Origin of the sequence: Streptomyces sp. NPDC057280, assembly GCF_042668605.1 — a bacterium.
Classification (GTDB): domain Bacteria; phylum Actinomycetota; class Actinomycetes; order Streptomycetales; family Streptomycetaceae; genus Streptomyces.
The window spans coordinates 336066-393595 of record NZ_JBHUYR010000005.1; the positions used below are offsets into that span (position 1 = coordinate 336066).

Sequence of the window (57530 nt, forward strand, 5' to 3'; positions counted from 1 at the left end):
GCCGGCGAGTCCTTCGACGGCTCGGTGGTGACCGTGGATGCCACGGCCCGTGCCTTTCTGCCGCCTGGTAGCGCGCCCGTGCGGGGGCGCCGAGAGCTGTCCTCATGCGCGGAACTGCGGTAGATACCGGCGCCCACTGCGAGGGTGTCCCGGCCGCCATACGGTCGCGCCAGCTCTGCGTCAGGCAGAGTTGGTTCGATCAGGGTGCGCCTTCATCGTACAGGGATCAACGGGTGATGTTCCTGTGAAAACAAGCACCATGGGCGGCGTTCACCTGCGATGAGGGAGGGTGTGAACTGTGTGAAACGCGCCCTTAACGACATGATGCGCACTGAGGCGCGTAGCGCAGGCTCCCTCCGGGCGCCCCCGCGCACGCCCAGCCGTGCCCCGCTTCGGTCAGTGCCCCGGCGCCGCGCCGTTCGCCCCCAGCCAGCTGGCCAGCTTGCCCCCATGTCCCACGGCGCGCAGGCGCTTCTCCGCCGCGTCCCGGACCGGGTCCGTGGTGACGACGAGCAGTTCGTCCCCGCGGCGCAGCACCGTCGTGGGCAGCGGAACGAACGATTTTCCATCGCGGACGACCAGGGTGACAGCGGCCCCGGCAGGCAGCCGCAGCTCGTTGACCTCGACGCCGTGCATCTTCGACCCCTCGGGGATCGCGACGGACAGCAGATGCCCGCGCAGCCGCTCCAGGGGCGCCGACTCGATACCGAGATCTGCGGCCTCGGAGTCCTGGCCCAGGCGCAGCTTGCGGGCGAGCCAGGGGAGCGTCGGCCCTTGGACCAGGGTGTAGACGACGACCAGGACGAAGACGATGTTGAAGATGCGGCGGCTGCCGTCGACGCCGTTCACCATCGGGATGGTCGCCAGGATGATGGGCACGGCGCCGCGCAGCCCGGCCCAGGACATGAGGGTCTGCTCCTGCCACGGCACCCGGAACGGCACCAGGCAGAGCACGACGCTGAGCGGGCGCGCGACCATGGTCAGCACGAGCCCGATGACGAGCGCGGGCCACACGTCGTCGCCGAGTTCGTGCGGGGTGACGAGCAGGCCGAGCAGGACGAACATGCCGATCTGGGCGATCCAGCCGAGCCCGTCGGCGAAACCGCGCGTGGCGGGCCAGTGCGGGAGCTTGGCGTTGCCCATCACCATGGAGGCGAGGTAGACGCCGAGGAAGCCGCTGCCGTGCGCCAGCGCGCCCGCCGCGTACGCCGTCACGGCGATCGCCATGACGGCGATCGGATAGAGGCCGGAGGCGGGCAGCGCCACGTGCCTGAGCCCCCAGGAGCCCAGCCATCCGACCGCCAGCCCTATGGCCGCGCCGATGGCCAGCTCCAGGGCTATCTCGCCGATCAGCAGGTACCAGTGCTCGACGGGTCCGGCGGTGGAGAAGGCGACGACGAGGATGACGACGGGGGCGTCGTTGAAGCCGGACTCGGCCTCCAGCGTGCCGGTCACGCGCGCGGGGAGGGGGATTTTCCGCAGGACCGAGAAGACCGCGGCCGCGTCCGTGGAGGACACCACCGCCCCGATGATGAGCGCCTGCCGCCACTCGAGGCCGATCAGGTAGTGCGCGGCCGTCGCCGTGACCCCGACGCTCACCGCGACCCCGCCCAGCGCCAGCGCGGACGCGGCGGGCAACGCCGGCTTGATCTCCTTCCACTTCGTGCCCAGGCCACCCTCGGCCAGGATCACGACCAGAGCCGCGTATCCGATGACCTGGGTCAGTTCGGCGTTGTCGAACTTGATGTCGCCGATGCCGTCCTGGCCCATGGCGATGCCGATGCCCAGGTAGACGAGCAGGCTGGGGAGCCCGCTGCGCGAGGAGATCCGGACCGCTGCGACGGCGACGAGCAGGACGAGCGAGCAGACGAGCAGGAGCTGGTTGAGGTCGTGGACGGTCAGCGGCTGTTCCCTTCCCTGGCCCGCGGGCATCACGCGCGTGGGCTCACGTACATAGGACACGAAGTGGCGGGTCTCCGCACCCAAGTACTTCGTTACCTTACCTAACTCTTGGCGATTTCTTGACACTCCTCAAGGCAAGATCGAACGCCCGGCCATTCGGGTTGCCGACTCCGCGTCAAGTGGCGTCGGGCCCTGCGCCTATGGTTGCTCCAGCGCTCATTCAAAAGGACAGCCCGCCCTGCCGCTCGCGTTAGGACAGCAAGGACAGCGATGCCCCCCAACACCACCGCCTCATCGGGTCAGAAGCCCGGCAAGTCCGGCAGGAAAAAGGGGCGCAAAGCCCGTCTGATCGTCCTCGTCCTGGTATTGGCCATCATCGGGGGCATCGCCTACGGGGCGTACTGGTCCATCAGCACCGTCCGCGCCTCCCTGCCGCAGACCAAGGGCTCGATCACGCTCGAGGGCCTGTCGGGCCCGGTCGACGTGAAGCGCGACAGCTACGGCATCCCGCAGATCTACGCCTCCACCGACGAGGACCTGTTCATGGCGCAGGGCTACGTCCAGGCGCAGGACCGGTTCTACGAGATGGACGTGCGCCGCCACATGACCTCCGGGCGCCTGTCGGAGATGTTCGGCAAGGGCCAGGTCGACAACGACGAGTTCCTGCGCACCCTCGGCTGGGACCGCATCGCGAAGAAGGAGTACGACACCAAGCTGTCGGCCTCCACGAAGAAGTACCTCCAGGCATACGCCAAGGGGGTCAACGCCTACCTCGAGGGCAAGGACGGCAAGGAGATCTCCCTCGAGTACGCCGCCCTCGGCTTCACCAACGACTACAAGCCCGAGCAGTGGACGCCCGTCGACTCGGTTTCCTGGCTGAAGGCGATGGCCTGGGACCTGCGCGGCAACATGCAGGACGAGATCGACCGCGCCCTGATGACCAGCCGCCTCGGCCCCAAGCAGATCGCCGACCTGTACCCGGACTACCCGTACAGCCGCAACAAGGCGATCGTCCAGGAGGGCCAGTACAACGAGCTCACCCAGACGTTCGAGCAGGGCGGCTCCACGACCGCCTCAGGCTCCACGAGCGGCGCGACGGGCACCAGCGGCACCTCGTCCGCCTCCACGGCCCTCCAGGGCCAGCTGGCGGGCCTCCAGGACGTCCTCGACGACGTCCCCGCGGCCGTCGGTGTGAACGGCAACGGCATCGGCTCCAACGCCTGGGTCGTCTCCGGCAAGTACACGATCACCGGCAGCCCGCTGCTGGCCAACGACCCGCACCTGTCGGCCTCGCTGCCGTCCGTCTGGTACCAGATGGGCCTGCACTGCCGCACCGTCTCCAGCAAGTGCCAGTACGACGTGAGCGGTTACACCTTCGCGGGCATGCCCGGCGTCGTCATCGGCCACAACGCGAACATCGCCTGGGGCATGACCAACTCCGGTGTGGACGTCACCGACCTCTACCTGGAGAAGCTCAGCGGCAACGGCTACCTGTACGACGGCAAGACGCTGCCGTTCACCACGCGCGAGGAGACCATCAAGGTCGCCGGCGGCAAGTCCAAGAAGATCGTCGTCCGCGAGACCAACAACGGCCCTCTGCTCTCCGACCGTGACGACGAACTCGTCAAGGTCGGCAAGAAAGCCACCGTCGACGCCGCCGCACCGGACCGCGGCGACGGCTACGGCATCGCCCTGCGCTGGACCGCCCTCCAGGCGGGCACCACCATGGACGCCGTCTTCGCCATGGACAAGGCCGCCGACTGGAACGACTTCCGCGCCGCGGCCGCCCTCTTCGAGGTGCCGTCGCAGAACCTGGTCTACGCCGACAGCAAGAACATCGGCTACACGCTGCCCGGCAGGATCCCCACGCGCGCGAAGGGCGTAGACGGCTCCATCCCGCAGCCCGGCTGGGACTCCAAGTACCGCTGGACCGGCTGGATCAAGCAGGGTGAACTGCCCTACGAGTACAACCCGTCGCGCGGCTACATCGTCACCGCCAACCAGGCCGTGATCGACCCGGACAAGTACCCCTACACGCTCACCACGGACTGGGGCTACGGCACCCGCAGCCAGCGGATCACCGACCTGATCCAGTCGAAGATCGACGACGGCGGCAAGATCTCGACCGACGACATGCGCCAGATGCAGGTCGACAACAGCAGCGAGATCGCCAAGCTGCTCGTGCCGACACTGCTGAAGATCGACATCGACGACAAGGACGTCCGCGAGGCGCAGAAGCTGCTGGAGGGCTGGGACTACACCCAGGACGCCGACTCCGCGGCCGCCGCCTACTTCAACGCGGTCTGGCGCAACATCCTCAAGCTCGCCTTCGGCAACAAGCTGCCCAAGGAACTCCGCGTCGAGGGCCAGTGCCTGTGGGTCGAGAAGGCCGACAGCACCGGCCCGGTCGACGAGGAGACCAAGGTCCGCGAGTGCGGCCAGCGCGACCCCGACCAGGCGCAGCCGGACGGCGGCGACCGCTGGTTCGAGGTCGTGCGCAACCTCATGAACGACGAGAAGAGCGACTGGTGGAAGACGCCGGGGGGCGTCGGGGACCGCCCCGAGGCCACCAACCGGGACCAGCTGTTCAAGCGCGCCATGATCGACGCCCGCTGGGAGCTGACGGCCAAGCTCGGCAAGGACATCGACACCTGGAGCTGGGGCCGGCTGCACCGCCTGTTCCTGAAGAACCAGACCCTCGGCACCGAGGGCCCCGGGATCATCAAGTACATCCTCAACCGCGGACCCTGGAAGCTCAGCGGCGGCGAGGCCACGGTCAACGCGACCGGCTGGAACGCCGCCGGCGGCTACGGCGTCGTCTGGGTGCCGTCGATGCGGATGGTGGTCAACCTCGGCGACCTCGACAAGTCGAAGTGGATCAACCTCACCGGCACCTCCGGGCACGCCTACAGCGCCCACTACACCGACCAGACGAGCAAGTGGGTCAAGGGCGAGCTGCTGGACTGGTCCTTCACCAAGGACGCGGTCGACAAGAGCACGAGCGACACCCTGGTGCTCAAGCCGTGAACCGCTGAAGCGCGCTGAACACGAACAACCGAAGGGCCCCTCCACCCGCGTGTGGAGGGGCCCTTCGCGCACGCCGGGCGCGATGCACGAGTGCAGGGCGTGAATCAACCGCTGCACGCCCGCCGCACGCCCCCTGAGCGTTCAGCGATCCGCCGCCCGGGCGTCATCACGAAAACGGCGCACGCCGGACGGCGTCACCACCGCGTCCACCGGCCGGTCGTGCGCCTCCTCCGGGACGCGCTCGACGACTTCGGAGTCGTAGAGCAGCACCACGAGCGCGGGATGCGCACCCGCTCGCTCCAGGCGCGCGAGCACGCGGTCGTACGACCCTCCGCCGCGCCCCAGCCGCATGCCACGCGCGTCGACCGCGAGACCGGGCAGCAGCACCACGTCGGCGGCGGTCACGGCGTCGGGGCCCAGGCGGTCGCCCGCGGGCTCGAAGAGGGCCATCTTCCCGCCGTGCCGTACGCGCGCGAGAGAGCCCTCGCCCGCGTACGCGCCCCAGTCCAGGTCGTTGTCGGGCAGGAGCGCGGGGAGCAGGACGTGCACGCCCCGCGCGCGCAGCGCGTCCAGCAGCGCGAGCGTGCCGGGCTCGCTCCCCACTGAGACGTACGCCGCCACCGTGCGCGCCTGCGCCAGCTCGGGCAGCCCGAGCGCCCGCTTAGCCAGCGCGTTCGCCGTTTCCCGCAGGTCATCGGCCGTCAACCTGCTTCTCACCGAGAGGAACTCTCGCCGCAACATTCGCTTGTCAGGCTCGTCAGGACGTCCGAGGTGACTCACAGTCCGCTCCCTAATCCTTTCAATAGGCTCATAACAGGGTTAATTAACCGGAGCCTCAGATTCCCTGCAAAGGCACCGGATAAGGTTGCGGGCATGACTCAGTCGCACCCTCGGATCAGCAAGGCTGTCATCCCAGCAGCAGGCCTCGGCACCCGGTTCCTGCCGGCCACCAAGGCCACTCCCAAGGAGATGCTGCCGGTCGTCGACAAGCCGGCGATCCAGTACGTGGTCGAGGAGGCCGTCTCCGCGGGCCTCGACGACGTCCTCATGGTCACGGGCCGCAACAAGCGCCCCCTCGAGGACCACTTCGACCGCAACTACGAGCTGGAATCCGCCCTTCAGAAGAAGGGCGACGCCGGACGGCTCGCGAAGGTGCAGGAGTCCAGCGACCTCGCGACGATGCACTACGTCCGCCAGGGTGACCCCAAGGGCCTCGGCCACGCCGTGCTCTGCGCGGCCCCGCACGTGGGGCACGAGCCGTTCGCCGTCCTCCTCGGCGACGACCTGATCGACCCGCGCGACCCGCTGCTCAAGCGGATGGTCGAGGTGCAGGAGCAGCACGGCGGCAGCGTCATCGCCCTCATGGAGGTCGCTCCCGAGCAGATCCACCTCTACGGCTGCGCGGCCGTCGACCCGACCGACGACGGCGACGTCGTCAAGGTCCACGACCTGGTCGAGAAGCCCGCCGCTGCCGACGCCCCGTCCAACTACGCGATCATCGGCCGCTACGTCCTCGACCCGCACATCTTCGACATACTCCGCAAGACCGAGCCCGGTCGCGGCGGCGAGATCCAGCTCACCGACGCCCTCCAGCAGCTCGCGGCGGACGAGAAGGTCGGCGGCCCCGTGCACGGCGTCGTCTTCAAGGGCCGCCGCTATGACACCGGCGACCGTGGCGACTATCTGCGTGCCATTGTCAGACTCGCGTGCGAACGTGAAGACCTGGGCCCGGACTTCCGGACCTGGCTTCGCAGTTACGTAGCCGAGGAGATGTAGCAACGTTGAGCAACGCCGCGCCCCGCACCACCGGCCAGGACCACCTCTGGTCGGTGGACGAACACCTGGAGGACATCCTCGCGACCGTCCGCCCCCTCGAACCCATCGAGCTGCAACTCCTCGACGCCCAGGGCTGCGTCCTGGTCGAGGACGTCACGGTGCCGGTCTCCCTGCCGCCGTTCGACAACAGCTCCATGGACGGGTACGCGGTACGGGTCGCGGATGTCGCGGGCGCGAGCGAGGAGTTCCCCGCCGTCCTGGACGTCGTCGGGGACGTCGCGGCGGGCCAGGCCGACCTGCTCCACGTGGGCCCCGGCCAGGCCGCCCGCATCATGACCGGCGCCCCCCTGCCGCCCGGCGCCGAAACCGTCGTACCGGTGGAATGGACCGACGGAGGCCTCGGTGAGGGACCCGTGACCGGGATGCGCGCCCGCGCACTGGCCCCCGAGGGCGCCGAAGGACACGTGCACGTGTACCGGCCCGCCGAGGCACGCGCGCACGTACGCGCCAAGGGCAGCGACGTGAAAGCCGGCGACCGCGCCCTCGAAGCCGGTACGGTCCTCGGCCCGCCGCAGATCGCCCTGCTCGCCGCGATCGGCCGCGGCACCGTACGCGTGCGCCCGCGCCCGCGCGTGGTCGTCATGTCCACCGGCAGCGAACTCGTCCAGCCCGACGAGGACCTGGGCAGCGGCCAGATCTACGACTCCAACAGCTTCGCCCTCACCGCCGCCGCCCGCGACGCCGGCGCCATCGCCTACCGCGTGGGCGCCGTCGCCGACGACGCCGAGACCCTCCGCGACACCATCGAGGACCAGCTCGTCCGCGCCGACCTGATGGTCACCACGGGCGGCGTGAGCGTCGGGGCGTACGACGTCGTCAAGGAAGCCCTCTCGCACGTGGGGGACGAGGACGAGGCGGGCAGCGGCATCGACTTCCGCAAGCTCGCCATGCAGCCCGGCAAGCCCCAGGGCTTCGGCTCCATCGGCCCCGACCACACCCCCCTGCTGGCGCTGCCCGGCAATCCGGTGTCGTCGTACGTCTCCTTCGAGCTGTTCGTGCGCCCCGCGATCCGCACCCTCATGGGACTGGACGACGTCCACCGGCCGCGTACGCGCGCGAAGCTGACCTCGGGCAAGGCGCTGACCTCGCCCAAGGGGCGCAGGCAGTTCCTGCGCGGGACGTACGCCGACGGCGCGGTGACCCCCGTCGGCGGCGCCGGCTCGCACCTGGTCGCGGCCCTCGCGCACGCCGACGCGCTGATCGTCGTCCCGGAGGACGTGGAGAGCGTCGAGCCCGGCACCGAGGTCGAGGTGGTCCTGCTCGGCTGAGTGCTCCTGGTTGGCGGTACCGTGTCGCGCACAGCAGGCCCCTGCGCCGCACCGCGAAGGGCCGAGACCGGGAGCGCCACACAGCATGAGTACGCAGGACCGACTGACGCACATCGACGAGGCGGGCGCCGCCCGCATGGTCGACGTATCCGAGAAGGACGTGACCGCGCGCACCGCCCGCGCCAGCGGCCGCGTCCTCGTCTCGCCCCGCGTGATCGAACTGCTGCGCGGCGAGGGAGTCCCCAAGGGTGACGCCCTCGCCACCGCGCGGATCGCGGGGATCATGGGCGCCAAACGCACCCCGGACCTGATCCCGCTGTGCCACCCGTTGGCGGTGTCCGGTGTGAAACTGGATCTGTCGGTCGCGGACGACGCCGTGGAGATCCTCGCCACCGTCAAGACGACGGACCGCACGGGCGTCGAGATGGAGGCCCTCACCGCGGTCTCCGTCGCCGCGCTCACCGTGATCGACATGGTCAAGGCGGTCGACAAGGGAGCGGTCATCACGGACGTGCGTGTGGAGGAGAAGACAGGCGGCAAGTCGGGCGACTGGAGCCGGGCGTGAGCGCCGGGGCGCATGACGTCGAGCGCGCGCCGTACCGCGCGCTGGTCGTGACCGCCTCCAACCGTGCCGCCGCCGGCGTCTACGAGGACAAGGGCGGCCCCCTCGTCGCCGAGGGACTGAAGAGCTTCGGTTTCGCCGTCGAGGGGCCCCAGGTCGTGCCCGACGGCGATCCCGTGGAAGCGGCCCTGCGCGCCGCCGTGGAGGCCGGTTACGACGCCGTCGTCACCACCGGCGGCACCGGCATCTCACCCACCGACCGCACTCCCGAGGCCACCCGCAGGGTGATCGACCATGAGGTGCCGGGCATCGCCGAGGCCATCCGGGCGTTCGGACGGGAGAAGGTGCCGACCGCGGCTCTCTCGCGAGGGCTGGCCGGGGTCGCGGGACGCACGCTGATCGTCAACCTGCCGGGCTCCACCGGCGGGGTGAAGGACGGACTGGCCGTCCTGGAGACTTTGCTGACCCACGCCGTCGACCAGATCCGCGGCGGCGACCATCCCAGACCCGGCGCCGGTAATGGGGGTGTGAGCTGAACAGCCCATCCTGGCCCGTCGTGCTCGCGGACGGCGATGTCGTCCTGCGGCCGATAAAGATGCGCGACCAGCGGGCGTGGCGCGAGGTCAACCGGCGCAACCGCGACTGGCTGCGCCCCTGGGAGGCGACCATCCCGCCGCCCACGCCCAGCGGGCCGATCGCGCACCGCCCGACCTACCGGCAGATGGTGCGTCATCTGCGCTCCGAGGCGAACGCGGGCCGGATGCTGCCGTTCGTCATCGAGTACCAGGGGCGGCTCGTCGGGCAGTTGACCGTCGCCGGGATCACCTGGGGCTCGATGTGCTCGGGGCACGTCGGCTACTGGGTGGACGAGTCGGTGGCCGGCCGTGGCGTGATGCCGACGGCGGTGGCGCTGGTCGTGGACCACTGTTTCCGGGCCGTCGGTCTGCACCGCATCGAGGTCTGCATTCGTCCCGAGAACGGGCCCAGCCGACGCGTCGTGGAGAAACTCGGATTCCGTGAGGAGGGCCTCAGACCCCGTTATCTCCACATCGACGGAGCCTGGCGTGACCATCTCGTCTTCGCGCTCACGGCGGAAGAGGTGCCGGAAGGGTTGCTCGCACGGTGGCAGCGGGCACGCTCACAGAAGGCGCCGCACCACACGCCCGGGAACCCGCAGAACACGCCGGGGAATCCTGCATAGACCCGGGAAATTGAATATATGTTCGAGAATGATCGGTCGGTGACCGTCTCAGGGCATTAAATTCGCGCCCTCGGCGGCCTGCTGATCGCATCGGTCACAAAAAAAGCTCGAAATATCAGCCAGATCGTGCGACACACCGGCCCAATTGGCGGATGGCCTCACGCAAACCCCTCTACCGTGTGAGGCGTGAGCAGCAGCGGCCTCATCTACGCAGTCATTGTCGGGGCCTGGGCCGCCTACTTGGTGCCGATGTGGCTCCGTAGGCAGGACGAGCTGAACGAGGCCCGTCCGACGGAACGCTTCAGCACCGCCATCCGGTTGCTGTCCGGACGGGCGGGTATGGAGCGCCGGTACGCCAAGGACCTGCGGGCGCGCTCCACCGAGGAGGGGGAGCCCAGCGCCGTCGACCCGGATGCCGTCACCGACTCGGTGGACGTCCGGGCCTTCGCCATGCCTCCGACGCGCCCGCAGGCGCGCGCGGAGATCCACGCACGCGCGGAAGCGCCGGCGTCCGGGCGCAGGGAATCGGTGCGCGAACCGGCGCGCGAACGGGCAGCCGAGCCGGCGCCCGCATCCGCGTCCGCACCGGCGCCCGCATCCGGATCCGCGCCCGCGCGCAGACCCGTGCCCACCCCCCGGCGCACCCCCTCGGCCGAGGCCGCCGCGGCGCGCGCCCGGCGCACGAAGGCGCTCGCGCGCCGGAGGCGCACCACCGTGGCGCTCTTCCTCGCCTTCACGCTCGGCGCGATCGTCGCCGCCGTCGGAGGACTCGCGTTCCTCTGGGCGCCAGGCGTGCCCGCGGTGCTGCTCAGCGCGTACATCGCCTACCTGCGCTCCCAGGAACGCCGCCGGTTCGCCTACCAGATGGACCGTCGGCGGGCGGAGGCGGCGGCGCAGCGCCTGAAGGAGCGTGCCCGGCAGCCGCGCAGGCGGCCGTCCGCGGACGCCGCCGCCGACGCGGACGAGCCGGACGAAGGACCAGAACCCGAGCAGCAGGACGCCGGGCTGTCGGCGCTCGCCGCCGACCGGCGTGCACTCGTCGAGCAGACCGATCACGCCGAGTGGGTCGACCAGCAGCGTGAGCGGCAGCGGCGGCCGGGGCACGGGGACAGCTGGGAGCCGGTGCCGGTGCCGTTGCCGACGTATGTGACCGCGCCGGTCGCTCCGCGGGCGACGGCCGACGTGGATCTGGGGGCGCCGGACGCGTGGAGCTCGGCGCGGTCGAGTTCGGTCGCCGGGGACCGGGAGGCGCGTGCCGGACAGGACGGCTCCGGCTCGGACGCGGCGCCGGGAGAGGCGCCCCGCGCGGAACCCGCCGAGGCCGCAGAGGACAGGGCGGACGGAGGCGGGCGCAGTGACGCGCGTCGGGCCGCGTCCGCGCGGCGGGCCCGGGAGCGGGGGCGTACGCCGCTGTTCGACCAGTACGAGGACGGGGAGCGGCCGCGCGCGGCCAACGAGTAGCCGAGGAAGCCCCCACCTGTGGGTTGCCGCTCCGGCAGGGCAGGAACGGATTTCCAAGCACCCCGATCGGGGTGCTAAGGTTTCACTCGTTGCAAGGGCCTGTGGCGCAGTCCGGTAGCGCACCTCGTTCGCATCGAGGGGGCCAGGGGTTCAAATCCCCTCAGGTCCACGCAGCATAGAGCCCCTGGCGGTGATCACCGCCAGGGGCTCTTGCCATGCCTGCGGGAGGACGAGCCGCCGCCACCTAACGTCGGCCGCCGACCGGCCCCCGTAGTGCGAGACCCGCCGGGACCACCGCCGCGACGACGGCGAGGACCGCGCAGGCCGCGGTGGTCGCGCCGAGTTCCGGCCAGGGGACGTGGATCGGGGACCGTACCGACTGAAGGCCGAGGGCGGTCCACATGCCGGTGAGGTTGAGGGCCGTCACGAGCAGGCCCAGGACCGCGCCCGCCGCGACCACCGTCAAGGACTCCAGGGCCACGAGACGGAGCACCTGGGTGTGCGTGGCCCCCGCCCGTCGCAGGGCCGTCAGTTCGCGGGTGCGGTCGGACGTCGCCATCAGGAGCGTGTTGGCGAGCGAGACGGCCGTGTAGAGGAGAGCTATGCCCAGGACCAGGAAGTAGCCGAGGCGGGTGGTCGCGTCGGCGGCCGCGAAACCGGTCGCGGGGTGGGCGGTGGCCAGCCACGCGTCGCGGGTGAGCAGCGTCGCGCCGGGGGCCGCCGAGCGCAGCGCCGCCCGCACCGACCTGGCCTCGGCGCCCGCCCGCACCCTCACCTCCACCCGGTCCACCACCGCCCCGCGCGCGTTGGCCGGAGTGACGTAGACCCCGTTGTCGCCCGTCCCGACCGGCATCACCGCGGCGATGCGGAGGGATCTGCGGGTGCCGTCGCCGAGCCAGACGGTGACGTGTTCGCCGACCTCGTGCCGTGCCCACTCCTCGTTGACGACGATCGAGTCGTCGGACAGGTCGGAGAGCCGGCCTGCCGTCAGGGGAACGGCGGTCGTCCTGGCGAGCCGCTCCGGATCGGCCGCTCTCGCCTCGGACTTGACCAGGGCCACACCCTCCTCCAGCACGTACACCGCGCTCGACGCGGTCGGTGAGACCTCGGCGCCCCGGACCGCGCGCAGTCGGTCCAGTGTCCGCGCGTCCAGGCCGGTCGCCGAGGTCAGCACGTAGTCCGCCCGCGTCCGCTCCCGAGCCTCCGTGGCCCGCGCGCCGTTCAGGGTCGCCGTCGCGCCCAGCAGGGAGCCCGTCAGGGCCACCGTGACCAGCACGGGCGCGGCCAGGGCGGCCGTGCGGCGGAGGGAGGCGGAGGTGTTGGCGCGGACCAGCATGCCGCGCGGGGTGAGGAGCCGGATCAGGGGGCGGACCAGGAGCGGCGACAGGAGCGCCGTCGCCGTGATCAGGAGCAACGGACGGCTGGTGTACGTCTTGCGGTGCAGCAGGTCGCCCGGGTCCGTCAGGAGCGTCACGGCGAGCGTGACCGCTGCCGTCAGCAACAGGGCCGCCCCGCACAGGAGTCGGGCCCGCGTCAGCGGCCGCTCGTCGGCCGACGCCTCGCGCAGGGCCTGGGTCGGGGCGGTGCGGCCGGCCCGCCAGGAGGCGGCCGTCGCGCCGCACAGCGCCACCGACAGGCCCGTCCAGAACGCCATGTGGTACGGCCAGACATGGACGCCGATCGTGAACCAGGCCGGCGCGACACCCCCCTCGACCACCCGATCCGCGAGCCACGGGGCGCCGTACGACCCCAGCGCACAGCCCGCCGCCGACGCCAGGACGCCCACGAGCAGGGCTTCCGCCAGCACCGTGCGGCGGATCTGGCCCGGCGTCGCGCCCGCGGTGCGCAGCAGGCCGAACTCCCTGCGGCGCCGGTCCACCGCGAACGCGAACGTGGACGCCACGACGAACACCGACACGAAGCCGGTCACCCCGCCGGCCGTGCCGAACAGGGCGTTCAGCGTCGTCAGCGCCTCGGCGTCACGGCCGGGGTCCGCATCGGCGAGCCGCCGCTCGGCGCCGACCAGGACCCGGGCGCCCGTCCCCGAGGACGCCACCACCCGTCGTACCGCCGCCGGCTCCGCCTCGACCACGAGTTGCGTGCTCACCGGGGCCAACTCGGCGGCACGCGCGTCCGTGTAGAAGAGGGCGCGTTCGAAGCCGGGGGAGCGCGCAGCGCCAACCGAGCGCCCCGCGTCGACGGCCGAGGGCGCTGCGTCGACCCCGCGCCCCGCCCCCGCCGCGTGCCCCGCCTCGCCCCCACGCCCCACGCCCGCCGCGTGGCCCGCCTCCACCCCGCGCCCCACGCCCGCCGCGCCCCCCGCCTCGACCGCGTACGCTGCGCCCTCCGCGCCCTCGGCGCGCTCCATTCCCTCCGCGCGCCCCGTGCCGACCCCGCGCCCCGCATCTGCCACGCGCGCCGTGCCCACCACCCGTACCGTGCCGTGCGCCGTCCGCAGGCGCTCCCCTACGGCCGTCCCCGCACCCGTGGCGGCCACCACTTCGTCCGCCGCGCGTGGCGGACGGCCCGATGTCAGGTGGTACGGGGCGAAGGCCGCGGTCGACCAGGGGTGGCCGATCAGGTCGTCGCCCACGGCGAAGGTGTGGTCCTGAGTGACTGGGCCGAGCTTGCGGAGCGCGGCCACTGTCTCCGGCGGTATCGGGCGTGGGTGGGCCAGGAGTTGGGTGCGGTCGCCGATCCGGGTCGGTACGCGCAGGGTGTCCTCGCCCTGCACCACGACCGGGGCGGCGGCGAAGCGTTCCGGTGCCCGCTCGGGGCCGTCGAGGGAGGAGGCGAGCGTCAGACCCATGACCGTGAGCAGGGCGACGCCCAGGGAGAGGGCGACGAGGCTGCCGGTGAAGGTGGTCCAGCGGCAGCGCAGGGAGCGCAGGGCGAGGGTCAGCACGGTGCCGCCTCCAGCGTGGTCATACGAGTGGCGACGTCGGCCGCCGACGGCCCCGTCAGCTCCCCGTGCACCCGGCCGTCGACCAGGAAGACGACGCGGTCGGCGTACGACGCGGCCACCGGGTCGTGCGTGACCATGACGATCGTGCGGTCCTCGGTGTCGACCAGGTCGCGGAGGAGCGACAGCACCTCGTGGCCCGCGCGTGTGTCCAGGGCACCGGTGGGTTCGTCGGCGAAGAGCACCTCGGGGCGGGTGATCAACGCGCGGGCCAGGGCGACGCGTTGCTGCTGGCCGCCGGAGAGCCGGTCGGGTCGGTGCCGGGCGCGGTCGCCGAGTCCGACCCGTCGCAGTGCCTCACGCGCGTGGGCCTTCGACACGCGCCGGCGGGCCAGGCGCAGCGGCAGGACGACGTTCTGCTCGGCGGTGAGGGAGGGCAGGAGGTTGTACGCCTGGAAGACGAAGCCGACGCGTTCGCGGCGCAGCAGGGTCAGGCGGCGTTCGCTCAGCCCGGTCAGTTCCGTGTCGCCGATGCGCACCGAGCCGGAGGTCGGCCGGTCCAGGCCGGCCGCGCACTGCAACAGCGTCGACTTGCCCGAGCCGGACGGGCCCATGACCGCCGTGAACGTGCCCGTGGGGAAGGCCAGCGAGACGCCGTCCAGCGCTCTCACGCCGTCGTCGCCGTCGCCGTAACGCCTGCTGACGGAAGTCAGTCGGATGGTCATCTGCCCTCACTAGGTGTGGAGTGGTTCGCGGAGGTCCGGAAGAGGGCTCCACCCAACCGCGTCGCCCTGCCCCGAAGCAGTGCGGCAGAAGCGAGACTTGGGGTAGGGCCAGGCATACCCCCGGTTGTCCGGCTGGACGGATTCCGCCCGCCCCGGCCGGCCTCCTACCGTGATCTCCATGACGGTGTGGCAGGCGCTCGGCGGGCGCGGTTATCTGAGGTCGGCGTGGCCGTGGCGGTCGGTCGCGTTCCTGGCGAGCGGGGCGCTGTTCGGGGTGGTCGTGCTGGTCGGGATCGTGGCCGGGGTCGCCGTGGGGGCGGCGACGGCTGTGGTCCTCGTCGGGCTGCCGTTGCTCGTGCTCACCGCGCTCGCCGGGATTCCGGTGGCCGCCGTGGAGCGGTGGCGGGTGCGGACGGCGGGGGTGGGGGACGCGCCCGCCGGGGCGCATCGGGTGCCTGACGCGCCGGGGCTCGCGCGCTGGCTCGCCGTACGGCTCAAGGAGGCGGAGACCTGGCGGGAGTTGGCGTACGCCGTGCTCCTCGCGCTCGTGCTGTGGCCGCTGGACGCGCTCGTCGTCACCTTCGCCGCCGGGGTGCCGCTGTTCCTGCTCGCGACGCCCCTGCTGGTCGCCGTCGAGGGCGAGGCGAAGGTGGTCAAGCTGTGGACGGTCGACACCTGGCCGGCCGCGACCGGGGCCGCGGTGGCCGGCGGCGTGCTGCTCCTGGTGGGGGCGTACGTGCTGGGGGTGGCCGCCGGAGCGCGCGCAGAGGTGGTGAAAGCCTTGTTGGGGGCGCGCGGGCAGGACAGCGCGCGGGTCGCTGAGCTTGTGCGCTCGCGCGTGCGGCTGGTGGACGCCTTCGAGGCGGAAAGGCGCCGTATCGAGCGCGACCTGCATGACGGCGCACAACAACGGCTCGTCGCCCTCACCATGCGCCTCGGCCTCGCCCGCCTCGACGTCCCGCCCGGCCCGCTCGCCGACCAGCTCGCCACCGCGCACGGCGAGGCCGAGAAAGCCCTCGCGGAGCTCCGCGAACTCATCCACGGCATCCACCCCAAGGTCCTCGCCGACTACGGCCTCGAAGCCGCCGTCGCCGACGCGGCCGACCGCAGCGCGATCCCCGTGGACGTCCACCTCGACCTGCCCGGGCGGCTGCCCCGCCCCGTCGAGTCCGCCGCCTACTTCGTCGTCTGCGAAGCCCTCGCCAACGTGGGCCGGCACAGCGGGGCGAGCCGGGCGGTCGTCAGCGGTGGGCACGACGAGGAGCGGCTGACGCTGGAGGTCCGGGACGACGGACGCGGGGGCGCGGATCTCGGTGGCGGCACCGGGCTGACCGGTCTCGCCGACCGGGTGTCAGTGCTCGATGGCAGACTTTTCCTGTCCAGCCCGCCGGGCGGACCGACCCTGCTGCGAGTGGAGATCCCTTGCCGGCCGACCGAGCCCTGCGCATAGTCCTCGCCGAGGACAGCGTGCTGCTGCGCGACGGACTCGTCGGCCTGCTCACCCGGTTCGGGTACGAGGTGGTCGCGGCCGTCGGCGACGCGGACGCCCTCCTCGACGCCGTCGCCGAGCACACGCCGGACGTGGTCGTGACGGACGTCCGCATGCCGCCCGGCTTCCAGGACGAGGGACTGCACGCGGCGGTGAAGCTGCGCGAGGAGCGGCCCGGACTGCCGGTGCTGGTCCTCAGCCAGTACGTGCAGCGGGCGTACGCCGCCGAACTCCTCGACTCCGGCGACGGCACCGGGGTCGGCTATCTGCTCAAGGACCGGGTGGGCCAGGTCGAGGAGTTCGTGGCCGCGCTGCGGGAGGTCGCGGCCGGGGGCACGGTCGTGGACCCCGAGGTCGTACGGCAGCTGCTGCGCCGGCGGCGGGATCCGCTCGCCCGGCTCACCCCGCGCGAGCGGGAGGTGCTGGCGCTGATGGCCGAGGGCAAGTCCAACGGCGCGATAGCCAAGGCGCTGGTGGTGTCCGAGGCGGCGATCGGCAAGCACATCGGCTCGATCCTCACCAAGCTGGACCTGCCACCGGCCGACGACACGCACCGCAGGGTGCTGGCGGTACTCGCCTATCTCAGGGCCTGAGCCCTCCGCCCCCGGCCTGCCCTCCGCCCCCGGCCTGCCCTCCGCCCCCGGCCTGCCCTCCGCCCCGCCCTGAGCCCCCCGCCCCCGGCCTGAGCCCCCCGCCCCCGGCCTGAGCTCTCCGCCCTCGGGCCTGAGGTCTCCGCGACCCCGGCCCGAGCCGCTCACAGCGCCTTCGCGTAGCAGCGGCTCGACTCGTAGTGCCGGTAGTAGCCGAACTTCGCGCACGGCTCGTAGCCGCTGGAGACGTACAGCGCTATGGCCTCCGGCTGCTTGTCGCCGGTCTCCAGGACCATGCGGAGCCGGCCCGCCGCGCGCGCGTCCTCCTCCAGGGCGGCCAGGATGCGCCGGGCGAGGCCGCGACCCCGGGCCTGCTCGACGACGTACATCCGCTTGAGCTCGGCGTCCCCGTCGCTGTAGCCCTCGTCGTTGGCGTCCTGGGTGCGCCAGCCGCCGGTCGCGACGGGGCTGTCGAACTCGTCGTAGGCGATGAGGTAGACGCCGTTCGGGGACGCGAAGTCCGAGGGGCTCAGGGGCGTGGCGTCGCCCTCGTCGCCGTACCGGGCGGCGTACTCGGCCTGGACCTGGTCGTTGAGCTTGACGGCGTCGGGGTGGTCGAAGGAGACGCGGCGGATGTCCATGGGCAAACCGTAAACCAATGAGGAGAAGCGTATATCGATACAATCCAGAACAGGACTCAGTCCAGTGTGCGGGTAAGGTGCCCTGGTGCTCACTGTGACCTCTGCGAATGTAAACGGACTGCGCGCCGCCGCGAAGAAGGGCTTCGTGGAGTGGCTCGCGGACACCTCCGCCGATGTGCTCTGCCTGCAGGAGGTGCGCGCCGAGCCGCAGCAACTGCCCGAGGAGGTCCGCGCGCCCGAGGGGTGGCACGTCGTGCACGCCCCCGCCGCCGCCAAGGGCCGCGCCGGCGTCTCCCTCTACAGCCGTCGCGAGCCCGACCGTGTCCAGGTCGGCTTCGGGTCGAGCGAGTTCGACACGAGCGGGCGGTACGTCGAGGTCGACCTGCCCGGTGTGACGGTCGCCTCCCTCTACCTCCCCTCCGGCGAGGTCGGCACCGAGCGCCAGGACGAGAAGGTCCGCTTCATGGGCGAGTTCCTCGCCTACCTCAAGGGCCTGCGCGAGCGCTCCGCCGCCGACGGCCGCGAGGTCGTCGTCTGCGGCGACTGGAACATCGCCCACCAGCCGGCCGACCTGAAGAACTGGCGCGCCAACCAGAAGAACTCCGGCTTCCTGCCGGAGGAGCGGGAGTGGCTGACGCGGGTCTTCGACGCGGCCGACGGGGGGTACGTCGACGTGGTGCGGGCGCTGCATCCCGATGTCGAGGGGCCGTACTCGTGGTGGTCGTACCGGGGGCGGGCCTTCGACAACGATTCAGGTTGGAGGATCGATCTCGCCGTCGCGACTCCCGGCCTTGCGGGGAAGGCTGTCAAGGCGTTCGTGGAGCGGGCCGCCAGCCATGGCGAGCGGTGGTCGGATCACGCTCCCGTGACGGTCGTCTTCGACATGTGACGGGCGACCGGCTAGGTGCGCTTGCGCAGCCGTCGGTCCAGCGCCAGTGAAAGCTCCGCCTCCACCACGCTCCGCGCGAGCGGGCGCAGGCGGGTGAGGTCGTTCTCCGTGGTGTGGCGGAGGACCAGGTCGGCGAAGAGTTCCGCCAGTTCGTCGACGTGGTCGCGGACGCGTTTGCCGGCGGCCAGGACCTCGGCGAGGGGGATGCCCTCGGCGACCAGGGCCGAGGAGACGTCGAGGAGGCGGCGGCTGATGTGGACGATCTCGTCGCCGTCGGTGCCGAGGTAGCCCAGGTCCAGTGCGGCGGCGAGGTTCTCCGGGGTGACCTGGCCCTCGAAGCGGGCGGCGAGTTCCTCGGGGGTGAGGCGGACCGGCTCCTCTTCGGAAGGGGGGTCCACGCCCAGCAGGTCCGCCACGTCGCGGCCGTGGTCCAGGGCCTCCGCCAGTTCCGCGATGCCGGTCAGGGTGTGGCCGCGTTCCAGCAGCGCCGCGATCGTGCGCAGGCGGGCCAGGTGGTGGTCGTCGTACCAGGCGATACGGCCCTCGCGGCGGGGCGGCGGGAGCAGTTTGCGTTCGCGGTAGAAGCGCAGGGTGCGCACTGTGATGCCGGCCCGCCTCGCCAGCTCCTCCATGCGGTACTCACGCTTCTCCGTCACGACCGCAGCCTATGTTGTACCGCCGGTAACTTACCTCCCCGCGACCCCTACCCATCGGTACGCGGCTGCTCTACTCTCCCCATTGCGCCAGTGTTCACTGGCAGAGTCCGAAGAGCGATGCGTGGAGGCTTCGGGATGAGCGAGCACGAGGACGTGCACGAGCATGTGCGGGTGGTGGTGATCGGGTCCGGGTTCGGGGGGCTCGGGGCCGCCGTACGGCTGCGGCGGGAGGGTGTCACCGACTTCGTCGTGCTGGAGCGGGCGGACAGCGTCGGGGGCACCTGGCGGGACAACAGTTACCCCGGGTGCGCGTGCGACGTGCCCTCCCACCTGTACTCCTTCTCCTTCGCGCCCAACCCCGACTGGCCGCGCACCTTCTCCGGGCAGGAGCACATCCGGGCCTACCTGGAGCACGTGGCCGACGTCTTCCACCTCCGGCCGCACATCCGCTTCGGCTCCGAGGTGATGCGGATGGCCTGGGACGCGGAACGGCTGTGCTGGGACATCGAGATCAGCGGGGGCCGGCGGCTCTCCGCCGATGTCGTCGTCTCCGCCACCGGGCCGCTGTCCGACCCCAAGATCCCCGACATCCCGGGGCTCGACTCCTTCCCCGGCAAGGTCTTCCACTCCGCGCGCTGGGACCACGACCACGACCTGCGCGGCAAGCGCGTCGCCGTGGTGGGCACCGGGGCCTCCGCGATCCAGATCGTGCCCGCCATCCAGCCGCAGGTCGGCCGGCTCACCCTCTTCCAGCGCACCCCGCCCTGGGTGATGCCCCGCGTCGACCGGGCCATCACCGGCGCCGAGCGAGCGCTGCACCGGGCGCTGCCGTTCACCGGGCAGGCCCGGCGCGGACTGCTGTGGGGCATCCGCGAGTTGCAGGTCTCGGCGTTCACCAAGCACCCCGACCAGCTCGGGTTCGTCGAGCAGCTGGCCAAGCGGAACATGGGGCGGGCGATCAAGGACCCGGCGCTGCGCGCCAAGCTCACCCCCGACTACCGCATCGGCTGCAAGCGCATCCTGCTGAGCAGCGAGTACTACCCGGCGCTCGCCCGGCCCAACGTCGACGTCGTCGCCAGCGGGCTGCAGGCCGTGCGCGGCTCCACCCTCGTCGCCGCCGACGGCACCGAGACCGAGGCGGACGTCATCGTCTTCGGTACGGGCTTCCACGTCACCGACATGCCCATCGCCGAGCGGGTCGTGGGCGCGGAGGGCAGGACCCTCGCCGAGGTGTGGAAGGGCGGCATGGAGGCCCTGCGCGGCGCCTCGGCCGCCGGGTTCCCCAACTGGATGACCATCATCGGGCCCAACACCGGCCTCGGGAACTCCTCGATGATCCTGATGATCGAGTCCCAGCTGAACTACCTGGCCGACTTCGTACGGCAGTTGGACGTCCTCGGCGGACGCGCCGCCCTCGACGCCCGGCCCAGCGCGGTCGGCGCCTGGAACCGGCGGGTGCAGGAGCGGATGAGGCGCACGGTGTGGAACACCGGCGGCTGCACCAGCTGGTACCTCGACGCGAACGGTCGCAACACCACCATCTGGCCGGGGACGACGAGCGAGTTCCGGCGGGCGACACGGCGCGTGGACATCACCGAGTACGAGGTGCTGCGTGCGAAGAAGAAGGCCGAGGTCGCCTCGTGAGCCGGCTGACCTCCGTCGCGTCCGGGCCCTACGCCCCGCCCGCGCCCACCCGTGAACTGACCGCCGTCTCCGCCGACGGGGCCCGCCTGCACGTCGAGGTCCACGGCCCCGAGGGCGCCCCCGCCGTCGTCCTCGCCCACGGCTGGACCTGCTCGACCGCCTTCTGGGCGGCACAGATCCGGGACCTCGCCGTCGACCACCGGGTCATCGCCTACGACCAGCGCGGCCACGGACGCAGTCCCGCGAGCCCGGCGTGCAGCGTGGACGCGCTCGCCGACGACCTGGAAGCCGTACTGGAGGCGACCCTGGCGCCGGGGGAGCAGGCCGTGATCGCCGGGCACTCCATGGGCGGGATGACCGTGATGGCGGCCGCCGGCAGGACGAACTTCCGGGAGCACGCCGCCGCGGTCCTGCTGTGCAGCACCGGGGCCTCGCGGCTGGTCGCCGAGTCGACCGTCGTACCCCTGCGGCCGGGACGGCTGCGGACCTGGCTGACCCAGCACATCCTCGGGTCACGGGCGCCGCTCGGGCCGGTCACTCCGCTCGCCCGGCGGATCCTCAAATACGGGACGATGGGGCCCGGTTCGGCCCCGCACATGGTGGAGGCGTGCGCGCGGATCGTGCACGCGTGCCCGCGCAAGGTGCGGTACTCCTGGTCGCAGGTGCTCGATCTGCTCGACCTCGACCACGGGGTGCGCTCCCTCGACGTGCCGACGGCCGTCGTCGTCGGTACGGCCGACCGGTTGACGCCGCCGGTGCACGCGCGTGAGCTGGTGGCGGCGCTGCCGCAGTGTGTGGGGCTCACCGAACTGCCGGGAGTCGGTCACATGACACCCATAGAGGCTCCCGAACTGGTCACCGGGAAGATCCGGGACCTCGTGACGACATACGCGACGCTCAAGGAGGGCGCATGAGCAAGGTCGGACTCGAAGGACAGGTCGCCGTCGTCACGGGTGCCGCGCGCGGTGTCGGCGAGCTGCTGGCGCGGAAGCTGTCGGCGCGGGGGGTGAAGGTGGCGCTGGTCGGCCTGGAGCCGGACGCGCTCAAGCAGGTCTCCGAGCGGCTGCACAGCGACAGCGACCACTGGTACGCCGACGTCACCGACCACGAGGCGATGGCGCGGGTCGCGCGGGAGGTCAAGGAGCGGTTCGGGAAGGTCGACATCGTCGTCGCCAACGCCGGTGTGGCGACCGGGGGTCCGTTCGTGGACTCCGACCCGGAGGCGTGGCGGCGGGTGATCGAGGTCAACCTGATCGGGTCGGCGGTCACCGCCCGGGCCTTCCTGCCGGTGCTGATGGAGAGCCGGGGGTATCTGCTCCAGATCGCCTCGCTCGCGGCCATCACCCCGGCGCCGATGATGACCGCGTACTGCGCGTCCAAGTCCGGTGTGGAGGCGTACGCGCACAGTCTGCGGGCCGAGGTCGGGTACAAGGGCGTGCGGGTCGGCGTCGGCTATCTGTCCTGGACCGACACGGACATGGTGCGCGGCGCCGACCAGGACGAGGTCATGCGCGAGCTGCGGCAGCGGCTGCCCTGGCCGTCCAACAAGACGTACCCGCTGGGTCCGGCGGTGGACCGGATCGTCGCCGGGATCGAGCGGCGGTCGAGTCATGTGTACGGGCAGTGGTGGCTGCGCGGCATGCAGGGCGTGCGCGGGTACCTGCCGGGGCTCATCGGGACGGTCGGGGTGCGGGAGATGCGGCGGTTCGGAGACCGGTTGGAGGGCATGCGGTCCGGACTCGTCGGCGCAGGTGGGGCGGCTGATGAGGAGGCGCGCGCTACGCGCCGTGACTGATCGAAATGCGCACTGTGTCCGGGCGTGTGAATCTGGTCGAGGCCCCGGCTCGGGGCTCTTCCCCCACCCACATCGGGAGTGAACCCACATGGGTATGAAGGACCAGTTCCAGGACAAGTCGGAACAGTGGCAGGAGCAGGCCAAGCAGCGCGCTCAGCAGGGCAAGGAGCAGGCGCAGCGTGGCAAGCAGCGGGACGAGGAGACGGAGCGGCTCCTGAGTGAGGAGCAGGACCGTCTCGACCAGGACTACGACGCTTAGTCGCTGACGGTTGGTGTGAGGCGCCCCGGGTTTTCGGGGCGCCTCATGCTGTGTTACGAGTGCGGGCCGGTGGGGGGTGGCGCGCAATTCGCCGCGCCCCTGGGCGCGTTACCCCCACGTCCCTCAAGTCCTCGGCGGCAACTTCGGCCTCGATCTGTCCGGTACGTCGCTGTAATCCGGCGGCGTCGCCGGGGGGTTGGTGGTCAGGAGGTCCACCGCCAGCTTCACCGCGTCGTCCAGCTGGGCGTGGCGGCCCTCCGCCCAGTCCAGGGGGGTGCGCAGGATCTCCAGGTCCGGGGTCACGCCCCGGTTCTCCACGCTCCAGCCGTACGCGTCGAACCAGCCCGCGTTCATCGGCACCGTGATCACCGTGCCGTCGCCGAGCTGGTGGCGGCCGGTCATGCCGACCACTCCGCCCCAGGTGCGCTGGCCGACCACCGGTCCCAGCTTCAACAGCTTGAACGCGGCCGTGATCATGTCGCCGTCGGAGGACGTCGCCTCGTCCGCGAGGGCGACCACCGGGCCGCGCGGGGCATTCGAGGCGTACGACACCGGCTGGGCGTTCCTCGTGAGGTCCCAGCCGAGGATCGTGCGGGTCAGCTTCTCCACGACGAGTTCGCTGATGTGGCCGCCCGCGTTGCCGCGTACGTCGACGATCAGCGCCGGCCTCGACACCTCCATGCGCAGGTCCCGGTTGAACTGGGCCCAGCCGGAGCCGCCCATGTCGGGGATGTGCAGATAGCCGCAGCGGCCGCCGCTCAACTCCCGTACCACCGCACGGCGTTTGGCCACCCAGTCCTGGTACCGCAGGGGGCGTTCGTCCAGCAGCGGCACCACGGCCACCCGGCGCGCGCGGCCCTCGCCCTCCGCCGGGGTGAACGTCAGCTCCACCGTGGTACCGCCCGCCCCGGCGAGCAGCGGGTACGGGCCCGTCACCGGGTCGACGGGGCGGCCGTCGACGTGGGTGAGGACCGCGCCCTCGCGGATGCCGGTACCGGCCAGCGGGGAGCGGGCCTTGGAGTCGGAGGAGTCGCCGGGGAGGATGCGCTTGACCGTCCAGCCGGCGTCCCGTCGCACGAAGTTGGCGCCCAGGAGGCCCTGGCGGCGCTGGTAGTGGGGCGGGCCCTCGTTGCGGCGGGCGGCGGTGACGTAGGCGTGGGAGGTGCCCAGTTCGCCGAGGACCTCGCGGAGCAGGTCCGCGAACTCGTCGGGTGTGGCGACCCGTTCGACCAGCGGGCGGTACTGGTCGAGGACCGCGTCCCAGTCGATGCCGCACATCCCCGGGTCCCAGAAGTAGGCGCGGATCAGCCGGCCCGCCTCCTCGTACGCCTGGCGCCACTCGGCGCCGGGGTCGGCCTCGTGCAGGATGCGGCGGGCGTCGATCCACACGGTGGAGTCGCTGTCGCCGGACTCGGTGGCGGGCACCGCGCGCAGGTCGCCCTCGTCGACGACGACCAGCCGCGAGCCGTCGCCGCTGACCGCGAACCAGTCGAGGTCGTCGACGAGTTCGGACTTCTTCGCCTTGCTGATGTTGAAGTACTCCAGGGTCGGGCGGCCGCTGGTGTCGTCCGGGTTGGCGAAGGTCTCTCCGAGGGCGCCCGAGATCGGCCAGCGCAGCCAGACGAGCCCGCCGCCCGCCACCGGGTACAGCGCCGAGTACTTGGAGGCGCTGACCGGGAAGGGGGTGACGCGGCTCTCCAGGCCCTCCACCTCCACCGTGACGGTGCTGCCGTCGCCCGGGTCGTCCTCCGCAGGGTCGAGGCCGCCCGCCGCCGGGCGCCCTTCGGGGTTCAGGGCGAAGGGGGAGGGGGTGGCCGAGGACAGCGGGACCAGGTACGGGCGGCAGCCCAGCGGGAAGGAGAGGTCGCCGGTGTGGACGTCGTACACCGGGTCGAAGCCACGCCAGGAGAGGAAGGCGAGGTAGCGGCCGTCGCGGGTGAAGACCGGGTTCTCGTCCTCGAAGCGGCCGTTGGTGACGTCGACGATCAACCGGTCCTTCATGCGGGCCATCTTGATCTGGCGCAGGGATCTCCCGATCCCCGGGTGCGACCAGGTCAGCCAGGAGCCGTCCGGGGAGAAGGACAGGTCGCGGACCGGGCCGTTGATCGAGCGGATCAGCTCGGTGACCTCGCCGTTGGAGTCCTCGGTCGCGTCGATGAGGAGGAGCCGGCCGTCGTGGGAGGCGATGGCGAGGCGCTCGCCGCGCGGGTCGGAGACCAGTTCCAGGACGCGGCCCAGTTCGCCGGAGGCGAGCCGGCGGGGCTCGCGGTCGCCGGTCGCGCGCGGGAGGTGGGCGATCTCGATCGCGTCCTCGCCCTCCGCGTCGGTGACGTAGGCGACCTGGCCGACCGAGCCGAGCATCTCCGGGAGCCGGACCCGTACGCCCGGGGTGTCGGTGATCGTGCGGGCCGGGCCGTCGCGGTGGGTCAGCCAGTACAGGCTGCCGCGGACGACGACGGCGCTCGCGCGGCCCGTCTCGTCGACCGAGACGCCGTCCACGTGCTGGGCGGCCGGCACCTGGTAGGTACGGCGTCCCGCGCGCGGGCCGCTCAGCCGGACGTCGAGCCTGCGGGGCGTACCGGCCGGGGACAGGTCGTCGACGATCCACAGGTCGCCCGCGCACTGGTACACCACCCGGGTGCCGTCGCTCGCCGCGTGCCGGGCGTAGAAGGCGTCGTGGTCGGTGTGGCGGCGCAGGTCGGAGCCGTCGTACGCGCACGAGTAGAGGTTGCCGACGCCCTCGTGGTCGGAGAGGAAGGCGATCCGGCCGCCGACGAACAGGGGGGAGTGGAGATGGCCGTCGAGGTCCTCCCGGAGGCGGTGGCCGTGCAGCCACAGGCGGCCCGTGGCGCCGCCCCGGTAGCGCTTCCAGGCGGCCGGTTCGTGCGGCGGGGTGCCGGTGAGCAGCAGGGTTCTGCGATCGCCGTCGAGGTCGGCGACCTGGATGTCGGAGACCGGGCCCCAGGGGAGCTTGCGGCCGGGGTCGCCGTCGGTGCGGACCTTGTAGGCCCAGGTGAAGTAGGAGAAGGGCTCGCCGTGGGAGGCGACGGCCAGGATCTGGCCTTCCGGCGTCCATCCGCAGACCTGCGTGTCCGGCGAGCCCCAGTAGGTGAGCTGTCTGCCGGGGCCGCCCGCCACGTCCACCAGATGGATCTCGGGCACGAGGCTGCGCCAGCTCGTGTACGCGATGTGGCGGCCGTCGGGGGAGAAGCGCGGGTGGCCCACCTTGGTACGGTCGACGGTGAGCCGCCAGGCGCGGTCCGTTCCGTCCACGGGGGCCAGCCACAGGTCGTCCTCGGCCACGAAGCACAACAGGTCACCGCTCAGATGCGGCAGGCGCAGATAGCTCACCTCTTCATGCTTTTCCGGGGGAACAGCCGGAGCAACTTGTGAAAAACCGGACCCGGGTGACGCACGACACGAACGAAACCGTTTCGTTTCGCTAGCGGGTGCGCTACATTCGTCTTGTACTCACGTACGAAACCGTGTCGTTCGGCATGGGACGCCGGAGTGGGAAAGGGTGAGAGGGATGACTGAGGTCGCGACGGCGCGTCGCAGTCGGATCACGCCCGAGCGCGAGGCCGAGTTGTACGAGGCCGTGCTCGATCTGCTCCGCGAGGTCGGCTACGACGCCCTCACCATGGACGCCGTGGCCGCCCGGACCCGGTCCAGCAAGGCCACGCTCTACCGTCAGTGGGGCGGCAAGGCCGAACTCGTCGCCAAGGCCGTACGGCACACCAAGCACAGCGGAGGCGCCGGCCCCTCCGAGATCGACACCGGGTCGCTCAAGGGCGACCTGCACGCCCTCACGCTGCGCTCGGACGACTGCACGATGGAGCAGAACGCCGCGCTCATGCGGGGTCTGGCCATGGCGATCCATGGCAATCCGGACCTCCTGAAGGCGTTCAAGGAGTACCTCATCGGGCCGGAGATGGCAGAGTTCCGTATCGTCGTGCAGCGCGCGATCGACCGCGGCGAGGTCCGCGCGGACAACCCCGCGATCGACTACGTGATGCACATGATGATCGGCGGTTTCGCCGCCCGTTCGATGATCGACGAGCAACCGCCCACCCAGGCGTTCCTGCTGTCGTACATCGACGCCGTGGTCCTCCCCGCCCTCGGCAACCAGAACGTCTGACGTTCTTCCCCCGCACCACCCTCACCTGACGTACCCGCTCATGTCGTCGGGACGATCACCCCTGCCACCCACCGGGCTGATCACCCCTGTCCCTGAACACCCCACGACCTGACCGGGAGTACGCCCACGTGGCCACTTTCCTGTACAAACTCGGCCGGCTCGCCTTCCGGCGACGGCATTTCGTCGCCCTCATCTGGGTCGCCCTGCTGACGCTCGCGGGCGTCGGCGCGGCCAGCGCCCCCGCCGCGGGCTCGTCGTCCTTCTCGATCCCCGGCACGGAGGCGCAGAAGGCCTTCGACCTGCTGGAACAGCGCTTCCCCGGAAGCAGCGCCGACGGCGCGACCGGACGCCTGGTCCTCAAGGCGCCCGAGGGCGAGAAGATGACCGACGCCGCCAACAAGGCGACCGTCGCCAAGACCGTGACCGCGCTGGGCGACGGCTCCGAGGTCGTCTCCGTCACCGACCCCTACAAGACCCACGCCGTCAGCAAGGACGGCACGGTCGCCTACATCTCGGTGACGTACGACGCGCCCGCCATGGAGCTCAAGGACTCCACCCGGGACGCCCTGGAGACGGCCGGGGACCAGGCCCGGGACACCGGGCTGACGGTCGAGGTCGGCGGTGACGCGCTGCAGGCCGGGGCCGAGCCGGGCGCGATCGGCGAGGTCGTCGGTCTCGCCATCGCCGCGGTCGTGCTGGTCATCACCCTCGGCTCGCTGGTCGCGGCCGGGCTGCCGCTGCTGACGGCCATCATCGGCGTCGGCATCGGCGTCTCCACCATCACCGCCCTCGCCAAGGCGCTCGACCTCGGCGACACCACCTCCACGCTCGCCCTGATGATCGGCCTCGCGGTCGGCATCGACTACGCCCTGTTCATCGTCTCCCGCTACCGCGGCGAGCTGGCCGAGGGCCGCGACCACGAGGAGGCGGCCGGCCGGGCCACCGGCACGGCGGGCTCGGCGGTGGTCTTCGCCGGCCTCACGGTCGTCATCGCGCTGGCCGGACTGTCGGTGGTCGGTGTGCCGATGCTGAGCAAGATGGGCCTCGCCGCGGCGGGCACCGTCGTGATCGCCGTCCTCATCGCGCTCACCATGATCCCGGCACTGCTCGGGTACGCGGGCCGGAAGATCCGCCCGGCGGGCGAGAAGCGCAAGAAGTCCGCCGACACGGCGGCCGGGAAGCCCAACCTCGGCACCCGCTGGGCGAGCTTCGTCATCCGTCGTCCGGCCGCCGTGCTCCTGATCGGCGTGGTGGGCCTCGGCGCGGTCGCGCTGCCCGCCACCTCCCTGGAACTGGGCCTGCCCGACGACGGCTCGCAGCCGACCTCCACCACCCAGCGCCGCGCCTACGACCTGCTCTCCGAGGGCTTCGGCCCCGGCTTCAACGGTCCTCTGATGGTCGTCGGCGACGCCAAGGACAGCGCCGACCCGAAGGCCTCCGCCACCGAGGTCGCCGACCGGATCAAGGGCTTGGACGACGTCGTGACGGTGACGCCCGCGACGTTCAACAAGGCCGGGGACACCTTCACCATCACCGTGATCCCGGACTCCAAGCCCTCCTCCACCCAGACCGAGGACCTGGTCCACGCCATCCGGGACGCGGGGGCGGACGTCAAGGCCGGCACCGACACCGACGTCCTGGTCACCGGCACCACGGCCATGAACATCGACTTCTCGCAGAAGCTCACCGACGCGCTGATCCCGTACCTGGCGCTGGTGGTCGGCCTGGCCTTCCTGCTGCTGATCGTGGTCTTCCGCTCGATCCTGGTCCCGCTGAAGGCGGCCCTCGGCTTCCTGCTCTCCGTCCTCGCCGCGCTCGGCGCCGTCGTCGCGGTCTTCCAGTGGGGCTGGCTGGGCGGTCTGATCGGCGTGGAGGAGACCGGCCCGATCATGTCGATGATGCCGATCTTCATGGTCGGCGTGGTCTTCGGTCTCGCCATGGACTACGAGGTGTTCCTCGTGACCCGGATGCGGGAGGCGTACGTCCACGGCGAGTCCCCGAGCCAGGCCGTGGTGACCGGGTTCAAGCACAGCGCCCGGGTCGTGGTCGCCGCCGCGGTGATCATGATGGCCGTCTTCGGCGGCTTCATCAGCTCCAGCGAGTCGATGATCAAGATGATCGGCTTCGGCCTCGCGATCGCGGTCTTCTTCGACGCGTTCGTCGTCCGCATGGCGATCGTCCCGGCGGTGCTCGCCCTGCTCGGCAAGAGGGCCTGGTGGCTGCCGAAGTGGCTGGACCGCGCCCTGCCGAACGTGGACGTCGAGGGCGAGGGGCTGCGTCGGCTGGACGACGACAAGAGGGACGACGAGGACCGGGAGCTCGTGGGGGTCTGACGTACCTGGCCCGGACCTGCAGAGACCTGAACCCACGGGTACGTCGGACCCGTGGGTTCAGGGCCGGGGCCGGGGTCTACGGGTACGTCGGACCCGTAGGGCCGGGGCCGGGGCCGACGCTGTTGTCAGTGCCGCGGTCTAACGTGGCGGGCATGACCACACTTGCCGCACGACCGCGCACGGCCCTGCTCGTCATCGACGTCCAGAAGGGCGTCGTGGCCGAGGCCCACCAGCGCGACGCCGTCGTCGCCAACATCGCCGCGCTCGTCGACCGGGCCCGCGAGGAGGGCGTCCCGGTGGTCTGGGTCCAGCACTCCGACGACGACCTGGTGAAGGGCAGCGAGGCCTGGGAGTACGCGCCGGAGCTGATACGCCGGGACACCGAGGCGCTCATCCACAAGAACTTCGGCGACTCCTTCGAGGAGACCGAGCTGGAGGACGTCCTCGCGGCGGCCGAGGCGGGCCATCTCGTGGTGACCGGCGCGTCGACCGACGCCTGCATCCGCTCCACCATCCACGGCGCCTTCGTCCGCGGCTACGACGTCACCCTCGTCAGTGACGCCCACACCACCGACGACAACAGCGAGTGGGGCGCCCCGCCCCCGGAGCAGGTCATCGCCCACACCAACCTGTACTGGCAGTACCACTCGGCACCGGGGCGGACGGCGGCGGTGGCGGAGACGAAGGACGTCACCTTCACGTGACGTCGCCGGGCCCGGCTCCCGGGCCCGGCATAACGGGTCGCCTGTGCCCTACACGCACCGCTAGCGTGCGGTGCATGACGACCACCGACAGCCCAGCGGGCACCGCGGATTCCGGCGCCCACCCCCTGTTCGCCGAGGCCCTGCGCGCCAAGGGGCTCGACGAGTTGCACGCGCGGGTCCGCCGCTTCCCCGAGGCCACCCGGACCGCCACCGAGGCCGCCGCGGCGATCGGCTGCGAGCTCAGCCAGATCTGCAAGTCGCTGATCTTCGCGGCCGACGGGGTGCCGGTGCTGGTGCTGATGGACGGGGCCTCCCGGGTCGACGTCGAGCTGGTGCGGGGGGAACTCGGCGCCGAGAAGGTGACGCGGGCCAAGGCGGACGTCGTACGGGAGACCACCGGCTACGCCATCGGGGGCGTGCCGCCCTTCGGGCACCGTACGGAGACGCGGGTGCTGGCCGACCGGTCGCTGCTGGAGCACGACCTCGTGTGGGCCGCCGCCGGCCATCCGCACGCCGTGTTCCCCATCGCGCCCGAGGACCTCGTCGCACACGCCGGCGCCACCCTCGTGGACGTGCGCGAGCACACCCCGTGACGCCGGCCGTCACCGCGGCGGTGCTGCTCGCCGCGGTCACGCACGCCAGCTGGAACGCCATCGCGCACAAGATCACCGACAAGCTCGTCGGGTTCACCCTCATCGCGGGCGGCGGGACGCTGATCGGGCTGGTCATGGTGCCGTTCGTGGCGATACCGGCGGCGGAGGCGTGGCCGTATCTCCTCGCCTCCGCCGTGATCCACGTCGTGTACTACATGCTGCTGATGAAGTCCTTCCGGCTGGGGGACTTCGGGCAGGCGTACCCGATCGCCCGCGGCAGCGCGCCCCTCGTCGTCACCGTCCTCGCCGCCGTCTTCGCCCACGAGGTCCCGGACGGGTGGGCCGCCGCCGGGATCGCGGTGTCCTGCGCCGGACTCACCGGCGTCGCGCTGTGGGGGCTGCGCGGGCGCCGGCCCGACTGGGCGGCGATCGGGGCCGCGCTGGCGACGGGGCTCTCCATCGCCGCGTACACCGTCGTCGACGGTCTCGGGGTGCGGGCCTCCGGGTCGTCGCTCGGGTACATCGCCTGGCTGATGGCCCTCGAGGGCGTGTGCGTACCGGCGTACGCGCTCTACCGTTGGCGCGGTCAACTGCTCGCCGAACTCAGGCCGTTCGCGGCGGTCGGGCTGCTCGGCGCCGCGCTGTCGGTCGCCGCGTACGGGCTCGTGCTGTGGGCGCAGACCAAGGCCGAGCTGGCGCCGATCGCGGCCCTGCGGGAGTCGTCGATCATCGTCGGCGCGGCCATCGGGGCGGTGTTCTTCAAGGAGCGGTTCGGGGCGCCGCGGATCGTGGCGGCCGGGTTGCTGGTGACCGGCATCGGGCTCATGCTGCACGCCGGGTGACGGACCGCTCACTGGCTAGTCTGTGCCCCCATGAGCGGCGTCTTCATCAACTACCGCAGGGGCGGGCACTCCGGTGTCGTCGACGACCTCGACGCGGCGCTCGCGCGGCACTTCGGCAGGACCCAGGTGTTCCTGGACCGGCCGTCCCTGCTGCCGGGGCAGCGGTTCGCGGACGCGCTGGCGGAACGGGTCGCCGACTGCGACGCGCTGATCGCCGTGCTCCACCCCGGGTGGGCGGACGAACGGCACGCGGCCGAGGCACGGCATCCGTCCGGGGCGGGGCGTCTTTCCGGGGTACCGCACCCAACCGGGCAGCGGCGGCTGGACGATCCGGAGGACTGGGTTCGGCGCGAGATCGAATGGGCCCTGGCGGGTGGGAAGTTCGTCCTCCCGGTGCTGCTGGACGGCGCCGAGATGCCCACCGCGGCCGAGCTGCCGGTCACGCTCCGGGCGCTCGCCGGGCTCAACGCGCCCCGGCTGCGCGCGGCGCACTGGACCGCCGACCTCGCCGTGGTGGTCGCCGCGCTGGAAGGCGTCGTCCGCCCCGACTGGGAGCCCGTCGACCCTCCCGAGAAGCGCGGGGCGCGGCTCGGCGGGCGGTGGCTCGCGGCGCTGACCGCGGCGGTGGCCGCCACCGTTCTCGTCGGCGTGCCCCTGCTGCCCCAGGACGACGACTGGGTCGGCACCGGCGTCCTGCCGTACACCCTGACCGCGGCCCTGATGTGCTGCCTCCTGCTCTGCGCCCCGCTGCTCGCGGTCACCGCCGTGCGGATCGCACGGCGGTCCGTCGACGACCTGGAGCGCGAGCTGCACACCGTCCGGCACCGCACCTACCTCCGCAGGACCTGGCCCGTCGGCGTCGGCCTCCTCCTGGTCGGGGTCTACGGCGCGCTCCGCGGCGACCTGGGCATGGTGCAGGCGCTGGTCCTGCTGCTGATCCTGGGCGTCGCGGTCGCCCGGGCGGCGGCCGCCGACATCCGGCTGCGCCGGCGCGACGACGAGCTGTGGGCCGGCTGGCCGCACCGGCTGCCCGACCGCGTCCACCGCGCCGAACTGCGCCGCGCCGTCGCCCGGCTCCACCTGCGCCTCGACCGGATGACCGCCCCGCTCTCGCGCGAGCAGCGGGAGAAGGCCGACTGGGAGCTGGACGACATCGCCGCGGCGGTGCGGCGAGTGGCGCGGGAGGCGGCACGGACGCGGGGGCACTGGCTGCGGCGGGACCATCCGTGGCTGTGCGCCCTCTACGTGGTGTGGCTGGCGCTGATCGCCGCGCTGGCGGCCGCGTCGGCGCGGGCCTTCGCCGACGCCGGGGAGGGGACGGTCCGGCGGTACGTGACGCTGGGGGTGGTCGTGCTGATCGCGGTGCTGCTCGCGCTCGGCACGCTGGAGATCGCGTACCGGTACCAGCGGCGGCAACGGCGGGAGCTGGTACGGCAGATCGACGGACACCGGGAGGCGCTGGCCGCGCGGGTGGCCGGGATGAGCCTGCCCGCGCGCGTCAAGGCGACGGCGCCGGCACCGCGGCCGGAGGAGTACGCGGAGCCCGAGTAGGCCCTGGCGATCGGCGGCCGGGCCGACTGGTCGCGGGTGCCCCTGCGGGAGCACTCTGGAAGGAGTTCTTCCGGAGGTGATCGACATGATGCGCACCACTGTGGGATGGCACGTCGAGATGGAGTTCATGGAGGACGACGAGCACACCCGGGCGGTGGCGATGGTCCGGCTGCCCGACGGCAGCGAGGTACGGGCCCACGGCCATGCCAGCCGCCACCACACCGACTCGCATCAGCCGCGGGTCGGCGAGGAGATCGCCGGGGCCCGCGCGCTCAACGAGCTCGCCATGCAATTGCTGACCAAGGCGCACGGCGAGATCGACGCGGCATCCGGGCGGACATCCCACCCGATCCACGTGTAGCTGCATGTGCGGCTAAACGGCTATACGGCTTGTCGGACCGCCCGCACCAGCGCCTGCGCCCGCGGATCCGCCGTGACCGTCTTGCGCAGGCCGTTGGTCACATAGCCGAAGGCGATGCCCGACTCCGGGTCGGCGAAGCCGAGGGACCCGCCGCGGCCGGGGTGGCCGAAGGAGCCCGGGCCGAGGAACGGGGACGCGCTGCCGTGCAGCATGTAGCCGAGGCCGAAACGGGTGTTGACCACCAGCACCCGGTCCGGCCCCGCCGACTCCTCCGCGCGGGCGCGCGCCACCGTGTCCGGGGACAGCAGCCGCACACCGTCCACCTCGCCGATCGTCGCCGCGTAGAAACGGGCCAGACCGTCGGCCGTGGCGATCCCGTTGGTCGCGGGCAGGGCGCTCGCCCGGTAGGCCGGGTCGTTCTGGTCGGGGAAGGGGGTGATCGCGTCGAAGGCGCGGTTGGTGAGGGAGCCGGGGTCCTCGTAGGCCTCGGTCACCGAACGCTTCGGGCGCATCCGCAGCGCGGCGGCGGCCTCCGGCGCGTCGACCCGGCCCACCCGCCCGGCCCGGTGCGCCTGCGCCTGCGGCAGCCCCAGCCACAGATCCGCCCCGAGCGGCCCCGCGATCCGCTCGGCGATCCACTCACCCGTGCGGTGCCCCGTCACCCGCCGCACCAGCTCGTCCACCAGCCAGCCGTACGTCAGCGCGTGATAGCCGTGGTCCGTGCCGGGCTCCCACACGGGCGCCTGAGCGGCCACGGCCGCCGGACCCTTCGACGGGTCCAGGGCCTCGGCGGGCGTGATCGGACGGTCGAGGACGGGCAGGCCCGCCCGGTGGTTGAGCACATGCCGGACCAGGACCCGCTCCTTGCCGTGCGCCTTGAACTCCGGCCAGTACTCGCCGACCGGCGCGTCCAGGTCCAGCCGCCCGTTCTCGGCCAGCATCAGCGGTACGGCGGCGGCGACGCCCTTGGTCGCCGAGCGCACGATCTGGGCGGTGCCGCGCTGCCACGGCTCGGTGCCGTCCACGTCCTTCGTACCGGCCCACAGGTCGACGACCTTGTGCCCGTCCCGGTAGACGGCGACGGCCGCGCCCCGGTCCCCGAGCTGCTCGAAGTTCCGGACGAACGCGTCCCTGACCGGCTCGAAGCCCTCGGCGACTGTGCCGTTCACGTCCACGGCCGTACTCCTTAGCGTGCTGCTCGGTGCGGTGGGTGTCCCCACATCAGCCAAGCAGGATCGTCACGTCGATGTTCCCGCGGGTCGCGTTGGAGTACGGGCACACCTCGTGCGCGGCGTCCACCAGCTTCGCCGCGAGGCCCGCGTCGAGGACCGGGAGGGAGACGCTCAGGGCGACCGCGAGACCGTAGCCGCGGTGCTTGTTGGGGCCGATGCCGACCTTCGCGGCGACGGTGGAACCGGTCAGGTCGTAGCCCTCACGGTTGCCGACGAGGATGAGCGCGTTGTGGAAGCAGGAGCTGTAGCCGGCGGCGAAGAGCTGCTCCGGGTTGGTGCCGTTGCCGTCGCCGCCCAGCGCCGGAGGCATCGCGACCTTCAGCCCGATCTGCCCGTCCTGACTGGTGACATAGCCGTCCCGGCCGCCGTGCGCGGTGGCCTCGGCGACGTACATGATCTTCGTCGGACGGGTGTCGACGGTGGTGGTGTCGGCGGTGGTGTCACTCATGGCTGGCCCCCCAGAACAAGTGCGCGCAAATACATCGTGCACAAGGTACCGACCAGTAGGGAGGGGGCGGCCTACCGGGGGTGGCAACCGTGGGTAACAGGAGTTCAGAAGGGGCGCTCGGCCGCCTTGTGCGCCTTGTCCGCGAGCTCCCACAACTCCTCGCGCAACTTCGCGACGCCCGTGGTGTCGAGTCCGGTCGCGGACAGGAGTGCGCCCGGGACGCGCGCCGCGCGCTCCCGCAGTTCCTCTCCGCGCCCTGTGCACGCGACGAGCACCGAGCGCTCGTCGTGGGCCGCGCGCTCCCGGCGCACCACCCCCGCGCTCTCCAGCCGCTTGAGCAACGGCGACACCGTGCCGTAGTCGAGCCGCAGCGCCGCCGCCAGCTCCTTCACCGTCGTCTCGCCGCGCTCCCAGAGCACGAGCAGCACCAAGTACTGCGGATAGGTGAGACCGAGCTCCTCCAGCAGCGGGCGGTACGCGGCCGTCACCGCGCGCTGGGCGGCGTACAGCGCGAAACACAGTTGCTCGTCCAGCAGGAGCGACCCGTCGGGCGCCGTGCGCGCCCTCTCGGCGCGCGCCCCCGCCTCGCCTCGCGTCTCCTCGTTCGTCACGCGCCCATTGTCACGGACGGTCCGAGCCGGCGGACACCGAACGCGGGTCGAAGCCGAACGGCAGCTCCAGGCGGTGGGCGCGCATCAGGTCCTCGTCGGAGAGCAGCTCGGCCGTCTTGCCGTCGGCCGCGATGACGCCCTCGCTGAGGATGAGGGAGCGCGGGCACAGCTCCAGGGCGTACGGGAGGTCGTGCGTGACCATGAGGACGGTGACGTCCAGGGAGCGCAGGATGTCGGCGAGTTCGCGCCGGGAGGCGGGGTCGAGGTTGGAGGACGGCTCGTCGAGGACGAGGATCTCCGGCTCCATGGCGAGCACGGTCGCGACGGCGACCCGGCGGCGCTGGCCGAAGGAGAGGTGGTGCGGCGGGCGGTCCTTGAACTCGGCCATGCCGACGCGCGCCAGCGCGCGGTCCACGCGCGCTTCCAGTTCCGCGCCCTTCACGCCCGCGGCCGCCGGCCCGAACGCGACGTCCTCACGCACGGTCGGCATGAACAACTGGTCGTCGGGGTCCTGGAAGACGATCCCGACCCGGCGCCGGATCTCCGCCATGTGCCGCTTGCCGACGGGCAGTCCGGCGACGTGCACGGTGCCGGTGCCGCCGGACAGGATGCCGTTGAGGTGGAGCACGAGGGTCGTCTTGCCGGCGCCGTTCGGCCCGAGCAGCGCGACCCGTTCGCCGCGCCCGATCGAGAAGTCCACCCCGAACAGGGCCTGATGCCCGTCCGGGTAGGCGAAGGCGAGGCCGGAGACCTCCAGAGACGCGGCCCCGGCGTCCGACCCACTCACAGCGTCCGACCCACTCACAGCGTCCGTCCCAGTCACAGCATCCATCCCAACAGACAGACGAGCAGAGCCGCACCCGGCAGCGCGAACGCGTACGTCCACTGCGCCCGGGACGCGGTCACCTCGTCGATGACCGGCATCGAACCGGCGTACCCCCGGCTCACCATGGCGAGGTGCACGCGCTCGCCGCGCTCGTAGGACCGGATGAACAGGGCGCCCGCGGACTTCGCGAGCACCCCCCAGTGCTTCACGCCCCGGGCCTCGAAACCGCGCGACTCGCGTGCGATCCGCATGCGCCGCATCTCGTCCGTGATCACGTCGCCGTACCGGATCATGAAGGAGGCGATCTGCACGAGCAGCGGCGGCAGCTTCAACCGCTGGAGGCCCAGGAGCAGTTCCCGCAGCTCGGTCGTGGACGCCAGCAGTACGGACGCGGCGACGCCGAGGGTGCCCTTGGCGAGCACGTTCCAGGCGCCCCACAGTCCGCTGACGCTCAAGGAGAGGCCCAGCACGTCGACCCGCTCGCCCTCCGCCACGAACGGCATGAGCACCGCGAACGCGACGAACGGCACCTCGATCAGCAGCCGCTTGAGCAGGAAGGCGGCGGGCACGCGCGCGACGTACGCGACGACGCCCAGCAGGACCGCGTACAGCGCGAACGCCCACATCGCCTCCCGCGGGGTCGAGACGACGACCACCACGAAGCAGAACACCGCGGCGAGCTTGGTGTGCGGCGGCAGGGCGTGCACGGGGGAGTGCCCGTGCCGGTAGAGCCTGTGCGCGTGTCCGGCTCCCATGTCAGACGCCCGCGCTCACGGGGGTGACGTCGTCGGCCGTGCGCCGCCTGCGCACCGCCCAGAACACCGCGCTGCCCGCGACAACCGTGACGCCGACGCCGATGACGCCCGCGAGACCGCCGGAGAGCCGGGCGTCGTCGACGTCCTTGACGCCGTAGTCGGCGAGCGGCGAGTCGGCGGCGGCGTGCTTCTCGGTCTTCCGGTCGATGCCCTGGTCGGCGGCGACCTTCTCCAGGCCGTCGGGGCTGGCGGAGGCGTAGAAGCTGACGCCGCCCGCGAGGACGAGGGAGGTGACGAGGCCGGCCAGCCACACCGTGCGGTGCGAGCGGGCGGCGGCGGGGACGGCCACCGGGTCGGGAGCGTCGACGAGTTCGCCGCCGACCCGCAGCTTGAGCCGCTGCCGCAGGTCGCGGGCGCCGTACACGAGGTCGGGGCGGACGGCGACGACGGCGGCGACCGTCAGCGCGGTGATCGTGGCCTCGCCGATGCCGATCAGGACGTGCACGCCGACCATCGCGGTGGTGACCTTGCCGATGGAGACGTCGGTGGTGCCGCCGACCCAGTAGATCAGCGTGAAGGCGACGGCCGCGGCCGGCACGGACAGCAGCGCGGCGGCGAAGGAGGCCACGGTGATCGACCGGCGCCCCCGCGGCAGCACCTTCACCAGGGCGCGGAAGACGGCGTAGGCGACGACCGTCGTCACCACCGCCATGTCCGTGATGTTCACGCCGAGCGCGGTCAGCCCGCCGTCCGCGAAGAGGATGCCCTGCATGAGCAGGACGACGGAGACGCACAGCACGCCGGTGCAGGGGCCGACGAGGATCGCCGCGAGGGCGCCGCCCAGGAGGTGGCCGCTGGTGCCCGCGGCGACGGGGAAGTTGAGCATCTGGACGGCGAAGATGAACGCCGCCACCAGCCCCGCGAGCGGCGCGGTCCGCTCGTCGAGCTCGCGGCGCGCGCCGCGCAGGCTCACGGCGACGGCGGCCGCGGCGACCACTCCGGTGGCGGCGGACACGGGGGCGTCTATGAATCCGTCAGGCACATGCACCGTTAGATGATGCGGCTTAATGCGAAGAACTTGCAAGAGCGAGCCGGTTGTGGGGTCACTGTGTGCCTCGTCCCGGGCCCGCTGTGTGAGATGCCCGACGATGTCCGGCGTCCGGGAGCGCGCTCGGGAAAATATGCGACATTGGAAAGGAAGCGGTCGCACAGCTTCCGCACAGGTCACTCAGCGTAAGGGGCCGAGCCGATGTCCGTAGTCGAACAGTACGCGCGAGCCCATATCGTCACGGACGCCGACATCACGGTCGCCGAACCCGAGGCCGTCCCCGTCGTCCTGCGCTACGACCCCGAGACCGACCCGCGCGCGGTGCGCGTCGGGCTGCCGGGGCCGCACGAGTGGACCTTCGCGCGGGCGCTCCTGGAGCAGGGCCTGCGGGCGCCGGTCGAGGCCGGGGACGTCCGGGTGTGGCCGTGCGGCCGGGTGCAGGCTGTGGTGGAGTTCCACTCCACCCAGGGCGTCTCCGTGGTGCAGTTCGAGTCCAAGGCCCTGCTCAGGTTCCTGCGCCGGACCTACACGGCCACGGCCGCCCCGGTGAGCAGCTAGCTCCCCATCTTCAGCAGCGCCGCCACGATCGGCCCGGCCGTGTCGCCGCCGTGCCCGCCCGCCTGGACGACGCCGGCCGCGGCGAGGTCGCCCCGGTACGCGGTGAACCAGCCGTTGGGCTTCTTCTGGCCGTCGACCTCCGCCGAGCCGGTCTTGGCGCCGACGTTGCCGTAGACGCCCTGCATTGCCTCCGCCGCAGTGCCGTAGGCCGCCGTGTACGCCATCAGCTCGCGCAGCTGGCTCAGCGTGCCCGAGGACATCGTGCGTGAGGCCTTCGCGAGCGTGCGGCCGTCCACGTCCGGGGAGACCAGGTACGGCTGCCGGAAGACGCCCGACTCGACGGTCGCCGACACCGACGCCATGTTCAGCGGGTTCATGCGCACCCCGCCCTGGCCGATCAGCGAGGCCGCCATCTGCGCCTGCGACTGCACCGGCACCGAGCCGTCGAAGGTGGGCACGCCGACCGCCCAGTTGTTCATGGACAGCCCGAAGACCTGCTGGGCCTGCCGGGTCAGCGAGTCGTTCTCCAGCTTCGGCGCCTGGCTGATGAAGGCGGTGTTGCAGGAGCGGGCGAAGCTCGCCTTGAAGGTGCCGCCCTTGATCGAGAACTTGTCGTCGTTCTGGAACTTCCAGCCGCCGTACGTGAAGTACTTCGGGCACGGATGCGTCTTGTCCGCCGACGCCAGCCCCTTCTCGATCAGCAGCGAGGACGTGACGACCTTCATCGTGGAGCCGGGGGCCAGGGAGCCCTGGAAGGCCACGTTGAAGCCCTTGTTGGCGTTCGCCACCGCGAGGATCTCGCCGGTCGAGGGCCGCAGCACCACCACGGACGACTGCGCCCGCTTGGCGACCTGCGCCTCGGCCGCCGCCTGGAGGGCCGGGCTGAGCGTCGTCTTCACCGTCCCCGGCGTGCCCTTGCTGAGCTCCAGCAGGGTCTTGTCGGACAGCTTGTCCTTCTTCGACTCCTTGCCGCGCACCACCTGGAGCTCGACGCCCGCCTTGCCGCCGGCCTTCTTGCCGTACTTCTCGCGCAGCCCGTCGAGCACCGAGCCCAGCGACGGGTACTTCTCGGTGGTGATCTCGCCGCCGTCGCGGTCGACGGCCTTGACCGGCGGCGTCCCGGACTCGCCGGTGACCAGGGTGTCGCCGTCCTTCAGATCCGGGTGGACGACCGCGGAGTGCCAGTCGACCTGGGGCTTGCCGGTGGTGGTGTTCCGTACGACCGTGAGGGAACTGTCGTACGACAACGGCTTCGACTTGCCCTTGTACGACACCGTCGCCTTCACCGCGAAGGGCACCTCGGCGCCGGTCGGGGTGCCGGGGGTGAGGGTGACGTCCTTGAGGTGGGCGTCCTTGGCGTACCCGGTGAGGAGCTTCGTGGCGGCCTCGGTGTCGCTGGTGACGGCCGCCGCCTGGGCGACCTTGCCCTGCTGCCAGGACGTCAGGAACGTCCGCGTCGCGGTGGTGACCTCGGTCGCGGACAGCGGGCCCGTCTTCACCTTCGGCTTGCCGTCGGACGCGGTCGAGGACGTACGGTCCTCGGCCACCGCCCCGCCGCCGTACAGCACGTACCCGGCGAGGCCGGCGCCGCCGACGACCACGGCGACCATCCCGCCGATCACGGCGGGACGGTGCGTCCTACGTCGCTCGGCGACGCGCCTTCTCTTGCCCACAGCCTTCGTTCCTCCGCGAAATCACCGGGGTCCCCGTTGCCCTTGTCCCTCACCTCAACGACGGCGACCAGCCTAGAGTCCCGTCCTGTGCGGGTGAGTTCAGTCTCCCGCCAGCAGCACGGCCCGCACGATCGGTCCGGCCGCGTCGACGCCGTGGCCGCCCTGCTCGGTCATCGCGGCCGCCGCCACATCACCGCGGAAGCCGGTGAACCAGCTGTTGGAGGTGGCGTTGCCGTCGACCTCCGCGGAGCCCGTCTTCGCGCCGATGTCGGCGCTGCCGAGGCCCCGCATGATGCCCGTCGCGGTGCCCGGCGCCTGCGTGGCCGTCATCCGCATCATCTGCTTCAACTGGTAGACGGTGCTCGACCGCAGGCCCTCGGCCGTGGCCAGGTCACGGTCGTCGAGCTTCGGCGAGACCAGGTACGGCTGGCGGAAGGCGCCGGTGATGGCGGTGGCCGTCACGGACGCCATGTTCAGCGGGTTCATGGTGACCTGGCCCTGTCCGATGGCGTTCGCCGCGCGGTCCGGGCCGCCGGCGGCCGGGACGCTGCCGTCCTGGGAGGTGATGCCGGTCTTCCAGTTGTCGCGGCCGAGCCCGAACTTGTTCTGTGCCTCGGCCGTCAGTGATTCGTCGGTCAGCGGCTTCTCGTCGATCAGCTTGATGAAGGCCGTGTTGCAGGACCGCATGAAGCTGTTGGCGAGCGTGGCGTTCTCGTTGGGCTGCATGTTCTTGAGGTTGTGGAAGGTCTGCCCCTGCCACACCGCTTCCGGCGGGCAGGGCGCCGGGCCGTTCATCGTGGTCACGCCGTTGTCGATGAGCATCGCGGCGGTGATGATCTTCATCGTGGAGCCGGGGGCGACCTTGCCCTCGAAGGCCGCGTTGAAGCCGTCGTCACGGTGGTTGGCGACCGCCAGCACCTCGCCGGTGCTCGGCTTGACCGCGACCACCGAGGAGTTGTCGTACCGGGTCACGGCCTTCTCTGCGGCGGCCTGCGCGCTCGCGCTGATCGTGGTCTGCAGCTTGCCCGCCTCGCCCTTGGAGAGCGTGAGGAGCGAGGTGTCGGGGGCGCCGTTGCCGTCGTGGCGCACGTACAGCTCGACGCCCGGTCTGCCGCCCGCCCGGGCGCCGTACTTCTCGCGCAGGGCGTCCAGGATCGGGCCGAGGGAGGGGTACTTGTCCTTCGTCAGCACCTTGCCGCCGCGGTCCAGGGCCTCGATGGGCGGCGCGGACGAGGAGCCGGTGACGAGGCTGTCCTGGTCCGTCCGCAGCTCGGGATGGACCACCGACGGCTTCCAGTCGACCAGCGGCTTGCCGGTGGTGATCCCGCGCACGACGGTCAGGGAGCTCTTGTACGTCAGCGGCGCGGACTTTCCCTCGTACGTCACCTTCGCCTTCACGGTGAAGGGAACCGTCGTGCCCTTCGCCGTGCCGGGCGTGATCTTCACGGCGGTGATGTGCGCGTCCTCGGCGTACGACGTCAGCAGCGTCTTCGCCGCCGCGTTGTTGTTGGTGAACTGTGCGGCGGCCGCCGCCGAGCCCTTCTCCCAGTCCGCGAAGAACTTCTCCGAGGCATCCCGGACCTCGTCGGCGCCGAGCGGCCCGGACTTCACCTCGGAGCCGCCCGCACCGGAACCCCCGTCGCCGTTCAGCGCGGACACGATGTTGAACGCGCCGTAGCCGGCCCCACCCACCATCACGGCGAACACGCCGCCGATGACGGTGACCTTGACCCCCTTGTTCATGGAACTGAACCCCTCCCCGTTAACAGTCCTCCGCACCCTAAGTGGGCCGAGTGAAAACTGTGAGGGGTGTTTCCCTTTGTAGCCGAGTTGTTGACTAGACCCAGGTATCCAGCCACATCCGTGAACGCCAGTCATCGATCGGGATGGCGGTCCCGGTGTACAGGGGCCAGAAGTAGATGAAGTTCCAGGCGATCAGCAGCACCAGCACGCCCGCCCCGGTCGCCCCCGCCACCCGCCGCGTGTCGCTCGCGCCGGGCGGTCCGACGATCGCGCCGATCATCATCGCCACGGCCAGGCACAGGAACGGCAGGAAGACGACGGCGTAGAAGAAGAAGATCGTCCGCTCCTGGTACATGAACCAGGGCAGGTAGCCGGCCGCGATGCCGCAGGCGATGGCGCCGGCCCGCCAGTCCCGGCGGAAGAACCAGCGCCACAGCACGTACAGCACCGCGAAGGCCGCCGCCCACCACAGCAGGGGCGTACCGATCGCGAGGACCTCGCGCGCGCACTTCTCCGTCGCGTCGACCGGGCAGCCGTCCTTGCCGGCGGCCGGGGACTCGTAGAAGTACGACACCGGGCGGCCGTCGACGATCCAGCTCCACGGGTTGGACTGGTACGTGTGCGGGGAGCTGAGGCCCACATGGAACTCGTAGACCTGGTGCTCGTAGTGCCACAGGCTGCGCCACCAGTCCGGGAACAGCCAGGACCAGCTGCTGTCCTTGCCGTCGGTCGCGGCCCAGTTGCGGTAGTAGCCGCCGGTGCCGTCGGTCGGGGAGAGGATCCAGCCGAGCCAGGACAGCAGGTAGGTGGCGATCGCCACCGGGATCGTCGCCAGGAAGGTCAGGCCCAGGTCGTGCTTGAGGACGGCCGTGTACGGGTGGCGGGCGCCGGCGACCTTGCGGGAGCCGACGTCCCACAGCACGGCCATGACGCAGAACGCGGCCATGATGTACAGGCCGTTCCACTTGGTGCCGATGGCCAGGCCCAGCATCAGGCCCGCCAGCCAGCGCCAGGGGCGCCATCCGAACCGGGTGGTCTCCGCGACGTGCCGGTCCGGGCGGGCGTGGCCGTCCGCGTCGACCGGCAGCGCGGCGGCGAGTTTCTCGCGCGTCTTGTCCCGGTCGATCACCAGGCAGCCGAACGCGGCCAGCACGAAGAACATCAGCACGCCGTCGAGCAGCGAGGTGCGGGCCATCACGAACGCCAGCCCGTCCACCGCCATCAGCGCGCCCGCGAGGCAGCCGAGGAACGTCGAGCGGAAGATCCGGCGGCCGATCCGGCACAGCATCAGGACCGACAGCGTGCCCAGCAGCGCGGTCATGAACCGCCAGCCGTACGGGTTGAGGCCGAACATCAGCTCGCCGAGCCCGATGACGTACTTGCCGACCGGCGGATGCACGACGTACGACGCGTCCGTCGGGATGGTCACCTTGCTGCCGATGTCGAGGATGACGTCGTTGGCGTTCTTGTCCCAGGACACCTCGAAGCCGCGGTGGACGATCGCCCACGCGTCCTTGGCGTAGTACGTCTCGTCGAATATCACCGCCTTGGGGTGGTCCAGGTGCCAGAACCGGATCCAGCCCGCGAGGAACGTGACGAGCAGCGGACCGCCCCACGCCGACCAGCCCACGAAGTAGTCGGCCACCGGCTTGCGGACGCCGAGCGCCGCCCACATGCGCGGGTTGGGCCGGGTGTACGGCGGCACCAGCCGGTCCCGGACATCGCTTCTCGGCCCCGCCGAGTAGCCGAAGCGGCGCAGCCGCTGCTGCCAGGACGGCCGCTGGTCCTGCGGCATCTGGTCCTGCCGGGTGTCCGTGGAGTCCATGGACGACGCTGTACTGGTCACCGCGCCATCGTAGGGAACACGTCTGTGGGAGTCCCGTGGATGGGCCCTGCGAGGATGGAAACGTGACAGGAACCCTTGTTTTGGCAGGCACCCCCATCGGCGACATCGCGGACGCCCCGCCCCGGCTGGCCGCGGAACTGGCCGCCGCGGACGTGGTCGCCGCCGAGGACACCCGGCGGCTGCGGCGCCTCACCCAGGCGCTCGGCGTCACCCCCAAGGGGCGTGTCGTGTCGTACTTCGAGGGCAACGAGGCGGCCCGCACGCCCGAGCTGGTCGAGGAACTCGCCGGCGGCGCGCGCGTGCTGCTGGTGACGGACGCCGGCATGCCCTCGGTGTCGGACCCCGGCTACCGGCTGGTCGCGGCCTGCGTGGAGAAGGACGTCCGCGTCACCGCCGTCCCCGGCCCGTCCGCCGTGCTGACCGCGCTCGCGCTGTCCGGGCTGCCCGTCGACCGGTTCTGCTTCGAGGGGTTCCTGCCCAGGAAGGCGGGGGAGCGGCTGTCGCGGCTGCGGGAGGTCGCCGAGGAGCGGCGCACCCTCGTCTACTTCGAGGCCCCGCACCGGCTCGACGACACCCTCGCCGCGATGGCCTCCGTCTTCGGCGAGGACCGGCGGGCGGCCGTCTGCCGTGAGCTGACGAAGACGTACGAGGAGGTCAAGCGCGGTCCGCTGGGGGAGCTGGCGGTGTGGGCCGCGGAGGGCGTGCGCGGGGAGATCACCGTCGTCGTGGAGGGGGCGCCCGAGAGGGGCGCGCAGGACGTGAGCGCGGAGGAGCTCGTGCGCCGGGTACGCGTGCGCGAGGAGGCCGGCGAGCGCCGCAAGGAGGCGATCGCGGCGGTGGCGGTGGAGGCCGGACTGCCCAAGCGGGAGGTGTTCGACGCGGTCGTCGCGGCGAAGAACGCGGGTGTGTGACAGCGGAGGCGTATGCCCTCTGAGCAGGGCGCATGTCGTTTGAGCGGGCGCCCCACGGGTGGGTAAAGCGCGGCGGTCGAAAGCAAAGCCCAGCCCCCCGCGGCAGGGCCGTTTTGGCAAGGAAAGTCCAAATCGGATCCAACAGTCGACAGGGCTGGTGCATTCGCGGCGGCGGAAGCGTCCACTGGGTGCAGGGACGCACCCGTCCCGGTGTCCAGCGGACCAGAGGAGCTGGCATGAGCGAGATCGCAGGGCAGACCGCCGCACTGCGCAGTGGCGCCACCGCCGTCGTCCACGAGTCGTACTCCTTCGCCTGCATGCGCTGCGGGCACGGCTGGGAGCAGTCGTACGAGATCGAGCACCACACCGACGCCGACGGCCACGAGTTCGTCATCTACGTCGCCGACCAGCAGGTCGTGCCGTCGCCGTTGTCCCGGCCCGCGTGCCAGAACTGCGACGGCCACGTCGTGCGCATCATGCGGGCGGGCCAGGTCTCCTCGGTGCGCGACGCGGCGCACCGGCATCAGCACCGGGCGCCGCAGGCCGGCCCCGTGGAGGTGCCGGAGGTACCGGAGGTGCCCGCACAGGCCGAGGAGCGCCACCACTGGCAGCTGTCCGATCTCCTGCACCCGTTCCACCACCGCAAGGCGAGCTGAGCTCCGCCGGTCCGGGTGGGCATGCCCCTTTCGTAGGATCGGGGCATGCCTTCGAATTCCTCCGACACGTCCGGCAAGAACGCGGCACCGCCGCTCCCGGAGCCCCTCCGGGTGCCCGTGGCCGACTCCCACACCCACCTCGACATGCAGTCCGGGACGGTGGAGGAGGCGCTCGCGAAGGCCGCGTCGGTGGGCGTGACCACGGTCGTGCAGGTCGGCTGCGACATCAAGGGCTCGCAGTGGGCCGCGGAGACGGCCGCCGCCTTCGACAGCGTCCACGCGACCGTCGCCCTGCACCCCAACGAGGCGCCGCGCATCGTGCACGGCGACCCCGACGGCTGGTCCCGGCAGGGCGCGCGGCAGCCAGGGGGCGCGCAGGCGCTCGACGAGGCGCTCGCCGAGATCGACCGGCTCGCGGCGCTGCCCCAGGTCAAGGGCGTCGGCGAGACCGGCCTCGACTACTTCCGCACCGGCCCCGAGGGCAAGGAGGCGCAGGAGCGCTCCTTCCGCGCCCACATCGAGATCGCCAAGCGGCACGGCAAGGCCCTCGTCATCCACGACCGCGACGCCCACGACGACGTCCTGCGCGTGCTGAAGGAGGAGGGCGCGCCCGAGCGGACGGTGTTCCACTGCTACTCCGGCGACGCGGAGATGGCCGAAGTGTGCGCACGCGAGGGCTACTTCATGTCCTTCGCCGGCAACGTCACCTTCAAGAACGCCCAGAACCTGCGGGACGCGGTGGCGGTGGCCCCGCTGGAGCTGCTCCTGGTCGAGACCGACGCCCCGTTCCTGACGCCGGTGCCGTACCGCGGACGGCCCAACGCGCCCTACCTGATTCCGGTCACGGTGCGCGCGCTGGCCGCGGTGCGCGGCATCGACGAGGACGCCCTGGCCACGGCCCTCGCCGCCAACACGGCACGCGCGTTCGGCTACTGAACACCACGCTGAGTACTCGCGTCGCTTTGGAGAGTGACGACCGCTCCGCTAGGTTCTGGGTCTCTCTGGACCCTGGAGCGTGTCGGCGTGAGCAACTCCCAGTACCAGACGTACGAGCCGTACGGCGCGGCCTACGACCCGCACAGCGCGGAGACGCTGGCGTACGGCGTGCAGACGGCGCCGCCCATGCCGGTGGCGTACGAGGACACCTACACGCCCGCTTACGACCTGCCCGGCGCACCCGCGCCCGCGTCGGCGCCCGAGCCCGCCTCGCGCGCCGGAGCGAGTCGGCGGGCCGCGCGCCGGCGGAAGATGCGGGGCGCCGAGCGCGCGGACAGCACCATGCGCCGGCTGCTGCCGCAGGCGCTGGTCGTCGCCTTCCTCGCGGGCGGGACCACCGCGTTCGTCGCCAAGGACAAGGCGATCGAGCTGAACGTCGACGGCAAGCCGCGCACTCTGCACACCTTCGCGGACGACGTGACCGAGCTGCTCGCCGAGGAAGGCGTCGACGTGGGGGCGCACGACGTGGTCGCGCCCGCCCCCGGGACGGCGCTCAGCAGCGGCGACGAGATCGCCGTGCACTACGGGCGCCCCCTCCGGCTCACGATCGACGGGCAGCGGCGCGAGGTGTGGACGACGGCGCACACGGTGGAGGGGGCGCTCAAACAGTTCGGGGTGCGCGCTGAGGGCGCGTATCTGTCGGCCGCGCGCTCCCAGCGCATCGGGCGCGAGGGGCTGGCGCTGGACGTGCGCACCGAGCGCGCGGTCACCGTCATGGCCGACGGGCGCTCCCGGACCGTGCGCACCAACGCGGCGACCGTCCGGGAGGTCATCGAGGAGGCCGGGATCACCCTGCGCGGGCAGGACACCACGTCGGTCGCGCCGGGCAGCTTCCCGCGCGACGGCCAGACGGTGACGGTGCTGCGGATCACCGGCACCAAGGAGGTCCGCGAGGAGACGATCCCGTTCCGGGTGGAGCGCCGTGAGGACGCCTCGCTGTTCAAGGGCACCGAGGTCGTCGAGCAGGCCGGACGGGAAGGGGTGCGGCAGGTCACGTACTCCCTGCGCACCGTCAACGGCGTCAAGCAGAAGCCGCGGCGGATCAGGACCGAGGTGGTGCGCGAGCCGCGGGCGCAGGTGGTGAAGGTGGGGACCAAGCCGCTGCCGGCCTCCGTGCAGGGGGCGGACGGGCTGAACTGGCAGGGCCTCGCGACCTGCGAGTCCGGGGGACGGCCGAACGCGGTGGACCCCTCGGGGACGTACGGCGGGCTGTACCAGTTCGACACCCGCACCTGGCAGAGCCTCGGCGGCAGCGGCCGCCCCCAGGACGCCCCGGCGGCGGAACAGACGTTCCGGGCGAAGAAGCTGTACGTACGACGAGGGGCGAGCCCCTGGCCGCACTGCGGGCGGCGGTTGCACGGCTGAGGGCCGCGGCGCGGGGCGGTGGCGGCGGGGCTGACGGTTGCGGCGCGGGGCGGTGGCGGCGGGGCTGACGGTTGCGGCGCGGGGCGGTGGCGGCGGGGCTGACGGTTGCGGCGCGGGGCGGTGGCGGCAGGGCTGACGGTTGCGGCGCGGGGCGGCGGCTGCGCGGCTGACGGCCGGCACCGGCGACACAGATCTGTGGCGGAACCGGCGCAGCCGCCCCCGTACCCTTGTCCCGTGACCAGCAGCCCCACCCCCGACGCCCTCCTCGGCCCCGCCGACATCCGTGAGCTCGCGGATGTCCTCGGTGTCCGGCCGACCAAGCAGCGCGGACAGAACTTCGTCATCGACGCGAACACGGTCCGCCGGATCGTCCGCACCGCCGACGTACGGCCGGACGACGTGGTCGTGGAGGTCGGGCCGGGGCTCGGGTCGCTCACGCTCGCGCTGCTGGAGGTCGCCGACCGCGTCACGGCCGTCGAGATCGACGACGTACTGGCTTCCGCGCTGCCCGCCACCATCGCCGCGCGCATGCCGCGGCGGGCCGAGCGGTTCGCGCTGGTGCACTCCGACGCCATGCACGTCGAGGAGCTGCCGGGGCCGCCCCCGACCGCGCTGGTCGCGAACCTCCCGTACAACGTCGCCGTGCCCGTGCTGCTGCACATGCTCGACACCTTCCCGAGCATCGAGCGCACCCTCGTGATGGTCCAGGCCGAGGTCGCCGACCGACTCGCCGCCGGGCCCGGCTCCCGGGTCTACGGCGTCCCGTCGGTGAAGGCGAACTGGTACGCCGAGGTCAAGCGGGCCGGCTCCATCGGGCGCAACGTCTTCTGGCCCGCGCCCAACGTCGACAGCGGGCTCGTGTCGCTGGTCCGGCGGGCCGAGCCGATCAAGACCAGCGCCTCCAAGCGTGAGGTCTTCGCCGTCGTGGACGCCGCGTTCGCGCAGCGCCGCAAGACCCTGCGGGCCGCGCTGGCCGGCTGGGCGGGGTCCGCGGCGGCGGCCGAGGCCGCCCTCGTCGCCGCCGGGGTCTCACCGCAGGCACGCGGGGAGTCGCTGACGGTGGAGGAGTTCGCGCGGATCGCGGAGAACAAGCAGGAGCAGCCGGAGCCGGCGAACAAGCCGGAGCCGGAGCCCACGCACCAGCCGGAGCAGGAGCCCACGCACCAGCCGGAGCAGGAGCCGGAGCCGGAGCAGGAGCAGGAGCAGCAGTGAGCGTCACCGTCCGCGTCCCCGCCAAGGTCAACGTCCAGCTCGCCGTCGGGGCCGCGCGTCCCGACGGGTTCCACGACCTCGCCAACGTCTTCCTCGCCGTCGGCCTGTACGACGAGGTCACGGTCACGCCCGCCGCCGAGCTGAGCGTCACCTGCGAGGGCCCGGACGCCGCCCTCGTCCCTCTCGACCGGACGAACCTCGCGGCGCGGGCCGCACTGATCCTCGCCGAGCGCCGCGGCATCGAACCCGCGGTCCATCTCCACATCGCCAAGGACATCCCCGTCGCCGGTGGGATGGCGGGGGGCAGCGCGGACGGCGCCGGTGCGCTGCTCGCCTGCGACGCGCTGTGGGGCACGCAGGCCTCCCGTGAGGAACTCCTCGACATCTGCGCCGAGTTGGGCAGCGACGTGCCGTTCAGCCTGGTCGGCGGAGCGGCGCTCGGGACCGGGCGGGGGGAGAAGCTGACCGCGCTCGACGTCGGCGGGACGTTCCACTGGGTGTTCGCGATGGCCGAGCGCGGGCTGTCCACCCCGGCGGTGTTCCGTGAGTTCGACCGGCTCACGGAGCACGCGGACGTGCCCGAGCCCGTCGCCTCCGAGCCGCTGCTCGACGCGCTCGCCGAGGGCGACCCGGACGCGCTCGCGGCCGCCGTCTCCAACGACCTTCAGCCCGCGGCCCTCTCCCTCTTCCCGGAGCTCGCCGACACCCTGGCCGCGGGCCGCACCGCCGGTGCGCTCGCCGCGCTGGTGTCGGGGTCGGGGCCGACGACGGCGTTCCTCGCGCGCGATCCGGAGTCCGCGGCGAAGGTGGCCGAGGCGCTGCGCGTGTCCGGTACGTGCCGCTCTGTGCGGGTGGCGTCGGGACCCGCGCCGGGTGCGACCGTGGTGGCCGGAAACTGACCCCCGGTCAAAGCCTCCCGGTGATCTCCCGATCCTCCTCGAACCCTTCACCGTCTCGTAGTTGACTGCATAAACATGCAGGTCAGATGTTAGCTACGCCACAATACTTTAATGTTCACCAATACCCTCCCTGGTCCTTTTTGGCGCCCTCTGTCCCACGGGAACGGCTGACATGATTCGGCCAACTCCGGTCCCCCTTACCGGTGGTACTCCGTGGCGAAAGGAAGTCCCCCCATGGGCCACATGGATCACTTCAGTGCCGGCTGGGTCACCCCCGTCCTTTCCTATGTCATGGCGTGCGTCGGATCGGCGCTCGGGCTGCGCTGCACCGTCAGGGCGCTCGAAGCGGACGGTGCCTCGAAACGGAACTGGCTGACGCTCGCCTCCGTCGCCATTGGCTCGGGCATCTGGACCATGCACTTCGTCGCCATGCTCGGCTTCAGCGTCGAGGGCACGCCGATCCGCTACGACATCCCGCTCACCGTCCTCAGCCTGCTGATGTCCATCGGTGTGGTCGCGGCCGGCGTCTTCACCGCCGGGTACGGCAAGTCCCGTGTCACCTCTGTGGCGTTCGGCGGTCTCGGTGCGGGCGTCGGGGTCGCCGCCATGCACTACACCGGCATGGCCGCGCTCAACCTGCACGGCCAGGTCGACTACGACCCCGCGCTCGTCATCGCGTCCGTCGCGATCGCGGTGGTCGCGGCGACCGCCGCGCTGACGCTCACGCTGATCGTCCGCGGTGGTGTGCTGGCCGCACTCGCCGCGCTGGTCATGGGGCTTGCCGTGAGCAGCATGCACTACACCGCGATGTACGCCGTGAGCATTCGACTGTCGCCCAGCAGTGCGGAGTTGGGCGGCGCCACGCCGACCGAGTTCATCTTCCCGCTGGCCGTGGTGCTGGGGTCGTTCCTGTTCCTCGCCGCCGCGTACGTGGCGTTGTCGCCGACCGGGAAGCGGCATGAGTCGGCTGTCGCCGCGGAGATTCTTCGTGAGGTCGAGCTGGCTACTGCGTGAGCGCCAACTGATCTGCCACGTCAGCTGATGTGGCGCCTGCGGGCTCGTTGTGGCTTGTCGCGCAGTTCCCCGCGCCCCTCAGGGGCGTTGTACGCACCCGAACCACCCATCTGAGGTCCCCCATGCGCGTTCTCCGCACCACCACCGGCAGACTCCGCCCCAGATCCGTCCGAGCCAAGATCGTCTCCCTGCTCATGCTGCCCATCGTGTCGCTCATGGCGCTGTGGGGATTCGCCGCCGTGACGACCGCGTCCAGCATCGGTGACGCCGAGCGGGCCAAGGACGTCAACGCCGAACTGCTCACCCCCGTCGGTGAGTTCGTCACCGCCGTGCAGACCGAGCGGACCGCCGTCATGGAGCGTCGGACCGTGCCCGCCGATGTCCGCAGGTCCACCGACCGGGCCGCCTCCGCGCTGCTGGACGGCATCAACGCCTCCAGCTCGGACGCCGCGCTGCTCGACGCGCGTCTGCCCCGCCGCATCGAGAAGCTGAAGGGTGCGGCCGACGGGCTCGGGCAGACGCGGACCGAGGCGACCGCCAAGGGCGCCACGTCCGCGGTGGCGTACACGAAGTACTCCGCGGTCGTCGAGGACGCCTTCTCGGTCGCGGGCGGTCTCACCGGCGACCAGAGCACGGATGCCGCGTCCGACGCGCGCGTGGTGCTCGAACTCGCCCGCGCGCGGGAGGCGTTGGCCCAGGAGCAGGCGCTGCTCGGGGCGGCGCGGGCGGCCGGGACGCTGACCGGGCAGCAGTACACGCAGTTCGTCGGCGCGGTCGCCACCCGGCGCGGGCTGCTCGGGCCCGCGGTCGCCGACCTCAAGGCCGAGCACCGGACGGCGTACGAGAAGATCCTGGACGGCGACGCCTACGCCGGGGTCCAGGCCGTGGAGAACCGGGTGCGGAGCGCCGGTCCGGGGGCCTCCGCCGTGGCGTCGGGGCTGCTGCGCGGCTGGGACGCGGACGTCGCCGGGACGCTGAAGGACCTGACGGCCGCCGAGACCGGCGCCGGTACGGGCGCCACCGCGCAGGCCGACCCGTTCGGCTGGGACACCCTCGGCGCCTCCGGTGTCGCAGTGGTGCTGGGCCTCGTCGGTGTGCTGCTGTCGCTGCTGGTGTCCGTGCTCGTCGGGCGCGGGCTCATCGTCGAGCTGCTCGACCTGCGCAACGACGCCCTGGAGGTGGCCGGGCGCCGACTGCCGCAGGCCATGCGGAAGTTGCACGCCGGACAAGGCGTCGACATCGACGCCGAGGCCCCCTTGCGGCGCCTCGTCGGCGACGAACTCGCCCAGGTGGGAACCGCGTTGACCGCCGTGCAGCGGGCCGCGCTCAAGGCGGCCTCCGAACGCGCCGAACTCCTCAGCGGCATCTCCGGCGTCTACGTCAGCCTCGCCCGCCGCAGCCAGGTCCTCCTCCACCGCCAACTGGACCTGCTGGACGGCATGCAGCGCCGCCGGCAGGAGCCGCAGGACCTCCAGGACCTGCACCGCGTCGACTACCTGGCGACCCGCATGCGCCGCCACTCCGAGTCCCTGCTGATCCTGTCCGGCATCGCCCCCGGCCGCGGCTGGCGGGACCCGATCCCGCTGGCGGACGTGCTGCGGGCCGCCGTCGCCGAGATCGAGAACGCGCCGCGTGTGCAGATCTGGGCCGTGCCGAAGGTGTCCGTGCTCGGCGGCTCGGTCGCCGACGTCATCCACCTGCTCGCCGAACTCGTCGAGAACGCCGCCGCGTTCTCCCCGCCCAGCGCCAAGGTGCAGCTGCGCGCGGCCCGGATGCGCGACGGTGTGCTCATCGAGGTCGAGGACAGCGGCTTCGGCATGAACGAACAGGCCCTCGCCGAGGCCAACGGCAAGATCCAGTCCGAGAAGGTCGACCTCCTCGACGCCAAGCAGATCGGCCTGTTCGTGGTCAACCGGCTGCGCGAGCGCCAGGGGCTGCGGGTGGAGCTGCGCTCCTCGCCGGGTGGCGGTGTCACGGCCGCGGTCCTCATCCCCGAGGCGCTCACGCGGGACGACATGCCGGTCGGCGAACTGGCCGCCGGCGGACGCGGACTGGCACCCGCGGCGGCGCTCATCCCGCAGCAGCGACCGGGCTTCGGCGGCGCCGGGATGTGACCACGTCTTCGCGCTATCTCCACACCAAGCACTGGGAAAGCGGCACTTGAGGGACACCAAAGGCCTCTACGGTCACTTGCCACTTCAAGCGCCACACGGTGTCCGGCATGCCGAACGCCGCCCGGTGCCCTGACGAGTGACCCCCTTGAAAGGTAAGGCACGACCGTGTCCGAACAACCCCCCACCCCCTCCCACCGCCGCAAGCGCCCCCTGTCCCGCCGCGGCGTCATCGGCGCCGCCGGAGCCGTCGCCGCCGGGGCCGCCCTGACCCCGGTGGTCTTCGCGGCCGGCTCCGACGCCGACTCCGGTACGGACGCGGCCGGTACGACGCCCGAGAAGTTCCCGACGACCCGCTCGGACGCCACCACCGGCGCCGGCCCGGCCACCGTGGCCTTCGCCGCGTCCTACGTCGGCGTCCGCTGGGCCGGCGACCGGGACGGCGCCGCCCTGCGCCTCGCGGACAGCGCCTGGAAGACGCTGAGCGGCGGCTGCGCGACCGTCGACGACGGCGGTACGGCACTGGTCGCGGCCGGCGACGTCACGTCGTACGAGGTGAAGGCGGCGGACGGCACGACGGACGTGCGCTCGCTCGCCATCGACACCACCGACGGCCCGCGGCGCACCGTGCGGGTGCCCTCGGAGCCCACCCGGGTGCGCGGCGTGCAGTACCTCTCGCGGCCGGCGTGGGGCGCGGACGAGTCGAAGCGGTACAAGAACGGTGCGGTCAACTCGCCGGAGAAGTACTACCCGTTGCAGGCGATCACCGTCCACCACACGGACACCCCGAACGGCGACGCCGACCCGGCCGCGACCGTCCGGGCGATCTACGAGTACCACGCGATCACCCTCGACTGGGGCGACATCGGCTACCACTTCCTGATCGACGAGGCCGGAGTCGTCTACGAGGGCCGCTACTCCGGCGACGACGGTGTCCCCGCCTTCGACCCGGACGGCGACGTCGTCACCGCCTTCCACACCTCCGGCTACAACTCCGGCAACCTCGGCATCGCGCTGCTGGGCACCCTCACCGACCAGGGGCCGACGGACGCGGCGAAGGCCTCGCTGACCCGCCTGATCAAGGCCGTCGCCCGTTTCAAGGGCCTCGACCCGCAGGCGAGGATCACGTACACCAACCCGGTCAACGGCGTCACCAAGGACGCGACCACCGTCAGCGGCCACCGCGACTGGCTGCAGACCGACTGCCCGGGACAGACGATGTACGGCCTTCTCGACGAGGTCAGGGCGGCCGCGAGCCGCTGACCTGCGCGGGGATCGGTCCGTCAGTGGCGCCCATTAGGCTGGGAGGCTGATCGATCCCCCTCGTCAGGAGAGAAATGGCCGTCAACCTGGTCAATGTCGAGAACGTCAGCAAGGTGTACGGCACCCGTGCCCTGCTGGACGGCGTCTCGCTCGGCGTCTCCGAGGGCGATCGCATCGGCGTCGTGGGCCGCAACGGCGACGGCAAGACCACCCTGATCCGGATGCTGGCCAAGCAGGAGGAGTCCGACACCGGCCGGGTCACGCACTCCGGCGGACTGCGCCTCGGCGTCCTCACCCAGCACGACTCCCTGGACTCCACGGCGACCGTCCGCCACGAGGTCATCCGGGACATGGCCGACCACGAGTGGGCCGGCAACGCCAAGATCCGGGACGTGCTCACCGGACTGTTCGGCGGGCTCGACCTGCCCGGCTTCCCGCAGGGCCTCGACACCGTCATCGGCCCGCTCTCCGGTGGTGAGCGGCGCCGGATCGCCCTCGCCAAGCTGCTCATCGAGGAACAGGACCTGATCGTCCTCGACGAGCCCACCAACCACCTCGACGTCGAGGGCATCTCCTGGCTCGCCCAGCACCTGCGCGAGCGCCGCTCGGCGCTCGTCTGCGTCACCCACGACCGCTGGTTCCTCGACCAGGTCTGCACCCGCATGTGGGACGTGCAGCGCGGTGACGTCTACGAGTACGAGGGCGGCTACTCCGACTACGTCTTCGCCCGCGCCGAGCGCGAGCGCATCGCGGCCACCGAGGAGACCAAGCGGCAGAACCTGGTCCGCAAGGAGCTGGCCTGGCTGCGCCGCGGCGCCCCCGCCCGCACGTCCAAGCCCCGCTTCCGGGTCGAGGCCGCCAACGAGCTCATCAAGGACGTGCCGCCGCCGCGCGACACCAGCGAGCTGATGAAGTTCGCCTCCTCGCGGCTCGGCAAGACGGTCTTCGACCTGGAGGACGTCACCGTCCAGGCCGGACCCAAGGTCCTCCTCAAGCACGTCACCTGGCAGCTCGGCCCCGGCGACCGCATCGGCCTCGTCGGCGTCAACGGCGCCGGCAAGACCTCGCTGCTGCGGGCCATGGCCCAGGCCGCCCGCACCGAGGGCGAGGCGCAGCCGGCCGGCGGCCGGGTCGTCGTCGGCAAGACGGTCAAGCTCGCCTACCTCTCCCAGGAGGTCGCCGAGCTGAACCCGAACCTGCGGGTCCTGGAGGCCGTCCAGCAGGTGCGCGACCGCGTCGACCTCGGCAAGGGCCGTGAGATGACCGCCGGGCAGCTGTGCGAGACGTTCGGCTTCTCCAAGGAGAAGCAGTGGACGCCGGTCGGGGACCTGTCCGGCGGTGAGCGGCGCCGGCTCCAGCTCCTGCGCCTGCTGATGGACGAGCCCAACGTCCTCTTCCTCGACGAGCCCACCAACGACCTCGACATCGAGACCCTGACCCAGCTGGAGGACCTCCTCGACGGCTGGCCCGGCTCGATGATCGTCATCTCCCACGACCGCTTCTTCGTCGAGCGCACCACCGACCGCGTCTTCGCCCTCCTCGGCGACGCCACCCTGCGGATGCTGCCGCGCGGGATCGACGAGTACATCGAGCGCCGCCACAAGATGGAGGAGGCCGCGGCCGCCGCCACGCCCGTCGCGCAGAAGGCCGTCCCCGAGAAGAGCGCGGCCGACCAGCGCGCCGCCAAGAAGGAACTGCAGAAGATCGAGCGGCAGCTCGACAAGCTCTCCGAGAAGGAGACCAGGCTGCACGACCAGATCGCCGCGAACGCGACGGACTTCGCGAAGGTGGCGGAACTCGACGCCCAGCTGCGCGACTTGGCCGGCGAGCGCGAGGAGCTGGAGATGCGCTGGCTGGAACTCGCCGAGGACGCCTGAGGCGCCCGGGGGCGGCGCAGGCGGGCGGCGCGCGCGCCGCGTGAAGAGGGCGTGAAGGCGCATAACAGTGGCATCACGGGCCGGTCCTCCCTTGGGTACAGGGGGTGATCGGCCCGGGTTTCTGTCAGTACCGAGTGATAGAAAGAGCCGTCTGAGAACTGTCTGAGTACGACTCTGAGCCGTTACGTACCTCAGGGCGTGGCTAAAAATCAGTGAACGAGGGGGAACGCGCTGATGACCCAGCCGCCCGGTTTTGGCGCACCGCAGGACCAGCCGCCGCAGGGGGGTTTCGGCGCACCGCCGCCTCCCGCGGGTCCGCCGCAGACGCCGCCTCCGCCGCAGCCCGGTTACGGCTACCCCCAGAAGGCCGACCAGCCCGGCCCGTACGGCCAGCCGCAGCAGCAGCCGGGTCCGTACGGCCATCCCGGTCCCTATGGCCAGCCCCAGCAGCCGGGCCCGTACGCCCAGCCCGGTCCCTACGGTCAGCCGCAGCAGCCCGGCCCCTACGCCCAGCCCGGTTACGGCTACCCGCCCCAGCCGCAGTACCCCGGCGGCCCCGGCACCCCGCCCGGCAACTCCGGCTCCCGCAACCCCTTCAAGGGCAAGCCGGCCCTCGTCGTCGCCGCCGCGGTGGCGGGCCTGCTGGTCGTCGGCGGCGCGGTGTGGGCGGTCGGCAGCGGGGGCGACGACCCGAAGAAGCCGGTCGCCGAGGAGAGCGGCAGCGGCAAGCCCTCCGCCTCCGACGACCCGGTCAACCCCGGTGACGGCGACGGGGGCGACGGCAAGGAGCAGGAGGACCTCAACCAGGGCCGCCAGGCGGGCGAATCGAAGGTGCTCTGGTACAAGACCGGGCCGGACGCGCCCGGTTCCGGCGCCGACGCCCCCGGCATGTGGATCACCGACAAGACCGCGGTGAAGGCGGCGTACAAGCAGCTCTTCGGCTACCAGGTCGGCGACGGCAACCCCGCCTGGGACCCGATCACCTTCGACCAGAAGATCTGCGCGGTCACCCCGCAGAAGACCGCCGCGAACAAGATCGTCGTCGCCTACATGAGCGGCAGCAGCGACCGCGCGGAGTGCAACAAGCTCCAGGAGGTCGACCTCGACACCGGCGCCA

General features: G+C 71.8%; 50 protein-coding genes and 1 tRNA gene (2 of these 51 cut by a window edge). 34 read left to right on the top strand and 17 right to left on the bottom strand.

Going from position 1 to position 57530, the window contains the following annotated elements; genetic code table 11:
• Positions 1-44, bottom strand: partial view of an MFS transporter gene (locus tag ACFUO4_RS29075; protein WP_383490467.1) — the 5' end (the start) only. The gene continues 1249 nt to the left of window position 1, outside the view; only the first 44 of its 1293 coding nucleotides appear in the window; its start codon is at positions 42-44; its stop codon lies beyond the left edge, outside the window.
• A gap of 352 nt (positions 45-396) precedes the next feature.
• Positions 397-1932, bottom strand: a complete 1536-nt coding sequence (locus tag ACFUO4_RS29080) for a potassium/proton antiporter (RefSeq protein ID WP_383490755.1) — start codon at positions 1930-1932, stop codon at positions 397-399.
• A 240-nt stretch (positions 1933-2172) separates the two neighbouring features.
• Between ACFUO4_RS29080 and ACFUO4_RS29085 the strand changes: the two genes are divergently transcribed.
• Entirely contained in the window at positions 2173-4929 is a 2757-nt protein-coding gene (locus tag ACFUO4_RS29085; RefSeq protein ID WP_383490469.1) for a penicillin acylase family protein, read from the top strand.
• A 141-nt stretch (positions 4930-5070) separates the two neighbouring features.
• On the opposite strand, the gene ACFUO4_RS29090 is transcribed toward ACFUO4_RS29085, so the two are convergent.
• Positions 5071-5670 (bottom strand): 5-formyltetrahydrofolate cyclo-ligase, encoded by a 600-nt coding sequence (locus ACFUO4_RS29090; RefSeq protein ID WP_383490471.1) that lies wholly within the window; start codon positions 5668-5670, stop codon positions 5071-5073.
• A 132-nt stretch (positions 5671-5802) separates the two neighbouring features.
• Here ACFUO4_RS29090 and galU point away from each other — a divergent pair, with 132 nt between their 5' ends.
• The 7 genes from galU to ACFUO4_RS29125 all read left to right on the top strand — a co-directional run bounded on the left by galU (position 5803) and on the right by ACFUO4_RS29125 (position 11426).
• Entirely contained in the window at positions 5803-6705 is a 903-nt protein-coding gene (gene galU, locus ACFUO4_RS29095) for a UTP--glucose-1-phosphate uridylyltransferase GalU (protein ID WP_079312666.1), read from the top strand.
• A gap of 5 nt (positions 6706-6710) precedes the next feature.
• Complete coding sequence (gene glp, locus ACFUO4_RS29100) at positions 6711-8033, top strand: gephyrin-like molybdotransferase Glp (RefSeq protein WP_079312664.1); 1323 nt, start codon at positions 6711-6713, stop codon at positions 8031-8033.
• Positions 8034-8118: 85 nt separating this feature from the next.
• Positions 8119-8598: a cyclic pyranopterin monophosphate synthase MoaC gene (gene moaC / locus ACFUO4_RS29105; protein WP_059196052.1), complete on the top strand. Its 480-nt coding sequence runs from the start codon at positions 8119-8121 to the stop codon at positions 8596-8598.
• Positions 8595-9131, top strand: a complete 537-nt coding sequence (locus ACFUO4_RS29110) for a molybdenum cofactor biosynthesis protein B (protein WP_383490474.1) — start codon at positions 8595-8597, stop codon at positions 9129-9131. Before moaC ends, ACFUO4_RS29110 begins: the two co-directional genes overlap by 4 nt.
• A gap of 20 nt (positions 9132-9151) precedes the next feature.
• On the top strand, positions 9152-9796 hold the full coding sequence (locus tag ACFUO4_RS29115; RefSeq protein WP_079312662.1) for a GNAT family N-acetyltransferase: 645 nt from the start codon (positions 9152-9154) through the stop codon (positions 9794-9796).
• A 186-nt stretch (positions 9797-9982) separates the two neighbouring features.
• Complete coding sequence (gene glpR / locus ACFUO4_RS29120) at positions 9983-11257, top strand: gephyrin-like molybdotransferase receptor GlpR (RefSeq protein ID WP_383490477.1); 1275 nt, start codon at positions 9983-9985, stop codon at positions 11255-11257.
• A 95-nt stretch (positions 11258-11352) separates the two neighbouring features.
• Positions 11353-11426 (top strand) — tRNA-Ala (locus ACFUO4_RS29125).
• Positions 11427-11501: 75 nt separating this feature from the next.
• On the opposite strand, the gene ACFUO4_RS29130 is transcribed toward ACFUO4_RS29125, so the two are convergent.
• Positions 11502-14162 (bottom strand): FtsX-like permease family protein, encoded by a 2661-nt coding sequence (locus tag ACFUO4_RS29130; RefSeq protein ID WP_383490479.1) that lies wholly within the window; start codon positions 14160-14162, stop codon positions 11502-11504.
• Positions 14156-14884, bottom strand: a complete 729-nt coding sequence (locus ACFUO4_RS29135; protein WP_383490481.1) for an ABC transporter ATP-binding protein — start codon at positions 14882-14884, stop codon at positions 14156-14158. The genes ACFUO4_RS29130 and ACFUO4_RS29135 overlap by 7 nt, the downstream gene beginning before the upstream one ends.
• A 178-nt stretch (positions 14885-15062) precedes the next feature.
• On the opposite strand from ACFUO4_RS29135, the gene ACFUO4_RS29140 reads away from it, so the two are divergent.
• Entirely contained in the window at positions 15063-16334 is a 1272-nt protein-coding gene (locus ACFUO4_RS29140; protein WP_383490483.1) for a sensor histidine kinase, read from the top strand.
• Positions 16307-16966: a response regulator gene (locus ACFUO4_RS29145; protein ID WP_383490485.1), complete on the top strand. Its 660-nt coding sequence runs from the start codon at positions 16307-16309 to the stop codon at positions 16964-16966. The genes ACFUO4_RS29140 and ACFUO4_RS29145 overlap by 28 nt, the downstream gene beginning before the upstream one ends.
• Positions 16967-17127: 161 nt before the next feature.
• On the opposite strand, the gene ACFUO4_RS29150 is transcribed toward ACFUO4_RS29145, so the two are convergent.
• Positions 17128-17604 carry a GNAT family N-acetyltransferase gene (locus ACFUO4_RS29150; protein WP_383490487.1) on the bottom strand — a complete coding sequence of 159 codons (477 nt, stop codon included), beginning with the start codon at positions 17602-17604 and terminating at the stop codon, positions 17128-17130.
• 85 nt (positions 17605-17689) lie between these two features.
• Here ACFUO4_RS29150 and ACFUO4_RS29155 point away from each other — a divergent pair, with 85 nt between their 5' ends.
• A complete protein-coding gene (locus tag ACFUO4_RS29155; RefSeq protein WP_079312474.1) occupies positions 17690-18493 on the top strand; it encodes an exodeoxyribonuclease III in 804 nt (267 codons plus the stop codon).
• A gap of 11 nt (positions 18494-18504) precedes the next feature.
• On the opposite strand, the gene ACFUO4_RS29160 is transcribed toward ACFUO4_RS29155, so the two are convergent.
• Positions 18505-19149 (bottom strand): MerR family transcriptional regulator, encoded by a 645-nt coding sequence (locus tag ACFUO4_RS29160; protein ID WP_128112383.1) that lies wholly within the window; start codon positions 19147-19149, stop codon positions 18505-18507.
• Between the two features lie 135 nt (positions 19150-19284).
• Here ACFUO4_RS29160 and ACFUO4_RS29165 point away from each other — a divergent pair, with 135 nt between their 5' ends.
• From ACFUO4_RS29165 to ACFUO4_RS29180, 4 genes are all read left to right on the top strand, one after another.
• Positions 19285-20793, top strand: a complete 1509-nt coding sequence (locus ACFUO4_RS29165; RefSeq protein WP_383490490.1) for a flavin-containing monooxygenase — start codon at positions 19285-19287, stop codon at positions 20791-20793.
• Entirely contained in the window at positions 20790-21707 is a 918-nt protein-coding gene (locus ACFUO4_RS29170; RefSeq protein WP_383490492.1) for an alpha/beta fold hydrolase, read from the top strand. Before ACFUO4_RS29165 ends, ACFUO4_RS29170 begins: the two co-directional genes overlap by 4 nt.
• A complete protein-coding gene (locus tag ACFUO4_RS29175) occupies positions 21704-22588 on the top strand; it encodes an SDR family oxidoreductase (RefSeq protein WP_383490494.1) in 885 nt (294 codons plus the stop codon). Before ACFUO4_RS29170 ends, ACFUO4_RS29175 begins: the two co-directional genes overlap by 4 nt.
• A gap of 88 nt (positions 22589-22676) precedes the next feature.
• The gene (locus ACFUO4_RS29180) at positions 22677-22847 is read left to right on the top strand and encodes a hypothetical protein (protein WP_179143585.1); all 171 of its coding nucleotides are present in this window, start codon (positions 22677-22679) and stop codon (positions 22845-22847) included.
• Positions 22848-22970: 123 nt separating this feature from the next.
• Here ACFUO4_RS29180 and ACFUO4_RS29185 read toward each other — a convergent pair whose 3' ends face one another.
• Positions 22971-26198, bottom strand: a complete 3228-nt coding sequence (locus ACFUO4_RS29185) for a S41 family peptidase (RefSeq protein WP_383490497.1) — start codon at positions 26196-26198, stop codon at positions 22971-22973.
• 178 nt (positions 26199-26376) lie between these two features.
• Between ACFUO4_RS29185 and ACFUO4_RS29190 the strand changes: the two genes are divergently transcribed.
• The 7 genes from ACFUO4_RS29190 (at position 26377) to ACFUO4_RS29220 (ending at position 33369) form a co-directional block, all read left to right on the top strand.
• Positions 26377-26985, top strand: a complete 609-nt coding sequence (locus tag ACFUO4_RS29190) for a TetR/AcrR family transcriptional regulator (protein ID WP_383490499.1) — start codon at positions 26377-26379, stop codon at positions 26983-26985.
• Between the two features lie 128 nt (positions 26986-27113).
• Positions 27114-29318, top strand: a complete 2205-nt coding sequence (locus ACFUO4_RS29195) for an MMPL family transporter (protein ID WP_383490501.1) — start codon at positions 27114-27116, stop codon at positions 29316-29318.
• A 152-nt stretch (positions 29319-29470) separates the two neighbouring features.
• The gene (locus ACFUO4_RS29200; RefSeq protein WP_383490503.1) at positions 29471-30022 is read left to right on the top strand and encodes an isochorismatase family protein; all 552 of its coding nucleotides are present in this window, start codon (positions 29471-29473) and stop codon (positions 30020-30022) included.
• A gap of 74 nt (positions 30023-30096) precedes the next feature.
• Complete coding sequence (locus ACFUO4_RS29205) at positions 30097-30615, top strand: YbaK/EbsC family protein (protein ID WP_383490505.1); 519 nt, start codon at positions 30097-30099, stop codon at positions 30613-30615.
• On the top strand, positions 30612-31457 hold the full coding sequence (locus ACFUO4_RS29210; protein WP_383490507.1) for a DMT family transporter: 846 nt from the start codon (positions 30612-30614) through the stop codon (positions 31455-31457). Before ACFUO4_RS29205 ends, ACFUO4_RS29210 begins: the two co-directional genes overlap by 4 nt.
• A 30-nt stretch (positions 31458-31487) precedes the next feature.
• Positions 31488-33008 (top strand): TIR domain-containing protein, encoded by a 1521-nt coding sequence (locus ACFUO4_RS29215; RefSeq protein WP_383490509.1) that lies wholly within the window; start codon positions 31488-31490, stop codon positions 33006-33008.
• Between the two features lie 85 nt (positions 33009-33093).
• Entirely contained in the window at positions 33094-33369 is a 276-nt protein-coding gene (locus tag ACFUO4_RS29220) for a DUF1876 domain-containing protein (RefSeq protein WP_383490511.1), read from the top strand.
• Positions 33370-33389: 20 nt separating this feature from the next.
• Here ACFUO4_RS29220 and ACFUO4_RS29225 read toward each other — a convergent pair whose 3' ends face one another.
• The 6 genes from ACFUO4_RS29225 to ACFUO4_RS29250 all read right to left on the bottom strand — a co-directional run bounded on the left by ACFUO4_RS29225 (position 33390) and on the right by ACFUO4_RS29250 (position 38289).
• Positions 33390-34544 carry a serine hydrolase domain-containing protein gene (locus ACFUO4_RS29225; protein WP_383490513.1) on the bottom strand — a complete coding sequence of 385 codons (1155 nt, stop codon included), beginning with the start codon at positions 34542-34544 and terminating at the stop codon, positions 33390-33392.
• 46 nt (positions 34545-34590) lie between these two features.
• Complete coding sequence (locus tag ACFUO4_RS29230) at positions 34591-35049, bottom strand: organic hydroperoxide resistance protein (protein WP_383490515.1); 459 nt, start codon at positions 35047-35049, stop codon at positions 34591-34593.
• Between the two features lie 104 nt (positions 35050-35153).
• Positions 35154-35585 (bottom strand): MarR family winged helix-turn-helix transcriptional regulator, encoded by a 432-nt coding sequence (locus ACFUO4_RS29235; protein WP_383490757.1) that lies wholly within the window; start codon positions 35583-35585, stop codon positions 35154-35156.
• Positions 35586-35670: 85 nt separating this feature from the next.
• The gene (locus ACFUO4_RS29240; protein WP_383490517.1) at positions 35671-36492 is read right to left on the bottom strand and encodes an energy-coupling factor ABC transporter ATP-binding protein; all 822 of its coding nucleotides are present in this window, start codon (positions 36490-36492) and stop codon (positions 35671-35673) included.
• The gene (cbiQ, locus tag ACFUO4_RS29245) at positions 36480-37241 is read right to left on the bottom strand and encodes a cobalt ECF transporter T component CbiQ (protein WP_079312715.1); all 762 of its coding nucleotides are present in this window, start codon (positions 37239-37241) and stop codon (positions 36480-36482) included. The genes ACFUO4_RS29240 and cbiQ overlap by 13 nt, the downstream gene beginning before the upstream one ends.
• Position 37242: 1 nt before the next feature.
• A complete protein-coding gene (locus ACFUO4_RS29250) occupies positions 37243-38289 on the bottom strand; it encodes an energy-coupling factor ABC transporter permease (RefSeq protein WP_383490520.1) in 1047 nt (348 codons plus the stop codon).
• 201 nt (positions 38290-38490) lie between these two features.
• On the opposite strand from ACFUO4_RS29250, the gene ACFUO4_RS29255 reads away from it, so the two are divergent.
• Positions 38491-38847, top strand: a complete 357-nt coding sequence (locus ACFUO4_RS29255) for an SsgA family sporulation/cell division regulator (RefSeq protein ID WP_079312719.1) — start codon at positions 38491-38493, stop codon at positions 38845-38847.
• On the opposite strand, the gene ACFUO4_RS29260 is transcribed toward ACFUO4_RS29255, so the two are convergent.
• The 3 genes from ACFUO4_RS29260 to ACFUO4_RS29270 all read right to left on the bottom strand — a co-directional run bounded on the left by ACFUO4_RS29260 (position 38844) and on the right by ACFUO4_RS29270 (position 44109).
• Positions 38844-40520, bottom strand: coding sequence for a penicillin-binding transpeptidase domain-containing protein (locus ACFUO4_RS29260; protein ID WP_383490522.1), 1677 nt, complete (start codon positions 40518-40520; stop codon positions 38844-38846). The two genes, ACFUO4_RS29255 and ACFUO4_RS29260, sit on opposite strands and share 4 nt — an antisense overlap.
• A 99-nt stretch (positions 40521-40619) precedes the next feature.
• A complete protein-coding gene (locus tag ACFUO4_RS29265) occupies positions 40620-42263 on the bottom strand; it encodes a penicillin-binding transpeptidase domain-containing protein (protein WP_383490524.1) in 1644 nt (547 codons plus the stop codon).
• Positions 42264-42357: 94 nt separating this feature from the next.
• Entirely contained in the window at positions 42358-44109 is a 1752-nt protein-coding gene (locus ACFUO4_RS29270) for a dolichyl-phosphate-mannose--protein mannosyltransferase (protein WP_383490526.1), read from the bottom strand.
• Positions 44110-44171: 62 nt separating this feature from the next.
• On the opposite strand from ACFUO4_RS29270, the gene rsmI reads away from it, so the two are divergent.
• From rsmI to ACFUO4_RS29325, 11 genes are all read left to right on the top strand, one after another.
• Entirely contained in the window at positions 44172-45020 is an 849-nt protein-coding gene (gene rsmI, locus ACFUO4_RS29275) for a 16S rRNA (cytidine(1402)-2'-O)-methyltransferase (protein ID WP_079312729.1), read from the top strand.
• Between the two features lie 236 nt (positions 45021-45256).
• Entirely contained in the window at positions 45257-45676 is a 420-nt protein-coding gene (locus ACFUO4_RS29280; protein ID WP_079312730.1) for a hypothetical protein, read from the top strand.
• Between the two features lie 45 nt (positions 45677-45721).
• The gene (locus tag ACFUO4_RS29285; RefSeq protein WP_079312731.1) at positions 45722-46612 is read left to right on the top strand and encodes a TatD family hydrolase; all 891 of its coding nucleotides are present in this window, start codon (positions 45722-45724) and stop codon (positions 46610-46612) included.
• Between the two features lie 87 nt (positions 46613-46699).
• A complete protein-coding gene (locus tag ACFUO4_RS29290) occupies positions 46700-48037 on the top strand; it encodes a ubiquitin-like domain-containing protein (RefSeq protein WP_383490529.1) in 1338 nt (445 codons plus the stop codon).
• A 234-nt stretch (positions 48038-48271) separates the two neighbouring features.
• Positions 48272-49249 carry a 16S rRNA (adenine(1518)-N(6)/adenine(1519)-N(6))-dimethyltransferase RsmA gene (gene rsmA / locus ACFUO4_RS29295; RefSeq protein WP_383490531.1) on the top strand — a complete coding sequence of 326 codons (978 nt, stop codon included), beginning with the start codon at positions 48272-48274 and terminating at the stop codon, positions 49247-49249.
• On the top strand, positions 49246-50148 hold the full coding sequence (locus tag ACFUO4_RS29300) for a 4-(cytidine 5'-diphospho)-2-C-methyl-D-erythritol kinase (protein WP_383490533.1): 903 nt from the start codon (positions 49246-49248) through the stop codon (positions 50146-50148). The genes rsmA and ACFUO4_RS29300 overlap by 4 nt, the downstream gene beginning before the upstream one ends.
• A 234-nt stretch (positions 50149-50382) precedes the next feature.
• Positions 50383-51162, top strand: coding sequence for an MHYT domain-containing protein (locus tag ACFUO4_RS29305; RefSeq protein ID WP_079311430.1), 780 nt, complete (start codon positions 50383-50385; stop codon positions 51160-51162).
• Between the two features lie 122 nt (positions 51163-51284).
• Entirely contained in the window at positions 51285-53276 is a 1992-nt protein-coding gene (locus ACFUO4_RS29310) for a nitrate- and nitrite sensing domain-containing protein (RefSeq protein WP_383490535.1), read from the top strand.
• A gap of 165 nt (positions 53277-53441) precedes the next feature.
• Entirely contained in the window at positions 53442-54536 is a 1095-nt protein-coding gene (locus ACFUO4_RS29315) for a peptidoglycan recognition family protein (protein ID WP_383490537.1), read from the top strand.
• Positions 54537-54610: 74 nt separating this feature from the next.
• Positions 54611-56413: an ABC-F family ATP-binding cassette domain-containing protein gene (locus tag ACFUO4_RS29320; protein ID WP_079311428.1), complete on the top strand. Its 1803-nt coding sequence runs from the start codon at positions 54611-54613 to the stop codon at positions 56411-56413.
• Positions 56414-56647: 234 nt separating this feature from the next.
• A protein-coding gene (locus ACFUO4_RS29325) for a PQQ-binding-like beta-propeller repeat protein (RefSeq protein WP_383490540.1) crosses the window boundary here: on the top strand, positions 56648-57530 show its 5' portion. The gene runs 896 nt beyond the window's last position; the window shows 883 of its 1779 coding nt (coding positions 1-883); its start codon is at positions 56648-56650; its stop codon lies off the right edge, out of view.

What these genes read in the sequence shown, in the direction of transcription:
- ACFUO4_RS29080 (WP_383490755.1), bottom strand. Translation starts at nt 1,932, where the DNA reads ATGCCCGCGGGCCAGGGAAGGGAACAGCCGCTGACCGTCCACGACCTC.
- ACFUO4_RS29085 (WP_383490469.1), top strand. Translation starts at nt 2,173, where the DNA reads ATGCCCCCCAACACCACCGCCTCATCGGGTCAGAAGCCCGGCAAGTCC.
- ACFUO4_RS29090 (WP_383490471.1), bottom strand. Translation starts at nt 5,670, where the DNA reads ATGTTGCGGCGAGAGTTCCTCTCGGTGAGAAGCAGGTTGACGGCCGAT.
- galU (WP_079312666.1), top strand. Translation starts at nt 5,803, where the DNA reads ATGACTCAGTCGCACCCTCGGATCAGCAAGGCTGTCATCCCAGCAGCA.
- moaC (WP_059196052.1), top strand. Translation starts at nt 8,119, where the DNA reads ATGAGTACGCAGGACCGACTGACGCACATCGACGAGGCGGGCGCCGCC.
- ACFUO4_RS29135 (WP_383490481.1), bottom strand. Translation starts at nt 14,884, where the DNA reads ATGACCATCCGACTGACTTCCGTCAGCAGGCGTTACGGCGACGGCGAC.
- ACFUO4_RS29140 (WP_383490483.1), top strand. Translation starts at nt 15,063, where the DNA reads ATGACGGTGTGGCAGGCGCTCGGCGGGCGCGGTTATCTGAGGTCGGCG.
- ACFUO4_RS29150 (WP_383490487.1), bottom strand. Translation starts at nt 17,604, where the DNA reads ATGGACATCCGCCGCGTCTCCTTCGACCACCCCGACGCCGTCAAGCTC.
- ACFUO4_RS29165 (WP_383490490.1), top strand. Translation starts at nt 19,285, where the DNA reads ATGAGCGAGCACGAGGACGTGCACGAGCATGTGCGGGTGGTGGTGATC.
- ACFUO4_RS29175 (WP_383490494.1), top strand. Translation starts at nt 21,704, where the DNA reads ATGAGCAAGGTCGGACTCGAAGGACAGGTCGCCGTCGTCACGGGTGCC.
- ACFUO4_RS29180 (WP_179143585.1), top strand. Translation starts at nt 22,677, where the DNA reads ATGGGTATGAAGGACCAGTTCCAGGACAAGTCGGAACAGTGGCAGGAG.
- ACFUO4_RS29190 (WP_383490499.1), top strand. Translation starts at nt 26,377, where the DNA reads ATGACTGAGGTCGCGACGGCGCGTCGCAGTCGGATCACGCCCGAGCGC.
- ACFUO4_RS29200 (WP_383490503.1), top strand. Translation starts at nt 29,471, where the DNA reads ATGACCACACTTGCCGCACGACCGCGCACGGCCCTGCTCGTCATCGAC.
- ACFUO4_RS29205 (WP_383490505.1), top strand. Translation starts at nt 30,097, where the DNA reads ATGACGACCACCGACAGCCCAGCGGGCACCGCGGATTCCGGCGCCCAC.
- ACFUO4_RS29215 (WP_383490509.1), top strand. Translation starts at nt 31,488, where the DNA reads ATGAGCGGCGTCTTCATCAACTACCGCAGGGGCGGGCACTCCGGTGTC.
- ACFUO4_RS29220 (WP_383490511.1), top strand. Translation starts at nt 33,094, where the DNA reads ATGATGCGCACCACTGTGGGATGGCACGTCGAGATGGAGTTCATGGAG.
- ACFUO4_RS29230 (WP_383490515.1), bottom strand. Translation starts at nt 35,049, where the DNA reads ATGAGTGACACCACCGCCGACACCACCACCGTCGACACCCGTCCGACG.
- ACFUO4_RS29240 (WP_383490517.1), bottom strand. Translation starts at nt 36,492, where the DNA reads ATGGATGCTGTGACTGGGACGGACGCTGTGAGTGGGTCGGACGCTGTG.
- cbiQ (WP_079312715.1), bottom strand. Translation starts at nt 37,241, where the DNA reads ATGGGAGCCGGACACGCGCACAGGCTCTACCGGCACGGGCACTCCCCC.
- ACFUO4_RS29255 (WP_079312719.1), top strand. Translation starts at nt 38,491, where the DNA reads ATGTCCGTAGTCGAACAGTACGCGCGAGCCCATATCGTCACGGACGCC.
- ACFUO4_RS29265 (WP_383490524.1), bottom strand. Translation starts at nt 42,263, where the DNA reads ATGAACAAGGGGGTCAAGGTCACCGTCATCGGCGGCGTGTTCGCCGTG.
- ACFUO4_RS29280 (WP_079312730.1), top strand. Translation starts at nt 45,257, where the DNA reads ATGAGCGAGATCGCAGGGCAGACCGCCGCACTGCGCAGTGGCGCCACC.
- ACFUO4_RS29285 (WP_079312731.1), top strand. Translation starts at nt 45,722, where the DNA reads ATGCCTTCGAATTCCTCCGACACGTCCGGCAAGAACGCGGCACCGCCG.
- ACFUO4_RS29305 (WP_079311430.1), top strand. Translation starts at nt 50,383, where the DNA reads ATGGGCCACATGGATCACTTCAGTGCCGGCTGGGTCACCCCCGTCCTT.
- ACFUO4_RS29310 (WP_383490535.1), top strand. Translation starts at nt 51,285, where the DNA reads ATGCGCGTTCTCCGCACCACCACCGGCAGACTCCGCCCCAGATCCGTC.
- ACFUO4_RS29320 (WP_079311428.1), top strand. Translation starts at nt 54,611, where the DNA reads ATGGCCGTCAACCTGGTCAATGTCGAGAACGTCAGCAAGGTGTACGGC.